Annotated in this window: 47 protein-coding genes and 1 pseudogene (1 of these 48 running past the window's edge); 28 read left to right on the forward strand and 20 right to left on the reverse strand. The window is 51.2% G+C overall.

Annotation, left to right across the window (positions count from 1 at the left end; all coding sequences use genetic code 11):
• The 3 genes and pseudogenes from KK062_RS24750 to KK062_RS24760 form a co-directional block, all read right to left on the reverse strand.
• Window positions 1-398 (reverse strand): annotated as a pseudogene (locus KK062_RS24750) (beta-L-arabinofuranosidase domain-containing protein); the annotation flags it as partial.
• A gap of 108 nt (window positions 399-506) precedes the next feature.
• Window positions 507-1,298: an MBL fold metallo-hydrolase gene (locus tag KK062_RS24755; RefSeq protein WP_254087057.1), complete on the reverse strand. Its 792-nt coding sequence runs from the start codon at window positions 1,296-1,298 to the stop codon at window positions 507-509.
• 3 nt (window positions 1,299-1,301) lie between these two features.
• Complete coding sequence (locus KK062_RS24760; RefSeq protein ID WP_254087058.1) at window positions 1,302-1,703, reverse strand: DoxX family membrane protein; 402 nt, start codon at window positions 1,701-1,703, stop codon at window positions 1,302-1,304.
• Between the two features lie 89 nt (window positions 1,704-1,792).
• Here KK062_RS24760 and pdxR point away from each other — a divergent pair, with 89 nt between their 5' ends.
• Entirely contained in the window at window positions 1,793-3,265 is a 1,473-nt protein-coding gene (gene pdxR, locus KK062_RS24765; protein WP_254087059.1) for a MocR-like pyridoxine biosynthesis transcription factor PdxR, read from the forward strand.
• Window positions 3,266-3,425: 160 nt separating this feature from the next.
• Here pdxR and KK062_RS24770 read toward each other — a convergent pair whose 3' ends face one another.
• Window positions 3,426-4,355 (reverse strand): hypothetical protein, encoded by a 930-nt coding sequence (locus tag KK062_RS24770; protein ID WP_254087060.1) that lies wholly within the window; start codon window positions 4,353-4,355, stop codon window positions 3,426-3,428.
• Between the two features lie 435 nt (window positions 4,356-4,790).
• On the opposite strand from KK062_RS24770, the gene KK062_RS24775 reads away from it, so the two are divergent.
• Entirely contained in the window at window positions 4,791-5,060 is a 270-nt protein-coding gene (locus tag KK062_RS24775; RefSeq protein WP_254087061.1) for a Rossmann-fold NAD(P)-binding domain-containing protein, read from the forward strand.
• Here the strand turns inward: KK062_RS24775 and KK062_RS24780 are convergent.
• Together KK062_RS24780 and KK062_RS24785 are read right to left on the reverse strand one after the other, a co-directional pair.
• Window positions 5,032-5,691, reverse strand: a complete 660-nt coding sequence (locus KK062_RS24780) for an ATP-binding cassette domain-containing protein (RefSeq protein ID WP_254087062.1) — start codon at window positions 5,689-5,691, stop codon at window positions 5,032-5,034. The two genes, KK062_RS24775 and KK062_RS24780, sit on opposite strands and share 29 nt — an antisense overlap.
• Complete coding sequence (locus tag KK062_RS24785; protein WP_254087063.1) at window positions 5,688-5,981, reverse strand: hypothetical protein; 294 nt, start codon at window positions 5,979-5,981, stop codon at window positions 5,688-5,690. Before KK062_RS24785 ends, KK062_RS24780 begins: the two co-directional genes overlap by 4 nt.
• Before the next feature lie 104 nt (window positions 5,982-6,085).
• Between KK062_RS24785 and KK062_RS24790 the strand changes: the two genes are divergently transcribed.
• Window positions 6,086-6,838 carry an SGNH/GDSL hydrolase family protein gene (locus KK062_RS24790; RefSeq protein ID WP_254087064.1) on the forward strand — a complete coding sequence of 251 codons (753 nt, stop codon included), beginning with the start codon at window positions 6,086-6,088 and terminating at the stop codon, window positions 6,836-6,838.
• A 105-nt stretch (window positions 6,839-6,943) separates the two neighbouring features.
• The gene (locus KK062_RS24795) at window positions 6,944-9,481 is read left to right on the forward strand and encodes a glutaminase family protein (protein ID WP_254087065.1); all 2,538 of its coding nucleotides are present in this window, start codon (window positions 6,944-6,946) and stop codon (window positions 9,479-9,481) included.
• 147 nt (window positions 9,482-9,628) lie between these two features.
• On the opposite strand, the gene KK062_RS24800 is transcribed toward KK062_RS24795, so the two are convergent.
• Window positions 9,629-11,860, reverse strand: a complete 2,232-nt coding sequence (locus tag KK062_RS24800; protein ID WP_254087066.1) for a GH92 family glycosyl hydrolase — start codon at window positions 11,858-11,860, stop codon at window positions 9,629-9,631.
• Between the two features lie 167 nt (window positions 11,861-12,027).
• On the reverse strand, window positions 12,028-12,411 hold the full coding sequence (locus KK062_RS24805) for a hypothetical protein (RefSeq protein WP_254087067.1): 384 nt from the start codon (window positions 12,409-12,411) through the stop codon (window positions 12,028-12,030).
• Window positions 12,412-12,559: 148 nt separating this feature from the next.
• On the opposite strand from KK062_RS24805, the gene KK062_RS24810 reads away from it, so the two are divergent.
• A complete protein-coding gene (locus KK062_RS24810; RefSeq protein WP_254087068.1) occupies window positions 12,560-13,561 on the forward strand; it encodes an AraC family transcriptional regulator in 1,002 nt (333 codons plus the stop codon).
• A gap of 80 nt (window positions 13,562-13,641) precedes the next feature.
• On the opposite strand, the gene KK062_RS24815 is transcribed toward KK062_RS24810, so the two are convergent.
• From KK062_RS24815 to KK062_RS24835, 5 genes are all read right to left on the reverse strand, one after another.
• Window positions 13,642-15,372 (reverse strand): RagB/SusD family nutrient uptake outer membrane protein, encoded by a 1,731-nt coding sequence (locus tag KK062_RS24815; RefSeq protein ID WP_254087106.1) that lies wholly within the window; start codon window positions 15,370-15,372, stop codon window positions 13,642-13,644.
• A 44-nt stretch (window positions 15,373-15,416) separates the two neighbouring features.
• Window positions 15,417-18,782, reverse strand: coding sequence for a SusC/RagA family TonB-linked outer membrane protein (locus KK062_RS24820; RefSeq protein ID WP_254087069.1), 3,366 nt, complete (start codon window positions 18,780-18,782; stop codon window positions 15,417-15,419).
• Between the two features lie 434 nt (window positions 18,783-19,216).
• Entirely contained in the window at window positions 19,217-19,903 is a 687-nt protein-coding gene (locus tag KK062_RS24825) for an SMI1/KNR4 family protein (protein WP_254087070.1), read from the reverse strand.
• A 101-nt stretch (window positions 19,904-20,004) separates the two neighbouring features.
• Window positions 20,005-21,450: a TPM domain-containing protein gene (locus KK062_RS24830; protein WP_254087071.1), complete on the reverse strand. Its 1,446-nt coding sequence runs from the start codon at window positions 21,448-21,450 to the stop codon at window positions 20,005-20,007.
• Between the two features lie 174 nt (window positions 21,451-21,624).
• Window positions 21,625-22,335, reverse strand: a complete 711-nt coding sequence (locus KK062_RS24835) for a DUF4397 domain-containing protein (RefSeq protein ID WP_254087072.1) — start codon at window positions 22,333-22,335, stop codon at window positions 21,625-21,627.
• A 288-nt stretch (window positions 22,336-22,623) separates the two neighbouring features.
• Between KK062_RS24835 and KK062_RS24840 the strand changes: the two genes are divergently transcribed.
• Window positions 22,624-23,412: a DinB family protein gene (locus tag KK062_RS24840; protein ID WP_254087073.1), complete on the forward strand. Its 789-nt coding sequence runs from the start codon at window positions 22,624-22,626 to the stop codon at window positions 23,410-23,412.
• A gap of 166 nt (window positions 23,413-23,578) precedes the next feature.
• Here KK062_RS24840 and KK062_RS24845 read toward each other — a convergent pair whose 3' ends face one another.
• A complete protein-coding gene (locus KK062_RS24845) occupies window positions 23,579-24,154 on the reverse strand; it encodes an RNA polymerase sigma factor (protein ID WP_254087074.1) in 576 nt (191 codons plus the stop codon).
• Window positions 24,155-24,371: 217 nt separating this feature from the next.
• On the opposite strand from KK062_RS24845, the gene KK062_RS24850 reads away from it, so the two are divergent.
• The 12 genes from KK062_RS24850 (at window position 24,372) to KK062_RS24900 (ending at window position 38,397) form a co-directional block, all read left to right on the forward strand.
• A complete protein-coding gene (locus tag KK062_RS24850; protein WP_254087075.1) occupies window positions 24,372-25,466 on the forward strand; it encodes a FecR family protein in 1,095 nt (364 codons plus the stop codon).
• A gap of 125 nt (window positions 25,467-25,591) precedes the next feature.
• Window positions 25,592-29,005 carry a TonB-dependent receptor gene (locus KK062_RS24855; protein ID WP_254087076.1) on the forward strand — a complete coding sequence of 1,138 codons (3,414 nt, stop codon included), beginning with the start codon at window positions 25,592-25,594 and terminating at the stop codon, window positions 29,003-29,005.
• Between the two features lie 31 nt (window positions 29,006-29,036).
• Window positions 29,037-30,545 (forward strand): RagB/SusD family nutrient uptake outer membrane protein, encoded by a 1,509-nt coding sequence (locus tag KK062_RS24860; protein ID WP_254087077.1) that lies wholly within the window; start codon window positions 29,037-29,039, stop codon window positions 30,543-30,545.
• A gap of 80 nt (window positions 30,546-30,625) precedes the next feature.
• A complete protein-coding gene (locus tag KK062_RS24865; protein ID WP_254087078.1) occupies window positions 30,626-32,893 on the forward strand; it encodes a T9SS type A sorting domain-containing protein in 2,268 nt (755 codons plus the stop codon).
• A 313-nt stretch (window positions 32,894-33,206) separates the two neighbouring features.
• Window positions 33,207-33,824, forward strand: coding sequence for a hypothetical protein (locus KK062_RS24870; RefSeq protein ID WP_254087079.1), 618 nt, complete (start codon window positions 33,207-33,209; stop codon window positions 33,822-33,824).
• A gap of 283 nt (window positions 33,825-34,107) precedes the next feature.
• On the forward strand, window positions 34,108-34,296 hold the full coding sequence (locus tag KK062_RS24875; RefSeq protein WP_254087080.1) for a hypothetical protein: 189 nt from the start codon (window positions 34,108-34,110) through the stop codon (window positions 34,294-34,296).
• Between the two features lie 51 nt (window positions 34,297-34,347).
• Entirely contained in the window at window positions 34,348-35,115 is a 768-nt protein-coding gene (locus tag KK062_RS24880) for a class I SAM-dependent methyltransferase (protein WP_254087081.1), read from the forward strand.
• Between the two features lie 35 nt (window positions 35,116-35,150).
• Window positions 35,151-35,261 (forward strand): DUF6922 domain-containing protein, encoded by a 111-nt coding sequence (locus KK062_RS31260; RefSeq protein WP_438836541.1) that lies wholly within the window; start codon window positions 35,151-35,153, stop codon window positions 35,259-35,261.
• A gap of 136 nt (window positions 35,262-35,397) precedes the next feature.
• Window positions 35,398-36,228, forward strand: a complete 831-nt coding sequence (locus KK062_RS31005) for a helix-turn-helix domain-containing protein (RefSeq protein WP_254087082.1) — start codon at window positions 35,398-35,400, stop codon at window positions 36,226-36,228.
• A 184-nt stretch (window positions 36,229-36,412) separates the two neighbouring features.
• A complete protein-coding gene (gene ygiD, locus KK062_RS24890; RefSeq protein ID WP_498366326.1) occupies window positions 36,413-37,240 on the forward strand; it encodes a 4,5-DOPA-extradiol-dioxygenase in 828 nt (275 codons plus the stop codon).
• Window positions 37,241-37,310: 70 nt separating this feature from the next.
• Window positions 37,311-37,784, forward strand: coding sequence for a carboxymuconolactone decarboxylase family protein (locus KK062_RS24895; RefSeq protein ID WP_254087084.1), 474 nt, complete (start codon window positions 37,311-37,313; stop codon window positions 37,782-37,784).
• Window positions 37,785-37,887: 103 nt separating this feature from the next.
• Window positions 37,888-38,397: a 2'-5' RNA ligase family protein gene (locus tag KK062_RS24900; protein WP_254087085.1), complete on the forward strand. Its 510-nt coding sequence runs from the start codon at window positions 37,888-37,890 to the stop codon at window positions 38,395-38,397.
• 20 nt (window positions 38,398-38,417) lie between these two features.
• On the opposite strand, the gene KK062_RS24905 is transcribed toward KK062_RS24900, so the two are convergent.
• Complete coding sequence (locus KK062_RS24905; RefSeq protein WP_254087086.1) at window positions 38,418-39,239, reverse strand: class I SAM-dependent methyltransferase; 822 nt, start codon at window positions 39,237-39,239, stop codon at window positions 38,418-38,420.
• A 367-nt stretch (window positions 39,240-39,606) separates the two neighbouring features.
• On the opposite strand from KK062_RS24905, the gene KK062_RS24910 reads away from it, so the two are divergent.
• Window positions 39,607-40,470 (forward strand): sigma-70 family RNA polymerase sigma factor, encoded by an 864-nt coding sequence (locus KK062_RS24910; protein WP_254087087.1) that lies wholly within the window; start codon window positions 39,607-39,609, stop codon window positions 40,468-40,470.
• A 105-nt stretch (window positions 40,471-40,575) separates the two neighbouring features.
• Here KK062_RS24910 and KK062_RS24915 read toward each other — a convergent pair whose 3' ends face one another.
• Window positions 40,576-40,755, reverse strand: coding sequence for a hypothetical protein (locus KK062_RS24915; RefSeq protein WP_254087088.1), 180 nt, complete (start codon window positions 40,753-40,755; stop codon window positions 40,576-40,578).
• Between the two features lie 560 nt (window positions 40,756-41,315).
• On the opposite strand from KK062_RS24915, the gene KK062_RS24920 reads away from it, so the two are divergent.
• Entirely contained in the window at window positions 41,316-41,825 is a 510-nt protein-coding gene (locus KK062_RS24920; protein ID WP_317195811.1) for a helix-turn-helix domain-containing protein, read from the forward strand.
• 104 nt (window positions 41,826-41,929) lie between these two features.
• Window positions 41,930-42,316: a response regulator gene (locus KK062_RS24925; protein ID WP_254087090.1), complete on the forward strand. Its 387-nt coding sequence runs from the start codon at window positions 41,930-41,932 to the stop codon at window positions 42,314-42,316.
• A 106-nt stretch (window positions 42,317-42,422) separates the two neighbouring features.
• Here KK062_RS24925 and KK062_RS24930 read toward each other — a convergent pair whose 3' ends face one another.
• The 3 genes from KK062_RS24930 to KK062_RS24940 all read right to left on the reverse strand — a co-directional run bounded on the left by KK062_RS24930 (window position 42,423) and on the right by KK062_RS24940 (window position 44,587).
• Complete coding sequence (locus KK062_RS24930; RefSeq protein ID WP_254087091.1) at window positions 42,423-43,022, reverse strand: helix-turn-helix domain-containing protein; 600 nt, start codon at window positions 43,020-43,022, stop codon at window positions 42,423-42,425.
• 42 nt (window positions 43,023-43,064) lie between these two features.
• Window positions 43,065-44,135 carry a fatty acid desaturase family protein gene (locus KK062_RS24935; protein WP_254087092.1) on the reverse strand — a complete coding sequence of 357 codons (1,071 nt, stop codon included), beginning with the start codon at window positions 44,133-44,135 and terminating at the stop codon, window positions 43,065-43,067.
• Window positions 44,136-44,239: 104 nt separating this feature from the next.
• Window positions 44,240-44,587, reverse strand: a complete 348-nt coding sequence (locus KK062_RS24940) for a cupin domain-containing protein (RefSeq protein WP_254087093.1) — start codon at window positions 44,585-44,587, stop codon at window positions 44,240-44,242.
• A 336-nt stretch (window positions 44,588-44,923) separates the two neighbouring features.
• Between KK062_RS24940 and KK062_RS24945 the strand changes: the two genes are divergently transcribed.
• Both KK062_RS24945 and KK062_RS24950 read left to right on the forward strand, forming a co-directional pair.
• On the forward strand, window positions 44,924-46,423 hold the full coding sequence (locus tag KK062_RS24945; RefSeq protein ID WP_254087094.1) for an OmpA family protein: 1,500 nt from the start codon (window positions 44,924-44,926) through the stop codon (window positions 46,421-46,423).
• A gap of 353 nt (window positions 46,424-46,776) precedes the next feature.
• On the forward strand, window positions 46,777-47,079 hold the full coding sequence (locus KK062_RS24950) for a hypothetical protein (protein ID WP_254087095.1): 303 nt from the start codon (window positions 46,777-46,779) through the stop codon (window positions 47,077-47,079).
• A 22-nt stretch (window positions 47,080-47,101) separates the two neighbouring features.
• Here the strand turns inward: KK062_RS24950 and KK062_RS24955 are convergent, their stop codons facing one another.
• The gene (locus KK062_RS24955; RefSeq protein WP_254087096.1) at window positions 47,102-48,004 is read right to left on the reverse strand and encodes an AraC family transcriptional regulator; all 903 of its coding nucleotides are present in this window, start codon (window positions 48,002-48,004) and stop codon (window positions 47,102-47,104) included.
• A gap of 255 nt (window positions 48,005-48,259) precedes the next feature.
• On the opposite strand from KK062_RS24955, the gene KK062_RS24960 reads away from it, so the two are divergent.
• From KK062_RS24960 to KK062_RS24980, 5 genes are all read left to right on the forward strand, one after another.
• Entirely contained in the window at window positions 48,260-51,340 is a 3,081-nt protein-coding gene (locus KK062_RS24960) for a SusC/RagA family TonB-linked outer membrane protein (RefSeq protein ID WP_254087097.1), read from the forward strand.
• Between the two features lie 25 nt (window positions 51,341-51,365).
• The gene (locus KK062_RS24965; protein ID WP_254087098.1) at window positions 51,366-52,865 is read left to right on the forward strand and encodes a RagB/SusD family nutrient uptake outer membrane protein; all 1,500 of its coding nucleotides are present in this window, start codon (window positions 51,366-51,368) and stop codon (window positions 52,863-52,865) included.
• Between the two features lie 25 nt (window positions 52,866-52,890).
• Window positions 52,891-54,366: a hypothetical protein gene (locus KK062_RS24970; protein WP_254087099.1), complete on the forward strand. Its 1,476-nt coding sequence runs from the start codon at window positions 52,891-52,893 to the stop codon at window positions 54,364-54,366.
• A 110-nt stretch (window positions 54,367-54,476) separates the two neighbouring features.
• Complete coding sequence (locus KK062_RS24975) at window positions 54,477-57,398, forward strand: glycosyl hydrolase (RefSeq protein WP_254087100.1); 2,922 nt, start codon at window positions 54,477-54,479, stop codon at window positions 57,396-57,398.
• 15 nt (window positions 57,399-57,413) lie between these two features.
• Window positions 57,414-57,671, forward strand: the 5' portion of a protein-coding gene (locus tag KK062_RS24980) for an arabinose isomerase (protein WP_254087101.1). The gene runs 1,179 nt beyond the window's last position; 258 of the gene's 1,437 nt are visible here — the first part of the coding sequence; its start codon is at window positions 57,414-57,416; its stop codon lies off the right edge, out of view.

Here is a 57,671-nt window from a genome sequence, read left to right on the forward strand (position 1 = left end):
AAGCTGCCGTTGGCGGCCTGGCTGTTCAGCGCCCAATCGATCCACTTTTGCGCGCGTTGTTTTAGCTCGGCGTCGTGCAGGGAATATGCGAGTCCGATCAGCCCCCGCAAATAATAGGTAGGGCGCTCCCAGTCAGAGTCGGGCGCTTTGCCGCCCAGCCAGGCGGCGTCTGATTTCAGCTCGGAATAAATCGCTTCGGAATGACCCGTCAGGCCGTTCTTTTGCAGTGTTAATTGCGTCGCCAGCCACCCCTTGGGGGTAATGCTACCCAACGGTAGGGCTATGAATGGCGTGGGTTGCAGGGGCGTCCGGTTGGAAACATAGTTCGCGTTTTGGGCGTGCGCCGCGTACAGCCACAGGCAGGCCCCGGCCAGCAGGACAATGGTCTTCGGTCTCATGATGTGTGTTTTGTCTTGCTAGTTTACAATTTTATTTCACAAGACAGAAAGCGAAAACAGTGTGCGTGTGGAGTGTGAGCGCGAATAAAGGCATTTCGACGCACAACACTAGGCAAAATAACGTTGCATGGAATCGTGCAGGATGGGTTTTACGTCCTCAAACAGGTTCTGTGTGTTGATATAGCCATAGAAGGCATCGAAGGGGATTGCCTCCAGGCGTGCGTGGATGCGGCGCATTTCTTTTACGGGTAGCGGTATTTTGTTGGGATAGCTGCGCTGCACCGAGAAATGTTTTTTGCTGGGCGACAGGAACAGGGTATCGCCGCATAAAATGCTGCCCTGCGGTGATAGGAACGGTATGTGCAACAGGCTGCTTCCTTCGAAGTGGCCGCCGATGAGGAATAACTTCATGCCATTCCAGAGCGCAAGCTCATCGCCTTCCCAAAGTTGAATATGCGGTCCTTGTTGCACGATGTGCATGGCGTCGTGCCGGTGGATGTATACCGGGCATTGAAACACGTCGGCCCAGTCGTTCATGTTGCTATAATAATGCGGGTGCGAGAAGGCAATGGCCTGCAAACCGCCGTGCGCCTGAATGAAGGCGACGGTGGCTTCGTCGAGTAGGGGAATACAATCCCACAGGATATTGCCATGTTCCGAGAGTACCAACAGCGCCCGCTGGCCGATTGCAAAGGTGGGATTGACTTCCAGCTGGTACAGATTTTCGCGAAGCCTGGTCACTTTCATGCTATGCTTGTGGTGTAATTCTTCAGTGGTCGTCCAGCGTTGGCCGCCGTCGGGAATATACTGACGCTCTTCGTTGCAGATGGTGCAAAGCGTCGGCACGTTGTCATTCGGATAATAGGTGCCGCAGGTGCTGCACACGGTTTGGGGGGTCATGGCTTAGCGGGTTAAAAGTTGGTCGATGCTCCAGGGAAAGTCTTTCAGGCTGGATAGCAGGAGCGCTGCTGCCGAAAATACAAAGACGCTGTAGTCCAGCGGCTCTTTGAGGCCGAACGACCAGGCCATTGACAACGCGAAGAAGATTGTTAATGTGGCGCTGCCGAGGGCGGCCCAGGCTGTTTGATAGCCGACAAACAGGAGGATGGCCAGGACGACTTCCAGCGTGGTGGCCGCGACGGCCAGGAACGGGATCCAGCCGGCGGGTGCCCAGGAGCACGTTTGGGCGGTGTAGTCCAGAAAGCCTTTCCAGCCACTCGAGCGTGCGCCCCACAGGCCGAGCCGCGAGGCCACGGCAGAAAGGAACGTAGCCGATAATGCCAGGCGTAAGAGAAGTTGTTGCATAGGATTTTCGTTTGAATGTTACGCCTCAAAACTATATGTTTACTGGATGAGCGAAATAATCCAGTTTTAATAAATTACCTCATCCAGCTATGAAACTGTTACAGGAACTGATTGAGATTGATGCGACATCGTCGGTGCCGGTATACCTGCAAATCAGCAATGCGATCATTGCCGGTATCCGGCAGGGTAAATTACGGAAGGGTTTAAAGCTGCCCGGCACGCGGGAGCTGGGTGCCTTGCTGGAGGTCAATCGCATGACGGTCGTTGCCGCATTTCAGGAGCTCGACGCGCAAGGCTGGATCGAGCTGCGCGCGCGCCAGGGCACCTTTGTCAAGGCGGTACCGCCGTTGTTGGCGCCGTTGCGGATCATGCGACAAACAACGCCTGCCGGCTTTTCCGAAACAGTGGGATTTAGCTATGACAAAAAACGTATCCTTCCCGTCGCGACATCCGATTTCCAATCTACCCATAGATTGGTATTCAACGATGGCTTCCCCGACATCCGGCTGGCGCCTATTCAAGAGCTTGGGGCTGCTATTCGCAATCTCTCCCGCCGCAGCGTTAATCGGAAGTACCTGCAATACGGTGGCGCGCAGGGCACGTTATTGCTGCGACAAACGCTGGCGGAGCTTTTATGCGATACGCGCGGCCTGGCGGTGACACCGGAGAATATACTCATCACCAAAGGCGCCCAGATGGGGATTTTTGTGGCGGGCTCGGTGATCTTAAAGCCCGGTGATGAGGTCATTGTCGGCAAACCCGGCTACAACATGGCGGACATTACCTTCCGGCAACTGGGTGCGCGGCTGAACGAGGTCTCCGTCGACGGCGATGGGATCGATACGGCCAAAGTAGAACAGCTGTGTAAGAAGAAAAAGATCCGGTTGCTTTATGTCATTCCTCATCATCACAACCCCACCACGGTAACGCTGTCGCCTGAACGGCGGATGCATTTGCTGCACCTGGCGGCGCAGTATAAATTTGCTATCCTGGAAGACGATTATGATTACGACTTTCATTATGCCAGCCGTCCCATTATGCCGATGGCCAGTCATGACAGCCGGGGCAATGTAGTCTACGTCGGTACCCTGACCAAGACGTTTGCACCTGCCGTGCGGTTCGGCTTTATCGTGGCGCCGGCGGACTTTATTCAAACCGCTACTTACTTCCGCAAGACGGTCGATACGCAGGGGGATAGTTTTATGGAGCATGCCATTGCCGAGCTATACCGCGATGGTACGCTGACGCGGCACATCAAGAAATCGGTGAAGCTGTACCGCGAGCGACGGGACCATTTCTGTGATTTGCTGAAGGCCGAGTTGCCGGGGCACCTTGATTTTACGATTCCTGACGGGGGGATGTCTGTGTGGGCGCGGTTTCGCGCTGATTTGAAGAAGGTGTCGCCCCGGGCTTTCGAGAAGGGACTTGTTATTAAAGATGGGACGAGCTATGATTCTGGCAGGGCTAAGTATAATGCCGTGCGACTGGGGTTTGCTTCGCTCGATCTGAAAGAGCAGGAGCAGGCTGTGGGGATTTTGAAGGGAATATTGGGAACAGTATGAGTGTGAGAGCGAGCGCAATGATTTTTTCGGGACTGTTGCCGGGTGGGTATATGATTACGAGCTTTCTCGGCAGTCTGAAGACTGTCATTGGAATAGGTCCAAGTCGCCTCCATTCGGTCGGAAGACTTGAACCAGATGCGCGTGTGTCGTGGCATGAGTATTAGCCTGTTTCGGGTGGAGACTTGGGCCTGTCAGGGTGCCAGTCTCTGACCGGTGTGGATTGCCGTCCGCGCGGTATGCCTGCGCGGTCGACAGGCTGCCGGAAGAATCTTTGCAAAAAAGTCATCGGCCGCGGTGTGCGACGTTTCTTTATTTTGCGGACCACCCGGGTGGGTACTATTTCTGCACCCACCAATGTCAGGGCGTGAAAAGCTTTATTCGTGAGCGGATAGAAGCATCCATTGGTCTCCTGCATAAATTCAATTCCCAGCACGTGCAGTCGCAATGTTCCTGGTTCGTAGGCCAACGTGTTTGTGAGGGATATATTCATGGGAGTTTTGCCCTTTGCGGGAAACGCTTCACTGGTCGTTGTCTGGACTGCATGGTTGCCGGTTGCAGGATCGATATAGGCCACGCTGCTGACCACACGATAATGGGATGCACTTTTTGGAGCATAGAGATGATGCGCGGGAATAACGTCGGTAAACGACGTGACCGTGGTGTTGCGATCTTTACCCGGCATTACTGAATACGGTGTGCGCAGGAGCTTGCTAAAAGAAGTTCCTTTATTGAACTCGACACCTAGTAGGGGTGTGATGTCGCCGTGCAGAATGGAGCGTTTTCCAGGTATGTGCGTGGCGTCTGTGCGAATAGCAGTCGTTACTGCGCTTGTTAGCCGGCTTGTCATATGGCGATCTGCCACGGACGCGTAGACTGCCCTGAATGCCGCACGGATGGATTTTACCAACGCGGCGCCGTGGGCAAAGTCGCTATTGTTTTCGCGCACGCGTGCAAATGCGGCGTCCATGCGGATACGCTCGGCGTTCACCGAGGTCTTCCGACGTCTTAGGGGACCAAATTTTGGATGTATATAGCATACATCTTCACCTATCGGACCTTCCAAAATAATGATGCCTGTCTGTTTTGCCATGCGTGTCCCCCTCGTTTAGCGTTATACGGCTAATGTCGGAAAAGAAGGAGGACGTGTCAACCGTATTATTCAGGTTAGGAATGTTTTACGAGTGAATTGTATGTTTTTGGACGTATTTGTATTTCGTTCTGCAGAAATTATAGATAACGGACTCGATGGGCGGAAATTTTGTAGCGATGGGATAAGTATGTAATAGCTTTGGTATGCTCTATGTACGGCTATGGTATAGCTTTGATACGGGTATGATGGTCTTTTAAGGCTGGGTGATCAGCTTTTTCCGGTGGTTGTACCCCCAGAGGATCATCTCATCCACGAGTTCATTACTGAAATGTTGTCCGGGCACTTACGTGAGCAAGGCGTGGCAAATGTTACTGTCAATACCATGCACCCGGGCGCGGTAGCAACGGCTTTGGCCTGCAGAGCGACTTAGGCCGCGTGTTAAATACATTGGTAAAGGTAGCGCGGTTGTTTTTCCGGACGCCGGAGAAAGGGGCGGAGACGTTGGTGTACCTGGCAGCCGATGCCGCCGTGAAAGGCGTAAGCGGGAAATATTTTATTGACTTGAAGCCCGCGTTAGTTAGTAGAAAGTACGACTCCATAGAGAATCGAAAAAAGGTTTGGGATTACTGCGTGCGCGTGATTGCAACGGTGGAAGCGGTACGAGCTGACGGTTCGTCTACAGCGTATGAATATAGCCCCGTGTGACAAGGTCTTCGTGATCTTTTATGGCAAACGTACGCCCATCGGATAAAATATAGAGATGATCCGCCACGGATAATACCTGGCGATAAAGATGGTCGGTCAGAATAATACCTTTCCGTTCTTTCGCTTTTGTCAATACGTGCCGGAGTATATCCACATGCACGGGCATCACGCCGGTGAAGGGTTCATCCAATAAGCAAAAGGTAGCCCGGGAATGCAGGACCATCATGGCTTCGATGATGCGGCGGTAGCCGCCGGAGAGCTCGCGGGACCGGAGCGACAAAAACTGTTCTGCTTCGGGAAAGTATTCCAGGATGTGCCGCGGGTCGACATCAAATAGCCGGAGCGCCTGCCGGAGCTGAATGTTCGCGGGGATCAGATCCTCTTGCGGCAGGTATGCAATGATCTGTTTCTTCATATAGTCGCCGGCGAGGTATTGCCCGTTGATGCGTACCGACCGGACGGGTACCGGGAGGCTGCCAAATACTACCTTTAGCAAGCTGGACTTGCCACAACCATTGCGTCCCAGTATACCCGTGATATTGCCTACCGGGCATTTCATGTAGATACCCGAGAGAATCCTTTGCGGCCCATAGCTTAGCTCGATGCCATCGAATTCTAACAGATCGTTCATACGAACTGTGCGGTTAGGATGATGAGAAGAAGCCAAATGCTCAGATCAAATAATGCGGTAAGCGTATATAATCGGGGTGTTGAGTACCCCAGGTTGTGAAAGAAATAGAGTCGCCCGGCGTGAGAGAGGTGAAACAAGGCACCGAGCAGCGGAATGGTAAAGACCTTTAACCAGAACAGCGCCAATCCGTAAAAGCCCGACCCGTTGTCGAGGATTATGTAACAACTAAAAAGATTGACGGCGGTTGAAGGGTACAGAAAGTTTCGGTAGAAGGTAAAGATGGCAAGCATGGCGGATGAAAGGCAAAGTATATGCCAATTTATGGTATGGTTCCACCAGGCTTTTATGGATCGCGGAATTATAGCATATTAGGACAAATTTAGACGCCACCACGATGCCACTCACCAGAAGGCTTTTTTTGCACCAGGCAACCCTGGCCACTGCAGCACTGCCCTTGCCGCGCCATTTTTTTAGTGACACTATACCCGTGGGCGATGGCCAGTCGTTTACCGTGTTGTTCCAGGGCGATTCTATTACGGATGGCAACCGTGGGCGTACAGACGACCCGAATCATATCATGGGCCATGGCTATGCATTCAGCATTGCCAGCCGCCTGGGCGCCGATCATCCCGAACGAAATCTCACGTTTATCAACAAGGGTATCAGTGGTAACACCATTACCGACCTGGCCGCGCGCTGGGAGGCGGAGGCACTGGCCCTTAAACCTGACGTGGTGAGCATTCTCATTGGTGTGAACGATGTATTCTTTGCCTTGCGGAATCAGCAGGACCCCGAAGGTAGCAGCTTTGGCGAGCGCTATTCAACGCTGCTCACCGCAACACAGCAGGCATTGCCCAACGCCGTGTTGGTGCTGGGAGAACCGTTTATACTACCCATAGGCCCGGTTAAAGAAAATCTGTCGGCGTGGCAGCCTGCGGTCGCGAAACGCCAAACAGTTGTACGCAATCTTGCGAAGCGCTTTAACGCCGTGTTTGTAGGCTATCAGCAGGTGTTCCAGGACGCTTGTAAAATGGCGCCGGCCGACTATTGGATCTGGGATGGTATACATCCGACGGTGCCCGGACATGAGCTGATGGCGCGTGCGTGGCTGCGGCAAGTGGGAAAGCGGGTGCCCCAGCTTCGATAACGAAGTGCGAATGCCCTAAATTGGCCTGGCGTGCGCGAAGATGACAGTACAGGCTATGAAAGTTCGGCGATCTTCTTATTTTGCGATACTACAACAACATAATTGATGAGATACCAGACGAAGTATGTATGGGTAGCTATGTGCTGCCTGACGTGGGGGTTGATCTCCTGCGACAAATCCAAATCTACAACACCCGCGGACGGCGCGACCGCACAATTTACCAGCGCCCATGCACCGGCCTATCCGTTGGTGACGATCGATCCGTATACCAGTGCCTGGTCGATGGCCGACAATCTGTATGATGACGCCGTGCGCCACTGGACCGGCGAAATCCACGCGTTAACCGGCGCCGTGCGCGTAGACGGTACGGTATATCGCTTTCTGGGCAAGGAAAAATATCCCTTAAAAGCCCTCGTTCCCATGGCGAAAGATCAGGCCTGGGAAGGCCAGTACACCACAAAAGCTCCTGCTGCCGGCTGGGAAAAACCCGAGTATAAACCGACGGGTGCGTGGAAAAGCGGTAAAGCGGCCTTTGGCACAAAGGATTTTAATTCCAGCGTCACTGTTTGGGACGCAGACGACATTTGGGTGCGGCGTACGTTTACGCTGTCCGAGATCGATTCGGCTGTATACCTGATCTATTCACACGACGACAATTTCGAATTGTATCTCAATGGCCAGGAGATTGTTAATACCGGCGCCGCCGCGCGCATGGACGTGCTGTTAAAGATCGACGCATCGTTGCTGCGTAAAGACGGCCCCAACATCCTTGCCGGCCATTGCAAAGACACCGGTGGCCTGGCGTATCTTGATTTTGGCCTGTATACCAATTCAGCGCAACCGGAAGTATTTAAACAAACTGCGAAACAGGATGGCGTTGCCGTGTCGGCCACCCAAACCCGCTATGACTTTACCTGCGGCGGGGTAGGACTGGAAGTGACATTCCGCTCGCCGCTGCTGCCCACCGACCTCAACCTGCTGTCGCGTCCGATCAGCTTCGTCGACTACAGCGTGACGTCGAACGATGGCCAGGAACACGCCGTGGAAGTATATTTTGAAATGACGCCGAGCTGGGCCGTGAATAGCCTAAATCAGGAGGTTGTCGTAACGGAGGGTAAAGCCGGCAATGTAGCGTATCTGCGTGCGGGCACCACCGAACAACCGGTATTAAAGCGCAAGGGCGACAATGTGCGTATAGACTGGGGGTATGCTTACCTCGTATCGCCACAGCCGGAACAAACGAAACTGGGCATTGGCACGTCGGCTGTCGCCGCGAAAGAGCAATTTAGTAACAACGGAGACCTGGCGGCCAGCGCCGGCGAGACCAAGGCCAAGCTGACCGATAGCACGCCGGCCATGAGCTATGTACACAATCTGGGTAAGGTAGGTTCCAAGGCATCTTCGGGTTACATCATGATTGCGTACGACGACGTATCGTCCATTCAATACTTTGGCGACAACCGTCCGGCCTGGTGGAAACAAACGAAAAACGCCACTATCGATGACATCCTGAACGAAGCACAAGCCGATTACCAGGAGGTAAAGGAGAAGTGTAATGCATTCGATAAACAAGTATACGCGGAGACGCTGCAAGCAGGTGGTAAGCAATATGCCGACATTTGTGTACTGGCTTTCCGCCAGTCCATTGCGGCGCACAAGCTGACCCAGGACTCCGTTGGCAACATCCTCTTTCTTTCGAAAGAGAATTTCAGCAACGGCTCGATCGGTACGGTAGACGTGACATATCCTTCTGCCCCGCTGTTCCTGAAATATAATCCTGAGCTGCTCAAGGGCATGATGAACCCGATCTTTTATTACTCCGAAAGCGGCAAGTGGAAGAAGCCCTTCGCGGCGCACGATGTCGGTACGTACCCGCTGGCCAACGGTCAGACCTATGGCGAAGATATGCCGGTGGAAGAGTGCGGTAACATGCTCGTGCTGACAGGCGCTATTGCCAAGCGTGAGGGCAATGCCAACTACGCGAAGGCGCACTGGAAGGTGCTTACGACCTGGGCGGGTTATTTGCGTGAGAATGGTCTTGATCCGGCAAACCAGCTTTGTACGGACGACTTCGCCGGTCACCTGGCGCATAATACTAACCTGTCGATCAAAGCTATTATGGGCATTGCCTCTTACGGTATGCTGGCAGAGATGCTGAACAAGCAGGATACGGCCAAGCTGTACAAAGAAGAAGCTGCGCGTATGGCGGAAGAGTGGGTGAAGATGGCGAATGACGGCGATCATTACCGCCTCACATTCGACCAGCCCGGTACCTGGAGCCAGAAGTATAACATGGTGTGGGATAAGCTGCTTGGCTTCAATATTTTCCCGAAGGAAGTGGCTGAACGCGAGTTGAAATATTATCTCACGAAGCAGAATACGTATGGTTTGCCGCTTGACAGCCGTCGTACGTATACTAAATCCGATTGGATTGTTTGGACGGCAACGCTGGCGAATGACAGCACGACGTTTAAGAAGATTATTGATCCGCTTTATACGTATGTGACGGGGACGCCTACGCGTGTGCCGATGTCGGATTGGTATGAGACTACTGATGGGAAGCAGGTGGGCTTTCAGGCTCGCTCTGTTGTAGGGGGGTACTTTATTAAATTGCTGGAGGAGGCGCCGAAGGTTAATCAGTAAGGATAGAGATATATAGTTAAAAGGCCATCTCCGGTGTGGGATGGCCTTTTGTTTTTTATGGGGTTCCTCGCCAGTCTGAAGACTGGCATCGGCGGGGGGCCAAGTCGCCCTCCCTTCGGTCGGAAGACTTGAACCAGGTGCTCGTTGTTATTGTGGGATGTCGTTTTTGTTGGTTCCCCATTTGGAGGGGGTTTTGCCCATGTAGATTTTTAGGGTGCCGCCTGCTGTGAGGTCTGTGTGGCGGATGAACGATTTTGTGTAGGCTTTGCCGTTCAGTTCCATTTTTTGGATATAGATGTTCTCGGCGCTGTTGCCGACAACGTCGAGGGTGAAGGGTTTGCCGGATGTTTGGATGATGGCGTGGTCTACTAATGGCGAACCGAATACGTACTGGCCATCGGCTGGATTTACGGAATAGAAGCCCAGCGCTGATAGTATATACCAGGCTGACATCTGGCCTACGTCTTCGTTGCCACAGAGGCCGTCGGGTTTAGATGTATAGAATGTGCTGGTGATTTTGCGAATGAGGGGTGCGGTCTTGTAGGGTACCCCGGCGTAGGCATATAAATATGTAGTATGATGGCCTGGTTCGTTGCCGTGCGCGTACTGGCCAATCAGGCCGCTGATGTCGGGTGAGCTGCCGTGGCCGAGGTCTGAGGCGATTGTGAATAGCGAGTCAAGCTTGCTCAGGAATGCTTCCCGACTGCCGAAGAGCTTAATGAGTCCGGGGGCGTCGTGCGATACGAGCCAGGTATACTGCCAGGCGTTTCCTTCGGCGTAGTCGTCTTCGCGGTGTTTAGACGCGATGGGGTCGAAGGGTGTGCGCCATTGGCCATTGCTGAGCTTGCCGCGCATAAACCGTGTTTTCGGATCGAAGTATTGGGTGTAGAGTTTCGCGCGCTTCGAGAAATATTCGTAGTCTTCCTTTTTGCCCAACGCCTTGGCCATACGGGCAATGCAGGCATCATCGATGGCATATTCCAGGCCTTTGGCCACGGACTCGACCATGCTGTCTGCCGGAATGTAGCGAAGCTTTTGTACGTAGTTGATGCCTTCTGTCTTTTGCATCGCCGACTGTTTTACGGCTTCGTATGCCAGGTTCACGTCAAAGCCGCGGTAGCCTTTCAGGTAGGCGTCGACAATGACGGGCACGGCGTGGTAGCCAAGCATGGTGTTTGTCTCGCTGCCCATCAGGTGCCATACCGGCAGTTTGCCTTGTTGTTGATAGATGGCGAGGAAGGTGTTGATGATATCCGGCACGCGGTCGCCGTGCACCAGGGTATACAGCGGGTGATACGCGCGGTAGGTGTCCCAGAGCGAGAAGGTGGTATAGTTTGTGAAGGGTGCTTTTGTATATACTTTTTTGTCGGTTCCGCGGTAGTCGCCGTTGACATCGTTAAAGAGCGACGGGGCGATCATGGTGTGGTATAGGGCGGTATAAAACACCTTTTTGGTTTCCTCCGGGCCTTTGATGCGCACTTTGCTCAGCTCGTTGTTCCACTGTGTGTCGGCAGCTTTTGCGGTGGCCGTAAAGTCCCATCCCGGTAGCTCCGATTCGATGTTTTGCAGGGCGTTTTCGAAGCTCACCGGCGAGAGGCCGACTTTGATCTTCAGGACTTCGCCCGGTATATCGCGGAAGCTCAGCACTGCCTGAATGCGTTTGCCTTTTGTTTCCGGTTTGTTGCCCGCGGCCACGGCGCTGTCGTATAACGCGACCGATGCGACGGGGTGGGAGAGCTTAATCGCAAAGTATTGGCGTTGGTCGGAAGACCAGCCTTTTGAAAAACGATAACCAACAAGCGTCTTATCGTCCACCTGGCGGATGTAGGCTTCTACCGGCGCATCCCAACCAATGCCTTCGATGAGGTCGACAAGCACGTGGGGTTTCTCATAGGGCTTTTTAAATGTATACTGGTGAAAGCCTACACGCGCGGTGGTCGTGAGCTCGGCCTGAATGTTGTATTTGTCCAGGAGTACTTTATAGTAGCCCGGGCGGGCGATTTCGTTTGCGTGTGAGAATGTGGACAGGTAGCCTTCGTTCGGATTTTCTTTTGTGCCTTTTGCTAACACGGGTGCGCCGGTACCGGGCATGATGACGATGTCGTTCAGGTCACCGATACCCGTACCGCTCAGGTGGGTGTGGGCAAAGCCGATGATGGTGTTGCTGGAGTAGTTGTAGCCGCTGCACCAGTCCCAACCCTCGAAGATGTTGACAGGCCCGAGCTGGGCGGCGCCAAAGGGTACGTTTGCCCCCACAAATACGTGGCCGTGGCCGGCCGAGCCGATCAACGGGTTAACGTACGGCGTGAGCGGCTCTTGCGCGTGGGCGCCCGTAAAAAATATGAAACATACGAAAGTGAAAATGGAAATTCTGGTCATGACCCTGCACGTTTAAACTGTTCCCTACTGAAATAATGAGGCCCCGAGCCCTTTCTGAGTAGGGGCTCGGGGCGTAGAAAAACGGCCTTAGCGATACGCTAAAAGGGTTTAGCTACGGTGTCAAAAGTAGCCAGGGGAACGTTCAGATGCAACCCCGCTCATCAATCTTACGCGGGTTGGCTCAGGCCGCGCCGTTGCAGGCCTGCCATTGCCGCTACCCAGGCTGCCACGCCCAGAATGAGCAGGTTTCCGACCAGGGAAAGCGCAACAGGTTGTAAAACGACCACCAGGATGCTAACCAGTACCCACGATACGTCCAGCACAATAATGAGGCGCACCAGTCCGGGGGCCTGCGGCTGTCGCAACGCCGCAACGATGACCAGCGCAGCGAACGCTACCAGAAAAAGACCTACTTCAACAAAAGGGGTCGGCGTAGTTACACCAAACCAGGATGCGAATGTGCCGGCGAATACGGCTAGCAGTGCGCCGGTAGCGCCCGAGCTGATGCCATTCAGAAAAAGAACATTGCGGAGATTAAACAGGCTATTCATATGTCTATGTGTTTTTTGTTTTTGATGATTCAAAGGTATCCTACGCGCCGGGCGGGCGGCTTACCTTTATGCGCCAAGCGTTTACCATTTTACGCCACCGGGTTTGCGGGCTGTAGAAAGCCGTGTTTTTGCTTTTACCTTTACGCGTATGGAAGAACAACGCCATTCTCTATTGATGACCTTGTTGGCTTACGCCGTGCAACGCGGTGTAGCGCCAGAAGCGATTACCCAGGCAGCCCATGTGGACCTGTCTGCTATGCGAAACGGTACGGCTACCATCACCTCCCGGCAATATGACGATCTGTGGTTTCATGCAGCACAGTTGTGCCAGGACCCGCTCTTTGGATTGCACTTCGGCGAGTCCATTCAATTGACAGCTTTGGGTATCGTGGGACAGATCATACAGACCAGCCGTACGGTGGGCGAGGCGTTGACAACGGTGGCGCCGCTTACGGCGTTGGTGACGGATCAATATACCGTCGAGATCAAGCGGACGCGTGCGGCGTTTACTACCAGTCTGAAACCTGTTGCGCCGGTAAAAGAGCTTTCGCCGGCGACGCGGCATTTGCGCGACTTTTTAACGGTGTTTATGATTCACGAGCTCGATGGCTTGCTGCTGAAGAAGGTGCAGCCGCTTACGGCTACTTTTCCCGACGCTGTTGCGCCGGCAAGCGAATACACTCGCGTGCTTCGCTGTGCGCCTACGAGAAAGGCTGGGCCGTGTACGATTACTTTTGATGCTCATTACTGGGACGAGCCTATCATTACGGCGAACTATGCGTTGCAGCAAATACTGTTACAGCGTGTTGCTGGTCTCACTACGGTGTTGCCTACAGTCGCTCCGGGATTCAAAGATCGTGTGTTGACTTGTTTGGAGGGACATAGTTATCTGGGGATACTCACGCTTGAGGATGTTGCGGCTAATTTCAATATGAGTCCGCGGAGCTTGCAACGGCGATTGCAAGAGGAGCACGTTTCTTTTCAACAGCTTGCGGATGATGTGCGGAAGTCGCTGGCGCTGCGGTATCTTTCAACGCGTAGTCATCCTGTTAAGGAGGTTTCTGCTATTCTTGGGTATAATGAGCTTAGCGCTTTTAGCCGGGCGTTTAAGCGCTGGACGGGGAAGACTCCGATTGAATACCAGGCTTAAAAAAAGAGGCTGTTGTGGGGAACAGCCTCTCTTCGTGTGTCGCTGCCATGCGTAGTATTTCGCGCCAGCAACGATGATGTTTAATAATTCTGATTCTGTGTCAGCGTAGCCTTACCGTTTACCTGACTATTTAATATTTCCTGTAGCGGAATCGGAAAATACTCGTGCTTATTCGGCACAAATCGTGCTTCTCTTAAATAGGTTCGCTTTGTTTTTTCCACCTCGTAGTATGCATTCAGTGTTTGATCCGCGATCTTCCAACGCACGAGATCAAACCGCCGATGGCCTTCCATGGCAAACTCCAGGCGTTGTTCAAATTGTACAGCTTTTAGCGCCAGATCGGCATCGGTCCAGGGATCGGTATATTCGTTAATGACATAGTTGGCGGCGGGTGTTCCATCCGCATTTTTTACCCAGCCGTCGGGATTTGCGGCACGGGCTCGCACCTGATTCACATACCCCCGGGCTGTTTCCAGGTCAGCTTGCCGCACGGCAATCTCTGCCAGCCAGAGCAACACATGCGCATAGCGGATCATGCGATAATTATTGGCGTTCAGACGTGGGTTGCCAACGAAGGTAGCGGTACCAACGTCCGAGCGATACATTACGTGCTTCTTGGGTGAATAGGGGCCGGCGTACGCCTGATCACGCACATAGGTCTTGCCGGGGTGAACACCCCAATCGAGGTATGGTATGCCGCGTCGACCGACGGTCCAGTCGAGGCGGGGGTCGAGGGTACCGGTGTACGGTGTAAACTCGCCGGTTACCTCGATGCCCTGATCGTTCTTAACATCTTCGTCGTTAAATGTATCGAGCAACGGCAAGCCGTCGTCGTCGGTCTTAAACGCATTGACCAGGTTCTGCGAGGGTTGGAAGAAACCGCAGCATGTCGTTACACCACCACCGCCGTAGGGGTAGTTGAGCGTAGATCCGATGTTTCCATTTTCACCATTGGGCGCGCCGTCGTTCACGGAGTATTGTACTTCAAAAATCGACTCCAGGTTGTTGTTGGTCACCGTGCGGAAATTATCGTGGAAGCGGGGAACGAGCTCGTATTGGTGGCTGTCAACAATCGCCTCCAGTAATATTTTGGCCTCCGGATATTTTTCCTGAAACAGGTAGGCTTTTGCCAGTGTCGCGGCCGCGGCCCATTTGGTCGCGCGGCCCCGTTGGCGCTGGGTTGCCGGCAGTGTGTTATATGCGGCCAGCAGGTCCTCTTCAATGCGGGGCCAGATATCTTTGTCATTGGGCACTTTATAGCTTTCCAGGTCGGTTGGATTGTACATGGTTTCGTCGATATAGGGTATCATGTCGAACATCTTTTTAAGCTCGAAGTGATAATGGCCACGGAGGAATCGTGCTTCGGCTACCAGTTGCGTCCGCTGGTCTTCGGTAATGTTTTCGGTAATCTGGGGTAACAGTTGCAGCAAGTCGTTGCACCGGGCGATGCCGTCGTACATACCCCGCCATTTGCCCCGGAAGTATATATTGTCCGGGGAGATGTCGGCTTGCTCGATTTGCGAGATGGGCGGCTGGTCACCTGAAATTGTGCCTTTATAAGCGTCGTCGGAGGCTACGCTGCCATACACCCAGTTGTCGGCACCGACCTGGTAAGAGCGATAGGCGCCTTCGGTGGTGGCCCAGCCGTCGAGTAACGAGTAGGCTGCGGTCAGCAAGGAGTTGGCGACAGAATAACTGCGCAGGGAAGGTAAGAGCAGCGCCGCCTTCGGTTTGGTTTCGAGAAAGGAGTCTGAACAACCGCTCCACAGGCTGAGCAGTGCGATGCTACAAAGCATGATGATCTTTTTCATAGGGATCGTGATGGATCGTTTATTTGTTTTCATATCATGTAGAATTAGAAAGTGAGGTTAAGGCCAACCAGGTATTGTTTCGCAGCCGGGTATGCGCCACCGTCTACCCCCAGCTGGCGGTCTGTGCCGGACGTGTAGCTATAGGTGCCGGCCACGCGGTCGTTACCCGATACATAGTTGCGCAGGTTGATCTCGGGATCCATGCCTGAATAGTTGGTTAACGTGATCAGGTTTTGGCCCTGTACATATACCCGCACCGATGACAGCCCGATTTTCGACACGAGCGTCTGCGGCAGGGAATAGGTGAATTGGATGTTTTTAAACCGGAAGTAGGAGCCAGACTCGATATAGTATGTCGACGGTAGAATACTGACCGGGTCATTTGAGGTGAGCTGCGGCAACACGGCATCCGTTTTGCCTGGACGCCACGATTCGTATAACATCCGCTTGCTGCGGTTACCGGCGAATGTGGGGAAATCCGTCCAGTATTTGACGTAGTTAAAAATGTCGTTGCCCGCGACACCCTGTCCGAAGATCGTGAGGCCAAAGTTTTTATACCGCACATTCAGGTTGATGCCGTACGTAAAATCGGGGTGCGGGTTGCCAATGATCGTCAGGTCGCGCGCGTTGATTACGCCATCGGGAACGCCTTCGGGTCCACTGACATCGCGGAAGATAAATCGTCCTGCGCGATTTTCGTTTGCACGCAGATTATTGACGGGCGCTGCTGCAGCCTGGTCGTCGCTCTGGAAGATGCCATCGATGATATAGCCAAAGAATGATGAGATGGGGTAGTCCTGTTGCGTGACGACAAAATTTTGGATACGCTCGTCGTTTATACCAAAGTATTGTGTGTTGGCATCGCCGGTGGTTTTGGTCACGACATTGCGATAGGTGCTGAAATTACCTTCTACATCGTAGAATACTTCGCCGCCCATGGCCTGACCGTGATAAGCAATCGCCAGGTCGATACCGCGGTTTCGCATCGAGCCGATGTTGCGGAAGGGTACCGTGGCAACGCCTGCCGTGAGCGGACCGGCTACGGGGAATAGCATCTGGGATGTTACGCGGTTATACCAGTCCAGGTTGATATCGAGCTTATTCGCCAGTAGCGTGACATCCAGACCGACGTTTGTCGATGTCGTCGTCTCCCATTTGGCATCCGGGTTGCCGAACTGAGTCATTTCATACCCCGGTATTGCTGACGTGCGCGAGCCGCTCAGGTCGTAGGCCGATGTGGCGGGATTGGTGGAGTATATCGTGAACGCGTTATAATAGCCAATCTCCTGGTTGCCGGTCTGGCCCCAGCCTACACGCAGCTTGGCGCGGTCGAGCCAGGTATTCAAGCTTTGTGCGAAACGCTCTTCTGAAAATACCCACCCGGCGCTCACCGCAGGGAAATACGCCACCAGGTTGTTGGACGAGAACCGTGACGAGCGGTCGCGGCGCAGTGTGCCTTCCAGCAGGTATTTTTCCGAGAGGTTGTAGTTGATCTTGGCGAATTCTGATGCCAGGGCCCAGTCACTCGCGCCACCGTTGTTGGTCTGCGCACCCGTGCCACTACCCAGGTACCGGTTTTCGAGATCGTCGGAGTAGAAGTTCGTACGGCTTGCATCAAAGGTTTCGTAATAGTCTTTGATGGATTCCGTACCGACGATGAAGTTGATCCGGTGAATATCGTTCAGGGTAACGTTGTAGGTTAAGGTATTAAACCACGTCCAGGTCCACTCGTAGTTGTTGGTGGTCTTGAGAGAATTGGAGCCGCGCGATTCCGACGATTCGATATCCCGAATGATATAATCGCGGAAGTTAAAGGTATTGTAGTCCACACCAAAGCTGGTCTTTGCGGTGAGGTTGTCGAGAATGTCGACTTCGGCGTAGGCATTTCCAAAGAGGCGCAACTCTTTTTGAAGGTTGTCTTTGTTGCGCCAGAGGTCGGCGACGGGGTTGCGCGAGTTGTCGAGGTCGGTGCCGCGTGTACCGGCAAATGTGGTACCCGATACATCGTATACCGGCACAATGGGCTGAATGCGGAAGGCAAAGGAGGTCGGGTTGCTTTCGTTGCTGTTGCCGTTGGGTTGATTTAAACGCTGGCCAAAGGCAACCTGGAAGTTCTCACCCACCCGCACGCGTTTGTTGATGTTGAATTCGGTATTGGCGCGAAGCGAATAGCGTTTGTAGTTGGTATAGATCATGATCCCTTCCTGATTGAAGTAGTTTACCGACATGGCATACCGGCCGCTTTCATTGCCACCCGACACGCCGATCTGGTGACTTTGAATGGGCGCCGGGTCAAAGATTTCCTCCAGCCAGTCAGTTCCCTGTTTGTTTGCTTTGGTGATGAGCCACTTGTCGCGGTTAAAGGTGGCATTGTCGATGTCACGGCTGTAATTGATGTAGTTGCCATTGGCATCCTGCGCTACGCGCGGGTCGCCTTCCATGGCTCCCGCCGGGAAAATATAGTCGGGTATAACGGGGGTTGGGCCGTTGCCGAACTGTGCGTGTCGTGGGTAGCCGTTATCTTCCGATACGACACCGGCATTGATGCGCGACTCCCACGTCAGTTGCGCATATTCCTGCGTGTTGAGCAGGTCGAGCAACTTGCCCGGTCGTTGTGTGCCAATGTACATGTCGTATGTAAAGACCGGCTTGCCTACTTTACCTTTCTTGGTGGTGATGATGATAACGCCGTTGCCCGCCCGCGATCCATAGATCGATGCCGCAGAGGCATCTTTCAGAATCTGCATGGACTCGATGTCGTTGGGATTGAGCGTATTGAGGTTGCCTTTGGTGGGCACACCGTCGACGACATAGAGCGGCGAGTTGTCATTGATGGTGCCAAAGCCGCGAATACGGACCATTACACCTCCACCGGGACTGTTCTCATTGCCGACGGTTACACCGGCAACTTTTCCTTGCATGGCTTGCCCGAAGTTTGTGGAGGGAGTCGTTAGTAACCGGCTGGCATCAATGGTCGCCACGGCACCGGTGATGTCGCGCTTCGATTGGGTACCGTAGCCGGTCACCACCACTTCGGAGAGGGATACAACGTCCGGCACCAGGGATACGTTGATGATCGTTTGGTTGTTGACCGGAACCTCCTGGACGGTATAGCCGATGAAGGAGAAAACCAGTGTCGCGGTTTCCGGTGCCGAGATACGGTAGTTTCCTTCGGCATCCGAGGTGGTACCATTCGAGGTACCTTTTACCAGGACGTTTACTCCGGGCAAGGGGCTGTTGGTGTCGTCGGTTACGCGGCCCGTGATCGTGATGTCGACCGGACGCCGGGCATGAATGTGTTTAGCATTTGAAGCGGTTGTTGCCGCATGGGCAAAGGCGTGGGCCGGCAACAAGCAAAGGCCTGTCACCAGGGCCATACCGCACCAGGTGTTGTGTAGTGGTATGCGCATCGTATTTAGGGGTTATGTTGATAGAAAGATTCATAGCGGACGTAGTCAGGTATAGCAATACATATACATGTTTACCGATAGAAAAGCCCCTATAGAAAAATACCTACGGAAATACCTATCTCACGGAACAATCTTCACAGAGAGAAAGAAAAGGAAATGACAATACAATACCGTACGATATATTGATCTTATATCGTCTCGTACGAACTGCCAGAAAGCAAGCAAACAAATGGTAGCCGATAGTTTCGGCTAAACAGAAATGGAATAACGTGATGAAGATAAGAGAATAATTGATAAGTTGAAATCGTGTGCACACAATTGTATACACTTCGCATAAACAATAATTGAAGCGTTAACACAGGTATGCGAACGTGTGTTAACGGAAGTAGTATTACCTACCGCACAGCACGGTAGTTGTTGATCGGAGGGAGGGATTATTCGGTCAGGTCGAAGCGGCGTGGGTAGCCGGGGTGATGCGCGCGGGTGTAGTCGTCTTCGTCTTCGATCTTTTTGTCGACTATGGTTGTGATGGCTTCCAACATGGCCGTCAAGGTGGGCGCGACAACGCGGCGGTAAGTTTCGCCATGATAGTAGTCTACGATCTGATTGGGTTTGCCTGTGAAAGTTCCTTCCGTGTCATAACACAGGTAATCACCGCCGCCATTTTCAAAAATGGGGATCCAACTTACCCGCCACCAATTTCTGATCTTGAATTGATCTTCAGTCTGTTCGGAAGTGGTCAGGTCGTTCAGCTCGTCGCGGTTGAGGAGCGCTTCCTCCAGCGTCATAAAGGTCTTATTGCCAAAAAGGCTGTGCGTCTTGCCGTCAAAGCGTTGGCCGTTCTTCCAACGGTAGAGCTCGCGAAGCTCGGCCGGCACTTTGGTGTCGTATTTTTTCTCGAGGGCCTGGATCTCGGCGTCTGTGAGCGGCGCCTGGAGTGTGGCGTAGAGGGTAGGATCGTTCTTCTGCAGGCTGGCGTCCAGACGGCGGAGGAGGGCCTTGAGGTCGGGCGAAACAAAGTACTCGATGGCCAGGGGACTGATCTCTTTGGCGCGCATCGCTGCCCTGACGGTGACCGTCGTCAGGAAAGGCAGGAGAAACAGAAGCAACACTATTTTCATAGAAGGGTATATACTATATACAACGAAATATAGCAGGATCGTCGCTTAGTCCGTCGAGCGCGTAAGTATTCTTATGAAATTGCTGTTTTTACTGCAGGAGGTTACCAGCTGCTGCTGGCGCCGCCACCCCCCGAGCTGCCGCCACCCCAGCTACCGCCGCTACTCCCGCTGGATGAGGAGCTGCTTCCGCTTGAGCTGCTCGACGAGCGCTCCAGCCGGGCAATGCTATAGGTGCTACGCTTGCGTTTTCCGCAATGAACGCAGCCATTAATCTCTTCTCCCTGCCCCGACGATGAGTAGGTCGCTGCCCGCAATGTTTTCCGGCTAATGAGGTATGACGTCTGCGAACGGCAGTACGAGCAGTTTTTATACCGGGATGAACGATTCGGATAGTTCCAGACCTCGGTATCCTGGCAGGCGGCGCATTGCCACACGTCGTAGTCCACTGAGCGAATGTTCTCTTCGATCAGCTGGGCTTTTGACAGGTATGCGTCGTCGCCCTTCTCGTCGAGCTTGACCATATCCCCCTGGCAGCTGGCACACGCGCGGGGATGGTTGCGATATCGGCGTTTACGGACGAGGTGGTAAAAGAAGTAAGGTAAGAATGGCAGAGGATATAGCAGCCCCATAAAGAACCAATAGACCTGGTTGCTGCGCAGGAACCCGACCACACCATGATAGTCGCCGTCTTTCACCAACCGACGTATGACGCGCTTCATGCGCCACTGGCGGTGCAGCAACGTAATCAGGAAATACAGATACAACCCAAGCATGGCAACGATAAAGGGTTGGGTGCTGCCGCTCACGCCGATGGCGGCAACGATCAGCGTCGGCGCCAGCAGGAACTCCGCGACCCATGCGAGCTTGGTTACCCGCATTTCAGGATATTCTGTATGGGATGGGTTTTTCGAATTGCTGAAGGATTTATTGACCAGCTTGATGGCAAACGACACCAGCAGGATGGGCAATACAAAGAAACACAGAAAGGCGACCGCGCCGGCATAATCGCCCATGCCGTTACTGGTTTCTTCGGCTTCCAGCTCATCGGCATACGCCGGGTCGCTGATCACCTTTACAACCGCTTCGACACCGGCCAGCATGCCGCCGTTGTAGTCACCCTCCTTAAACAGGGGTACCATGTATTCCGTTTGAATGCGCTTGCAACGTGCATCGGTCAGCACCCCTTCCAGTCCGTAGCCCGTGTGGAACCGGATGGTGTGGGTCTCTTCCACCAGCAGGATGAGCAGGCCGTTATCGTTCGCTTTCTGGCCAATGCCCCAGTATGTAAAGAGGTCCTGGGCGAAAGTAAAAATGTCGGCGTCACCGATGGATTTGACGGCGACAATGGCTGTCTGCACCGTCGTGCTGTCTTCCAGGCTCGTCAGCAAGGCATCGAGACTGGCCGTTGTGGTTTCGGTCAGGATGTCATCGGGATTCGACACATAGCTGCCGTTGACGAGCTTTTGGTTGGGAATAGACTCGACCGTCCACTGGGCATAGCGTGTTGGTGCGAGCAGGAAAGACAAGGAGAGGATCAGGTATTTCATGCGGCGTAGAATGCTGACAAGATACGGCAGGCGGCGTAAAAAGAAGGGGTGGAAAGGCCGCAAAACAGGGCAAAATATTACCTCGTCAACAAATGGCGCAACAATGACGGCTAGAATAGGAGTAAAAAAAGCCGGGCGTTTGTATGTGAGGTTACAAACACCCGGATTGGTTTGTTAGTGTACGATCACTTCGCCGCTCAGCACATTGGTGTTGCCGGCAGGGGGTGTTTTGTACCCGCGCACCAGCACCGTTTTATACGCTCCGGCTGGTAGCGACACATTGGGAATGTTCAATACCGACTCGCCACCTGCAACAACTTCAAAGTTGTATGACTGGGCATCCACTTCCTGGAACGGCGTTGCGTTCTTAAAAGACTGCGCATCCGTCAGGTTGCCGGCTGCATCTTTTACTTTCAGTGTCAGCGGAGCAGCATCCGGCGACAGGTTGACAAAACGTATCATGGCTTTGCCGGTGGCCGGCTCGGTAGCCGATGAGTCGTTCAGCACGAGCAGCTCGGCATTCTCATAATTGTCGACGACAAAAATCGAGTATGCGCGGTTGTTCACCAGCGTAATGGCCGTATCCAGTGTTATATTGTTGGCGCCGTATGGGCCCACTTCCAGCGTGCGCTCGCCGGTATGAAATCGCAGGTAGCCGGTATAGTCTGCATATCGCAGCGGCGCGTTGCCGTTGATCAGCCGATCGTCGACGACGACGTTCAATGCCGGCGCGTTCGGTGATGCATTGTACAACGAGACATACGACACGGGTATGTTTACGATATTGTTATTGGAGTCGTCATCTAAACAGCCTCCCATTACCAGGGACACAGCGGCCATCAAAGCCACCATTCCCATCTGAAACGTTTTTCTGGTCTTCATCATTTTTAATTGGTTGTTTTACTAGAATCAATAAAGCGCTACGCCAGAAGACAAGGAGCTTCCGGTACTGTTTCCAGCACAGTGGGCATCTGGTAATACGCTAGAGTAAAAGTTTTATCAATCGCTACAATCCTCCGCCGCTGATGGGCTTACAAGATCTTAGACACCTGAAGGCGCCGAAAGGTTCGAATGCCTGTAGAAAAACGACTTGCCAGCGGGCATTTCGTCGTGCATTTCCGCGCATTTGTCGGCACCTTTTTTTAAGCGATATTGATTTAGAAAACGCACTCTATGATCACACGCATCTGGCATGGACGAACACGCCCGGAGGATGGGGACCGGTATCTGGAACAACTTGTGGTCGCCGGTACAGAAGAGTACCGGCAGACGCCTGGTAACCTGTCGGCCAAAATATGGCGCAAGCAGGAAAATGATGCTTGTCACTTCTGGACCGTTACGGAATGGGATGATCTACCCTCCGTAAAAGCCTTCGCCGGCGACGATTTCCGGCGGGCAAAATATTATGCGGAAGACCGGGGCATCTTGCTGGATTTTGAAGAGCATGTTCAGCACTATGAGTGCTTTGATGTATCGCGCACGAAGATTCATCACTATTTGTACCAGTTGGAGCAAACGTACCACGGCGGCAACTGGCTCGACGAGAGCCTGCTGGGCAAACTGGACGGGCTGACTTCCGAACAGGCCTTTGCCACGCCCGTCCCCGGCGTACACAGCGTGGCCGAGATTGTATGGCATTGCATTTACTGGCGCACCGTATTGATCCACTGGCTGCGGGGCGACAACGTCTACCGCGACGAGACACGCGCGCGCCTTAACTTTTTGCCGCTGGATGTACTGCAGGCGAAGGGTTGGGAGGGATTGCGCCTTGAATTGGAAAATACACAGGTTACCCTGCGTGCTTTGTTGTTACAGAAGGATGATCGATACCTGGCGGGAGAATATCAGCCGGGGTGTACTTATGAAGATGCTGTTGCGGGGACGATTCAACATGACATATATCACTTGGGGCAGATTGGGTTGGTGTTGAAGATTCTGTTGGTGATGGGAAAGACCGTGTGAGTGTGAATGTGTGGGGGTTGTGTCGGTTTGCGGGGTGTGGTAGGGTAGGTTACGACGTTGTCTCCTCGCCAGTCTGAAGACTGGCATCAGGGCAGGTCCAAGTCGCCCTCCCTTTGGTCGGAAGACTTGAACCAGAGAAAACACCGCTCTCACACTTCACACTGTTTCAGGAGTGCATGCGGGCCTGGAAGGGCTCACGCAGGTTGGCGAGGGCTTTGTGCAGTAGATTGTAAACGGACTGTGCGTTGATCTCCATGATCTGTACGATCTCGGATACTTCGAGGTCCTGGTAAAAGCGCAGGTAGATAATTTCTTTCTGGCGCTTGGGAAGTGTGTTGAGCAGCTCGGCAAATTTGCTGGATGTCTCGCGCAGCGTTTGTTCGCGAATGAGGTGGTGCTCGATGGAGAATTCCACGTCGAAGTAGTAGTTGTCTTCGATGGTTTCGACGTTCAGGTGCCACCGGTTCTTATGGAGCTCGCGGAAGATCTTGTGCCGCACGCTTTTAAAGAGATACGACTTCACATAGTCGGTAGCGCCGATCGTTTGACGGTTACGCCAAAGCTCCAGGAACAGCTCTTGCAAGCAATCTTTTACGAACTCGGCATCTTTGGAGAACTTGGTTCCGTAGCTGAACAAGCTTCGATAATGCGTCGTCATGAGCGCCTCAAAGCTGGCCTTACTTCCCCTTCTGAATTCCTCCCAAAGGCTATCGTCTTGATCCGTGGATGGTTGTGATTTCAAGCGTACTCGATGTTAAGCCTGTATTAAGTGGCTTAAAGGTTGAACTTTTTTACGGGATATAAAAGTGTACGCCCTGCTTGCAAACGTTTTTTAACGGCCGAAACCTCATTTTAGGGCCGCTGCCCTTGTTTTTGAAGTTTCGAAAAAAATCTTTCCCCAACGAAGAGTAGAAAATTGCAATCGTTGTCTATTGTCATTATACACACGATTGCGGTCAATGGATCATTATAGACACTATACAGTAGAGAACTTCATCGACGACAGCCGGTTCCGGGCCTGGGTGCGGCGTCCCAGCGCCAGCGAAGACCTGGCCTGGCAGCGGTGGGTGGACGAGAATCCGCAGCAGCGCGTCACGGTAGAACGTGCGCGGGCGATGGTGCTTGCCATTCATCCCGTACACGCCGAAACGATCAGCGATGCGGAGATCCGCCAGGAGGTAACGCAGATACTCGACATCCTCGACGAAGAGGAACAACAACACGTACAGGAAGAAAGGACTTCACGCCGGCCTGTATATTGGTTAACGATTGCTGCATCGGTTACTGTAGTATTTATGGCCAGCTGGTATCTTTTTACCAGGCTCGCATCATCCGACACCGTACACACACTCTATACCGCTGACAACTATCGCATCGAGCGTGTAAACGAAAGTGAGGAGCCCATCCTTATCACTTTGCCAGACAATAGCTCTGTGCTGCTTTCGCAGAACAGCCGGATCGTATACCCCAAGGCATTTGATGGTAACACGCGCGAAGTTGTCCTGGAAGGACAGGCATTTTTTGAAGTAACGAAGAATGCGAAAAAGCCTTTTTATGTCAACGCGGGTCACCTCGTCGCCAAAGTGCTGGGCACGAGCTTCGAGATCGACACCCAGGCGCCCGGACGCCAGGTGCGGGTGATCGTACGAACCGGTACGGTGGGGATTTATACCGACAGCGCTGCTCCGCAGCAAGACCCTCAACAGAAGCCCAATGTGGTGCTGACGCAAAACGAGCAGCTGACCTATGGCGAGGTGGACAAACAGTTGCAACATACACGACTGGAAGCGGCGGCAGTGGATGCCCTTGACGTGCCCGATACCTATCTGCAATTTACCGGGACGCCCGTCGCAGCGGCGTTCCACGCATTGGAGAAAGCGTACGGTGTGACGATTGCCTACGACCCTCAACAGGTCGCGGGATGTTCGGTAACGGCGCGTTTTACAGACGAGCCTTTCGCCCTTAAACTTGACCTGATCTGCCGGTCCATCGGCGTGCGCTATACGCTGGCAAACGACCGCGTGGCAATCGAAGGACACGGCTGTAGAAATTAACCCAAGCTAACCAACCTATGCCTATGAGATAACAGCAATACCACCCCTAAAAAATAAGAGGACCGATGATGTTCGCAGCACCACCGGTCCGGTGTAATAAATAATAATAAAAAACTATCCAATGTATGGAAAAATCTTTACATGTCCATCGCTCATTTTTCATGTTCATTATGAGAGTAGCCATGATTCCGGTTCTAATCGTCCTGACGTGCTCAGGAATGGCATTGGCCACCGAGACCCACGGACAAGACGCCCTAAACCGCCGCATTTCGCTTGATGTCGAAAATCAGGAGATGATCACGCTTCTGAACAAGATTGAAGAAGCTGCCGGCGTACGGTTTATTTACAGCCCCGAAGTAGTGCCTGTGCACGAGAAGGTGAGCCTGAAAGCCACGAACGACGAGCTTGACGAGGTGCTGCAACGACTGTTTTTGCCGTACGCCATCGCATTCGAAGCGGTCGAAGACCAAATCGTCCTGCGCAAGCAGGCAGCACTGGCAGCCATCGCTACGCCGGAAGCCCAACCGCTCGACCGAACCATCACCGGTAAGATCACCGACGAGATGAATATGGCGTTGCCCGGTGTAAGCGTGTTGGTAAAAGGCACGAGCATCGGTACAGTAACCGATGCAGACGGTGCGTACACCCTCAATATCCCGACATCTTATGAAAGCGGCATTCTGCTGGTATCGTTTATCGGCTATGCCACACAGGAGATTCAACTCTCTGAGCGCACACAGGTTGACATCCAGATGGAGCCCGATATCCGCTCGCTGGAGGAAGTAGTCGTAGTCGGTGCATCACTGAAAGAAAAAGACCTGACGGGTGCTGTGGTAAACGTGAGCGAGTCTACGTTGCGCGAGCGGCCGGTGGCGTCTATCAACGAAGCCTTGCAAGGCCGTGCCGCGGGTGTATATATCCGCAACAATGCACAGCCTGGTGGCGATGTCACCATCAAGGTACGCGGTAACAACTCCATGCAATATGGCGCGAGCCCGATCTACGTCGTGGACGGCGTGGTCATGGAGCGCGACTTCAATATGATCAACCTCAGCGATGTGGCGTCGATCAATGTGCTGAAAGATGCATCGTCTACCGCGCTGTATGGATCGCGCGGTGCGAACGGTGTGGTGATCATCACGACCAAGAAAGGCAAAAACGGTGATGGTAAGATCACGTATGATGGCTGGGTAGGTGTACAAGAGTTCTTAAACGACGACATTACGCTTGGCGCGAACGATATGTATAACCTGCGGATCGATGCCCTGGAAAATGCACCGACGGTAGGAGAGGCCTATTATAACGCAAACCCCGGCGCCACGCACGATGACTTTATGCGTGACATCGTATTCGGTCAGAATCGTTTTTCCGACTACGAGCTTCGCTCACACGCTGCCGGCAAAAACTACAACTGGCTTGACAAGGTGACCCGCTCTTCTGCTGTACAGCAAAACCACGTACTCGGATTTTCCGGTGGTACCAACAAAGGTTCGTACTATATCAGCCTCGGCTACCTGGATCAGCAAGGCCTGGTGAAAAGCTCTGGCTTTAAGCGCTATACCGGCCGTATCAATGCCGAGCAGTCTATCAAGTCATGGTTGAAAGTAGGTACTAACACCTCGTTCAGCCGTACACAAGAAGATCTGGTAGACGACCAGGCATTTTCGGATGCACGGGCTGCCAATCCTATGTTGTCGACTGACACGAGCGCCTTGTATCTGGCTTGGGGCAGTAACTGGGATCAGGATGCGGAAAACCCGATCAACACCTTGCGCATCGCCAAAGATCGCAGCAAGAACCGTGTCTTCTCCTCAAACTATCTGAGCGTGAACCCCATCGAAGGTCTGACCATCCGTACCAACCTGACAGTAGACTTTATCGATCAGGAATACTATGAGTATATTCCAAGCGACATCCAACAGTCGAAGCGCAGTGGTTATGCCGGCCAGGCCAAGCACAACATGGACCACGTGTTTAACTTCCAGTGGGATAACTCGATTACGTATGCGAAACAATTTGATCAGCATTCCCTGAGTTTCCTGGTCACGACCAGCATGAGCCGTAACACGTTCAAGTGGACAAACGCCACCGGTCGTGGCTTCCCGCTGGACGACTTCAGCTATTATGGCCTCGGTGCTGCTTACGATCGCAATAACTTCGAGCTCGGCTCGGATTATACACGTTCCGCCCTGATGTCATACCTCGGTCGCGTGAACTATGAATATGACGATCGGTATATGGCGACCATCACCGCCCGGATTGACGGCTCTTCGCGTTTCTCGCCAGGAAACCGTTGGGGTGTATTCCCCTCGGTGGCCCTGGGCTGGAACCTGGCCAACGAAGGCTTCCTGGAAGATCAACAGCTCTTTGATGTGATCAAGCTGCGCGCCGGCTACGGTCGTGTCGGTAACCAGAATATTCCGGATTATGCATTCTATACGCGCTACAACGCGTCTTACTCGAACGGTACAGTTGTATTCCGTCCGAACGACCTGCGCGGTACCTGGGACCTGACCTGGGAAAAACAAGATCAGCTGAACGTCGGTGTAGACCTGGCGGTGCTGAACAACCGCGTGACGTTTACGGCCGACTACTTCAACATCGTCAACTCCAACCTGTTGATGAAGCGGTCGCTGTCGACGACAACGGGCTTCCCTTCTACGATCGAGAACGTTGGCGAAATGACCAACCGCGGTGTAGAGTTTTCGGCTAACGCCGCCGTGGTACAGACGAACGACATCCGCTGGAACCTGACGGCCAACCTGTCGTTCGATAAAAACAAAGTGACCGAGCTGTATGGTAGCACCGATGCTATCTACAACCTGGGTGGCTTTACGAACACCGACATTCAGCGCGAAGGCAACTTCTTCAAGGGCGAGTCGATCAACACCATCTATATGCTGCAATTTGATCGCATCATCCAGGAGAGTGATATGGAATACGTGCGCGGCCTGGTGACGCCGGGCAAGACCCTGCGTCCCGGTGATATCCTGCCGAAAGATCAGCAGAAGCCGGGCGAAGTGGGCTATGGCGTGATTGACGAAAACGACCGTGTCATCATTGGCAAGAAAGACCCTAAATTCTACGGCGGCTTCTCGTCTGTCGTATCGTGGAAAGGTCTTTCGTTGAACGCCTTGTTTACGTACTCGTATGGTGCCAAAGCGGTCAGCTGGTATTATGAGCAACTGATGAGTGGCACGGGTTATACCGCTGCACACAAAGACATGCTCGACCGCTGGACGCCGACGAACACGGATACCAACATTCCCCGCGCCAACTTCGACAACGGTGGTCGCTACTCCTCCGGTGATACGTCGTGGGGCATTCAGGATGCGTCGTTCCTCCGCTTGTCAACGGTAAGCCTGTCATACGATCTGCCCAAGGCAATGATCGGCCGCGCCGGGCTGGCAGACGCGAGACTGTATGTGACGGGTAACAACCTGAAGACCTGGAGCAAGTACAACGGATACGATCCTGAAAACGGTGATGCGTATCCTACTGCCCGGATGTTTGTGGTAGGTGTAAACCTTGGTTTTTAATCAGTACGTAGCGGATCAAAATACATACACTATGAAAAAGATGACAACACGCTATATAGTTCTTTGCGCAGCGATCCTGCTGGCGTCCTGTTCAGACTTCCTGACGGAAAAGCCCAAGGTGCAACTTGTCGAAGAAGATTTGTTTACCGATGACAAAAAGATCGGATATGCCGTAGACGGCTTGCTGACGCAGTGGCGTAACACCCGCCAGGACCGTGGCGCATTGATCTTGTGCCTGGGCACCGACGAATCGCAACAGGGTGGACAGCAGGTACGCGAGAACAGCACACAGGCAGCGCTTGATAAATACGATGCTGCGCTCGATGCGCCCAATTCGACAATTGCCGACTTGTGGAACAAGCGGTGGCCTATTATTGCTACTGCCGCAAAAGTATACCACTTTGCCACTTCCAATGAGCTGAAGGCGTACGGCGCGTTCCTGCGGGGCACGCTTACGTTCGAGTCAGCCATGTTCTGGGGTGAGGTGCCGTTGATCTCGGTAGAAAATAACCGTCAGGCCCGCCAGCCGCTGGCAGACGTATACGCCAGCATCATCAGCGACCTGGAGTTTGCCGGACAATATCTGCCCGAAGAGCAGACCGACCTCAAACGTCCGACACGCTACGCCGCACTGGCGTTGCTTGGAAAAGTATACATGGCGATTCCGGAAGGCGCGGGCACACGCGACTATGCAAAAGCCCTGGAATACTTTGACCAGGTTATTCCGCACTACACATTGGTGTCGGACTACAAGCGGATTTTCGATGCCGAGCAGAATCAAAACCTGTCGGAGTCAATCTACTCGTTCCAGTTCCGGAATGCACAACCCGACAATAGTATGGCCGAGCATCATGCCGGCTCGCGTGCGGTGGCCAACCTGGACGGAAACGTATATTTTGGCGGATATGACCTGGCCCTTCCCACCGAATACTACTACAGCGATGTGGAAGACGGTGGTGTCTGGGAAGCCGGCGACACACGCAAGCTGGCCAGCATCCGGTATGACCTTACGCTACCCGACGGTCGCGTACCAACGTTGACCTGGACGGGGCAACAAGACGAGCTCGGTCCCCATACGCGCAAGTTCGAAGACATCCGCACCAACGGGAAAGTAAACTTCTGGAACGGTGGCTCCATCATGCCGTACCTGCGTCTGGCCGACATCCTGCTGTGCAAAGGCGAGTGTCTGAATGAGCTGGATCAAACCGGCGCGGCGGTAGACCTGGTGAATACAACGGTGCGTACACGCGCCTTCGGTGGCTCGCTCACGGCCGAACAAACCTGGTCGACCGGCATGTCGCAAAGTGATTTCCGTGTAAACATACTCGACGAGCGCATGCGCGAGCTGGCCTTTGAAGGCTGGCGCCGCATGGACCTGATCCGCACCAACAACCTGGTGTCGTTGGTGAAGGCGCGCAACATCTGGGCCGGCGGTACAGACGGCAGGATCGATGCACACCACGTGCTGTATCCGATACCGGATACCGAGATCAAGCTCAACGAGTTTATCGATGTGGACGATCAAAATCCCGGCTACTAACGAAAAACAATAAAGTAAAAAGCGATGCGTACAGTGCATCGCTTTTTATTTTTACATCCCGAACCTGAACAAACCGAATCATGAAGTATGTCTTTTTATGCCTGATCTTTTACGTGCCGGGGGCTCTGCTGGCCCAGGAGACCATTTTATTTGGCGATGGTGGTAAGATCGTGTACAACCTGCAAGCTGGTACCTATACTGTCTCACAGCAAGATAAAGCCTATATTACCGACGCCCGGGCCGTAGTCCACAACAGCACGACTGAAGTAGCCAGCACGGCGTATACCACCCGCACCATCGAACGTAGCGACATCAACGATGCCTTTGGCGCAGGTCAAAAGATTATCATTAATCTGTCGGGCGCAGGACTCCCCGAATTACAACAGGTATTTTATACGTATGCCGGCAAGCCTTATTTTCTTACGGAAGTATACCTGCGCGGCACCGCCGTCAGCAGCAACTACATGGCCCCGCTGGTGTCGGCCCAGGCCTCGATCGGCGTGGCGGGCGACAACCGGGTGTTGTTGGTGCCGTTTGACAACGATACGTTTATTCGCTACAGGTCTCGCGCGATGAGCAATACATTGACCAACGTCAGCTCCGAGGTAACGGCTTACTACGACAATATCAGCCGCACCGGCCTTGTCATCGGCTCTGTCGAGCACGAAGACTGGAAGACGGGTGTACGCACGATCGGCGCCGGCGGCGAGTTGACCGAGCTGACGGCCTGGGGTGGTTATACCGACAAAGACATCACCCGCGACGGTATCACGCACGGCACACTAAGCGGCACTACCGTCAAGTCACCTAAGATCCTGGTGGGTCTGTTTACGGATTGGCGCAACGGCCTGGATGAATACGGCAAGGCCAATGCCCTGGCAGAGCCCCGCTACATCTTTAGCTGGGATAAGCCCACGCCCTTTGGCTGGAACAGCTGGGGCGCGATCCAGGATAAACTGAACCTCGATAACGCAAAGGCTGTTGCCAATTTTTTTGCCAGCAGCGTTCCCGCGTATCGCAGCGGCGGTACAGCCTACGTGGATCTGGACTCGTATTGGGACAACATGGTCAGCGGTGGCATCACCGGCGACTTTAGCAAACTGAAAGCGTTTGCCGATCATTGCAAGGAGCGGGGTCTGCAACCCGGTATCTACTGGGCGCCCTTTGTGGACTGGGGTAAATCCGACCGGACGGTAGAAGGCAGCAGCTATAAGTATTCTGAAACCTGGACGAAAGCGAATGGGGCTTATCATGAATTGGACGGTGCCCGCGCCATGGACCCGACCCACCCGGCCACACAAAAGCGCATTGAGCTGCTCATCAATAAATTTAAAGATTGTGGCTTCACCATGATCAAGGTGGACTTCATTGGCCACGCCGCGATCGAAGCCGACAGTTACTTCGATCCGACAGTGAAGACCGGCATGCAGGCCTTTCGCAAAGGCATGGAGTACCTGGTCGACCAGCTCAACAGCAAGATGCTGATATATGTAGCCATATCGCCCAACCTGGCGACGGGCCGTTATGCCCATATGCGCCGCATTGCCTGCGATGCATACTCCGATATCGGTGCGACAGAATATACGCTCAACAGCACGACCTACGGCTGGTGGCAGACGTATGTATATAACTATGTAGACGCCGACCACCTCGTGTTTAAAAGTGAAACGGCAGGCGAAAATCGTGCACGGTTTGCGTCGGGTCTGATCACCGGGACGCTCATCACCGGCGACGACTATTCGACCACGGGCCCCTGGACATCGACCGCGCGTCAGCTATTGCAGAATGAAGAGTTGCTGGCCATCGCCCGGAACGGCATAGCGTTTACACCGGTAGAAGGAAATGCGGAGCAAGGCGCAAGCGAAACATTTGTACGGACTATTGGTTCGAGTCAGTATGTGGCCGTAATCAACTATGGAGAGAAGAAAACATACGACCTGAGCCTGAGCCGTCTGGGCATTGCACCTGGGGAGTATGTCGTAAAAGAATTATTCACCGGCCAGGTAACGGGTCTGCAAGGCTCGAACCTGTCGCGTGAAGTGCCGCGGCGCGATGCCGCCATTTTTCGCCTGACCCCTGGCACGGTCACCGGCACACTCACGGAGAACGCCAACGATACGGCCACACTTTCCCCCAATCCCGCAACGGACATCGTCAAGATCCAAAGCGCGAAGACCATCCGCACGCTAAAAGTGTTATCGGCAGAAGGAAAGGTGATCAACGAAGTGAAAAACGTAAAGAGCAAGGAGTATAGCTTTAGTGTGGCAAGCTTCCGCAAAGGAATTTACATTGTTACGCTGGCGCACACGGACGGCACGACAAAAGTCTTCAAGGTGATGCGCGATTGATCGAATAGGAATTGGTTTGTGAACAAGCAGACATGCCGGTAATGTTCCTCCCGACCGGACGCCGGGTGTCTGTTTTGTTTCTGCGGAGTACAACCGTCGGCGAGCACAACGTAATCACTGGGGGTAATTTTAGCCTGTCTCTGTTTATATAGCGGTGTGTGGAAAGAATTTCACAAAATAGTCGTTACAACGATCACTAACCTGATAATACAGGTACATAGAAAATCTACGTATATATTACGTAGATATACAGATGCATGCGGCATTCCTGATATGCTACCTTTATAGTGTGTAAAGAAAAAACCCTCCGGATATGACACGTACATGTCGGACTTTTAAGGGGGCCAGTCATACACTTTTTACATGCCTGCTGTTATCAGTAGCATCTTGCTCTGGCGATGATGGCCCCGTCGGGCAGCAGCGAACTGAACAATTAAAAGACAGCCCTACGCCGGGCTACTTTGAAGGTATTATTGAAGGTACACGTGTTGACGGTACACCGTTCTCGGAAACGTTTCAATATGCATACCGCCCGAATGTATGGGTGGGAGGCGACTCGTTGAAATTACATCGCCGCCTGCGTGATGAAGCGCACGCGCCATACCTGCAATTGGACGTGGCCATCCAGCACCGTGGCACCGCACAGGAGGCACTCGTGCCGCTCTATCTGGCATTTGAATTTAGCAAGGCGCTGTCGGCGACAACGCAGTTCTACTTGTATGCCGAGTATTATGGCCGAAATTATTCGAGTGATCTGAAGATCACCCGTTACGACCACGATCAGGCGACAGGCGCTATGCGCTTCGATTTTGCGTACGATGGCAACGGCCAAAACGACAATTCGACCAACCGTTCCCTGAGAATTCGCGGCAGCTTTATCTCGGGAACCGAACCAGTGTTCGCCCAGGTCGTTAACCGTTGGAATAGATAATCACAGCATCGCACCCACGGTAAAGAAATTGACATAGGTTGTTTAGGTTTGGGGTAGGAGGGCCATACACATGGTCCTCCTTTTTTGTGCTCAAACAAAATCCTTGGCCCGGGCTTGAATTTTTTGAGCCGATTCCCGTATTATTGCAAGCCTTACGACAAAACCCAGACCGTTCGTCGCAGCGCACACGTCTCCGACAATGACACAGCATACTAACAGCAAAACGCTCGCCTTTTAAAGACTACCCTCGTTTAACTTATTCACTCAGCATCCTTAATCGTACATGAATTTCGAAATTGAACTTGGCCAGCACTACCTGCTGGATGGCAAGACCGACGTTATCGCGTTAAAAGTTGTGAATCGTTCCAAGACTGTCTACAATGTGGAAATCCCCGGCAAGTCGATCCTCTCGGTAGAACGAGAACGGCTGTCGAAGATCGTAGCAGAAACCGAGGCACCTCGTAACGGCTAAGCGCCGCCTCCCATCAGGTCCTGAACCTTCCGGTATATCAAAGGCAGCGCCTTGCGCGTTCCCGGCGACATTCCGTATCTTGGCTTCATGACCGTACGCGAGCATTACGACAATCACCTCGGGAATTTTTACGCCTGGATGGTCGGCGACTTTGCCAGCCGCCAGCAAGCGTTCCAGGATTTCCTGGTCGACCACCAGATCGTGCCCGCCTCCACGGGTATCGCCCTAGACCTGGGCGCCGGTCATGGACTGCAAACGGTGTCGTTGGCACGGCAGGGCTTTGCTGTAACGGCCATTGACTTTAACGATCAACTGTTACAGGCACTTGCGCACAATACGCAGGGGCTTACGGTCGGGATCATAAAAGAGGATCTCCGCCAGGTACACCGCTTTGCCCACTTGCAGCCCGAGCTGATCATTTGCTGGGGCGACACCCTTACGCACCTAGCCGGCCGCGACGACATCGCCGCATTACTTCAAAGTGCCTGCTCCATGCTCGCTCCCGGCGGCCTGCTCATGCTTTCCTTTCGAGATTACACCACACCGCTTACCGGCGACAGCCGCTTCATTCCCGTCAAAAGTGACGACACCCGCATCCTGACGTGCGTGCTCGACTACGAGCCTGAGACCTTGCGCGTGACCGATTTGCTACACATAAAAACCTCCCAAGGCTGGCAACAGCAGGTCAGCTCATACCAGAAGGTCCGGATCTCGCCTGCAGAGGTTGTGGCGGTGCTGGAAGGCAATCAGATGGCCATTCGGCTGCACGAGACCATTCACCGCATGGCGACGATTATCGCCGTGAAATTGGGAGTTTAACGAGCCTTTAGGGATATTTATTTGTTCGCAATTATTTGATTGTTATCGAGCGTATCTTTGAACGAGGCGATGAAGGTGAGCGCGCCGAGATCATCCGCTTTTATGGACAGGATGAAGTAGATCAAATATTGAAAAGTAAATCCTGAAAGATATGCCGGATCGGCTTTACTGGAATACCGTTACACCACTTTTAAAATCTGCCTTGAAAGATGTCATGAGTTGTCCGGCATTTGACTCCTTTCGCCTGATCGGCGGATTGGTACAAGTAGATATCAAGCGGCTGTGACGGAACTCTTTAAAATATACAAATTCGATCCTTCGGCGATCAGTGGCATCGAGGCCTCGCGCAACGAGCCTCATGGGCACGACTACGAAGAGCTACTGGTTGGTGCGGAAGGCACGCTGAAGCACTTTATCGATTTCCATGAACAGATCATGGAAGCGCCTTTCGTGAGCTTTGTTACCAAGGGCAAGATACACCGTGTGGTGCCGGGGTTGCAGAACGGTGCCTGCACCCTGTGGGTGATACGCTTTCGCAGCGAGTTTATACCCGAGACGATCTTTCAGCTCTATTCATTCTACCATGACAATGCCAACCTGTGCTTCACGCGCGATCACTGCTTTGCGCGGCTGGTAAGCTTGTGCGAAATGATGGTAGGAGAGATGGCCCAGCCGTCGCCCGACCTGGCCGTTGTACGCCAGTTGCTCAGCACGTTGTTTACCATGATTGAGTCTGAGCGCCGGAAGCAGTTGCCGGAAGAGGTGCAGCTACAAAACAGCCACAGCCAAACCTTCCGAAACTTCCTGGCCATCCTGGAAGAGAACTTTCGCCGCCCCGAAGGTGTGAGCTTCTATGCGGAGAAGTTGTTTATGAGCGCGCGCAACCTCAATCTTATTTGCCAGCAGATCTTACAGCAAAGCATTTCGGAGATCATCGAAACCCGCAAGCTGATCGAAGCCAAGAATCTGTTGATCACCACTGACAAGACCGTGGCCGAAATCGGATTTGAATTGGGCTACAACAACAAGGCGTACTTTACACACGCCTTTAAGAAGAAGGCGGGCCAGACACCAACCGACTTCCGGGAGGAAATGCGCCGCCTGATGGCCTAATGCCTCGGCGTCTTTTCCGGAAAGTGCAATAGAACTTCCGAAAACCTGTACCCACCACCCATTGTTTCCTGCGACCTTTGAGTACCCGCCAGGTCTATGCGCCGGTGGTTGTACAAACCTATTGGTTATGGACAGAAAAGACTTTTTACGAACCCTGGCTTTATGGCCCCTGGCGGGCGCAGCAATGAAAACGAATGCACTACACACGCTGACCGAAAACTTCGGTCCCACGGAAAAAATGCCGGTCGCATTTCTGGGCCACGGCTCGCCCATGAATGCCATTGAAGAAAATACATTTGTACAGGGCTTCCGGAACATCGCCCGCACATTACCCCGGCCGCGCGCGATTGTATGCGTGTCGGCGCACTGGGAGACCCGCGGCACATTTGTTACCGCCATGGACAAACCCCAGACGATCCACGACTTCGGTGGGTTTCCGCAGGCACTCTTTGACGTGCAATACCCCGCGCCCGGAAGTCCCGCGCTGGCCGCTGAAACACAGAAAACGATTACCCAAACAACGGTGGGTCTGGACCAGCAGTGGGGCCTCGACCACGGTGCCTGGAGCGTGCTGAAGCACCTGTATCCGGCAGCGGACGTGCCGGTGATCCAGCTTAGCCTGGACTACAGCAAACCGCCGGAGTATCACTACGCCCTGGCCAAAGAGCTGGCGGCACTGCGCCGCAAAGGTGTGCTGATTATCGGCAGCGGCAACATGGTGCACAACCTGCGCATGGTAGCGTGGGACAAAATGGATGTGCCCGGCTATGGATATGACTGGGCTCAGGAAGCAAACGCGAAGATGAAACAGTTTATCCTTGATGGTGATCATACTTCGCTGGTGCAATTCCGTAAACAAGGCAAGGCTTTTGATTTATCGATTCCGACGCCTGAACACTACTTACCTTTGCTCTATACGCTGGCCCTTCAAGAAAAGGATGACGAAGTCAGCTTCTTCAACGACGCGCTTGTCGCCGGGTCACTAAACATGACGTCGGTTCGCATCGGTTAAAAAAACACATCCATCTGTCCAATTCCACCATGTCCGGTCATTATGGGGATGTATATAATCCCATAATACCATGAAACAAAGAACAAATTTCTATCAGAAAAGCCCCGGCGTCGTCAAACTGTTGTTCAACCTCTCCGGCTATCTGTCAAAGTCCACGGTAGAGCCATCGCTACTGCAGCTGGTGAACTTTCGTGTATCGCAACTAAACGGCTGCGCCTTCTGCCTGAATGCCGACACCGCCATGCTGCGCGCCGGCGGCGAGACTGAACAACGCCTGTACGTTCTGAACGCCTGGCGCGAGGCCCCGTTTTACACGGAACGCGAGCGCGCCGCCCTGGCCTGGGCGGAAGCCGTGACCAACATCCGCGACGGACAGGTCCCGGACGAGGTATATGAAACGGCCACCAAACATTTCTCCGAAGAGGAATTGATCGACCTCACGCTTACGATCACGACAACCAATACGTATAACCGGTTTAACATCTCCTTTCGTACGCCGGCGGATGTGCCCAGGCCATGGGAGAAAGTTGTAGAAGCACGGTAACGGGTATCGGCGCCTGTCTTTTCCCCTCGCGGGCGCCGGTTACAGGCTGCATACGATGGTTTGCTGCGGATGTCCTATCTTGTGGGTGTGATCTGACGCATATATGCTTCCATCGATTCGCCGACAGCTTACCATGTTTGTGCCTCATCCCGATGCGACTGTTATCGAATCGATTCGTAGTCATTACAATCCCGCGCAGCGGGCAATAATAGACAGCCACGTAACACTCTGCCGTGAAGACGAACTTACATCGCTTGACCAGGTTTTGCAAAATCTCAATATACTTCAACAACCACCGCTTACGATCAGGTTCGGTGATATAATACCCTCAGAAGGAGGTAAGGGTGTATTGCTTCCAGCCGTGGCGGGCCGCGAAGCGTTTCATCGGGTGAGACAAATACTATTGCAGGATATAACAAGTCATCCCCGGGAAATAGAGCCACATATTACGCTCATGCACCCGCGAAATTCAACCTGTAACGATGCAATCTTTGAGGAGATCCGTTCCTATAAATTACCGAAGGTCATACAATTTGACGCCATTTCGCTTATTGAACAGGTCGACGGTGGACCGTGGCAAGTTCAGCAAACCTATAAATTGCCTTGGCAGTAGATTTGGAAGGAATGGAGTTTTCAGGATGGCTTTACCAAAACAAACCTGTAATAGGGTCTTGTTCCATCCTTTAACGTGGTATAGAATCTTGATCCGACCACACCGGCAAAGTCACAAAATAGCTTCTGGTACCGCGGAGGTACAAGTGATTCAATTTTGGCTCTCTTAGATCCATCGTCTGATTCAATGGCGGCAACCACGTTGGCGCTAATGTTCTCCTCACTCAATAAAGTCAATCCCGAGTCTTTTAACTCTTGCTTAAATAAATCCATGTTCTCCACGGAATTTCGGAAATCCACCAGCAGGAGGTGTCCACCCGGCTTGAGTACCCGGAGAACTTCGCTCAAGAAATTTTTCACGTCACCATAGCCATGGCAGGATTCGACGTTCATGACAACATCAATGGAGTTACTATCGACGGCCAACGACTCGCCGCTACCTTGTACAAAAGAGAGGTTCGGGAGTATGTGAAGTTTGCGTGCCAAATGAACGGCATTTTTGGCAATATCAAGTCCGACGTACTGCACTGGATTGAAGTTGCCGGCGACATATCGGGCGCCACCGCCGCGACCGCTACCGATCTCTAAGACCGTTTTTCCAGTAAAAGTAGCTTTACAGGCAAGGTAATGATACATGTTGGCGGAGTGCTGCTGGTCTTTTACCTCAAAGGGTGCGATGTTGACCTCAATTTCTTTGATATTGGGGATATAGCCATAATTCATAAAATGCCAGTCGGCAGCAGGAATATATTTTGCTAAGACTTCATACGTCACTTTAGCATTGAACCTTTTGAACCAGGAGAATTTTTTGAATATGGAAATGACCTTGTTGACAACAAGCATAGATGGAAAGGGGATTTAATAGATTACAATAATTGGAAGATAAAAGCGTGCCCGGGGTAACCGGATCGCGAACCTCTCCAGCCTGCTAAGAGAGTGTTGATATGGTAGGATTTACTTGTGCCTTCATTAACAGTCTCAAGATACAAATTCCCATCGCCATAACCAACTCAGGATGCGTTAATGGTTTCGGCTGGCAATCCTTATTGAGTACAATAGTAAGTTTCTCACTTATAATGACTATCTTGTGCCGAAACTGGATTTTCAATCAATTTATTCTCCCCCAGAATTTTTTGTTTTTCCTTAATTTGCCTTGATCAGCAAGTTGCCGAATCAAGGCTGTTTACATATTATTCATCAAACCAATTACATGCGACAACTTAAGATCAGTAAGCAGATTACAAACCGAGAGAGTCAATCTTTGGATAAATATTTACAGGAAATAGGGAAAGTAGATCTGATTACGGCTGAAGTTGAGGTGGAGCTGGCCAAAAGAATAAGAGAGGGTGATCAAGTGGCGTTGGAAAAACTCACGAAAGCAAATCTTCGCTTTGTGGTGTCGGTGGCTAAACAATACCAAAATAATGGACTCTCGCTTGGGGATCTTATCAACGAAGGTAATCTTGGTTTGATCAAGGCGGCCAGCAGGTTTGACGAAAAAAGGGGATTCAAATTTATCTCCTACGCAGTCTGGTGGATTCGCCAATCCATTATGCAGGCACTTGCGGAGCAATCGCGTATCGTCAGGTTGCCATTAAACCGTATTAGCTCACTCACGAAAATATCTCAAACCTTTGCTCACCTCGAGCAGAAATTTCAGCGTGAACCCTCCACCGAGGAGGTGGCCGAGACTATCGGTGTCACCACCGATGAGATTACGGATAGTTTAAGAATAGCGGGTCGCCAGGTATCGGTTGATGCTCCGTTTTCTCAAGGCGAGGACGGTAGTTTGCTCGATGTCCTATCGGATGTGAATGAATCGAATCCCGAATCGGCGATGATGGCGGAGTCACTTATCCAGGAAGTACAACGATCGCTGGCGACGCTGACAACGCGGGAAGCAGAAGTGATTAGTTTGTATTTTGGATTGAACCGTAAAGAATCTCTAACCTTGGAAGAGATCGGCGATAAATTTAATATCACGCGCGAGCGTGTACGACAGATAAAAGAGTCGGCAACCAGACGGTTAAGGCATACAGCCAAAAGTGGGAAATTAAAATCCTATCTAGGGTAATAGAACAGAGATAACGATCGGCCTGCTTTAGGCCGATCTTTTTTTTGTCCTACGCTACTGCCGGTTGCCAGGGAAATTGAGCCTTAACGGCGTTTACGGCCGTAATTAAGACTGGGTAAGCTCACGCTCAAAGTACGCGAACTGTTTATGCCCCGGGTCATTGACTACTGCGCAGTAATAAATACGCTGATAGTATTGATGGACCACCAACGGCAGACTGGGATTAATCTTTGCTGTCACGAAGGTGCCGATCGGGTAGATGTTGTCTTTACTGGATGTATTCATAATCTCGTTTATTCGTTAAAGTATGCCACCAGCTATTGGTCAAGCGACGACACAAATTCAGTTTGTTCTTTGTAAGCAGCATAAACGGTCTGCAGTTGGTGACAAGCATCCGTGGAGGAAATAATCTTTGCAACGTCCGGATTTAGGTGAACCAGACTGGCCTGAATCTGATGGCGCCGGGCAAAGGAACTTATCATTACGGCCTTGTGTACACAGGATATGTGGCTCATACGCGCTTTTATTCCGGTTAATTTCCGCGCTTGCACGGGAATTTCGGCAATACCAAATGTACCGACCTCTACCTTCTGGTCAGCGTTCACGTAGTAATTCATAACGAGTAGAATTGTTGTCGTAATATGCGTTAGTTTGTTGGAGCAGGTATTACAGCAGCATGGATAAATGTTACATACTTCACGCATATATTTTGTGTGAGTGGCGGGCATCATTATTTACTTCATTGTAGTAAGCAGATCAATTTGTTGTCGGGCAGGAAAAACATAACACCGCGTATGAAATTATATGTCAAATATATGGTCAGTCCCCGGTGTAAGCTGATTGTGATGAGAGAACTGAGGCGGCTGGGGATTCGTGGCGTGGTGGTCGACCTGGGTGTGGCAGAAATAGTAGGCGACATTACAGACGATCAACGGTCAAGGTTGGGCAACAATCTACTGACGTCAGGGTTGGAATTGCTGAAGGATCCCAAAAGCATCCTGGTGGAACGGATCAAAAACGTGATTACGGAATTGATCCACTACTCTAAAGAGCTGCCGCTGCGAAATTATTCAGATTACATTAGCGAAAAGTTGCAATATGACTACACATACCTTTCGAATGTATTTTCAGCGGTTAATGGTGTGACCATTCAGCAGTTCATTATTCTTAATAAAGTTGAGCGGGTGAAGGAGCTGTTATTATACGATGAATTGAACCTGACAGAGATTTCGTATCAGATGCATTATAGCAGCGTGGCACATTTATCCAGCCAATTTAAGAAAGTTACCGGCCTTACGCCTTCTTATTTTAAGAAGGTGACACACACACGACAGCAAAATCTGGAGAATTTATAGTGTCGGGGCGTGCGCGAACTATGTAACGATCTCCTATCCGGCTGTAACCGCGTGGGCGTATTAGCTTATATCTTTGAAGTGCCTTTTTACGGTGCACTACCGCTATGCCAAAAGTACGAAGCATTTTTCTCGTAGAAGATGATCAGGACGATCTGGAATTTTTCATAACTGCGCTTCGGAACATTGATGACGTATGGCTATCCGACGTGGCCGTTAATGGCAGAGAGGCCATTGAAAAGCTTCGTTTCATGCCGGTGCTTCCTTCTATTATTTTCGTTGACTATTATATGCCCATCATGAATGGGCTGGGCTTCTTAAAGGAGAAAGCCAAATATCCGTTGATTAAAAATGTTCCGGTGGTCATGCTGAGCTCATCTTTTGAGAAGCGCGAAGAAGCATTGAGGAACGGCGGGAAAATCTTTATATTAAAACGACATGACGAGAACTCCCTTCGCGCGGAGGTAGAACAAGCTGTCAACATGGGACTGTAGACATAGTAAAAGCACCCGCCGGAATGTTCCGAGGGTGCTTATAGACAGGGTTCATTACAGTATTCCTATACGTCCCCGGGCTAATATTTGGATAACCAGGCGGCTTTTATAGTTGCGTTTCTGTGGGTTCGGCAGGGGGGAGGTTCGCCTTTTCGAGATTGCTCCTCCGAGCCTTTTCGATCTTCTTAAAATACGATGGCGTAAGGCCGGTAACGTTTTTAAACTGGTTTGATAAATGCGCTACGCTGCTATAATTTAATCTATAGGATATTTCGGTCAAATTCAGTTTGTCGTACAAAAGTAGCTCCTTTACACGCTCGATCTTATGTAAAATAACGAATTGCTGTATGGTAATGCCTTTAATCTCCGAGAAAATAGTGGATAAATACGTGTAGTCACATTGAAGCTTCTCGCTTAGGTACTCTGGGTAGTTATTTACAGTAAGCTGCCCGTCGGAATAATGGATTGATTCGATGATGACGTTTTTTATGCGCTCGATCAAAACGGTTTTGTTGTCGTCAAGCAGCTCAAGTCCGGTTTTTAGTAGTCGTTCGCGTAGTTCCAGCCGTTGTTGGTCTGTAATATCTTCTAAAATCTCGACCACACCGAGGTCGACGGCCACTTCGTGTAATCCCAGCTTCTTCAACTCTTCCTTTACAACCAGCTTACAGCGCAAACTGACCATGTACTTGATGTACAATTTCATGATATAAGTTTATGCACGTTACCAATCCTTTCTAATGGTACGCTATTGCACCGCAGGTCGCCCCAGGCTATGCAAATGGGTGATATGGGAGACGAATGCCGACCACATAGTCTTGTACTCCTGATAAGCAATGCCGTATTCGAGGCAGGTTTGCCTGACATAACGGGCGATGACCGGGTAATGAACATGACTGATTCGCGGAAAGAGGTGATGCTCCACCTGGAAATTAAGCCCTCCCAGTATCCAGTAGAGAAACTTGTTGCTGGTAGCAAAATTGGCCGTTGAACGTATTTGATGGACAGCCCAGTCGTACCGCTGGCCTTCTGCCCCGGCAGAGAAAAATTGAGTTCCTTTAACAACATGCGCCAGTTGAAACACGATGCTGATGCCGACGCCGCACACAAACGTTATGACTAAAAAACCTACCAGCCACGGTAGCCAACCTAACCAGAAAATTGGAAACGCTATATAGAATAGTACATAAAGCACCTTTGTTGCCCAGAAGATAACATGCTGTCCTACTGGTAATCTTTTTCGAGGCGAGTTTGGTGAGATCCGGCCGGCAAAATATTTTTGAAAGTCTTCGTAGAATACCCACGCCAGATAAGAAATGCCATATAGAAAGATCCAGTAAATATGCTGTAAACGATGGTACGGACGTAGAGGCTGATCGTCATGCAGGCGCATAAACGGCTTGACATCTATATCCGAATCCATTCCCTCGACATTCGTGAACGTATGATGATTGACATTGTGCTTTACCTGCCAGAAGTAGGCATTGCCACCCAGGGCGTTGAGGAAATGGGCCGCAAGGATATTAACCCAGCGATGTCTTGAGAAGCTTTGGTGCCCGCCATCGTGCATCACATTGAATCCTATCAGCGCGAGGTTCAATCCCAGCAGAACACAGAGAACTATTGCCACCCAGGCGACAGGTGTAAAAAATACAAGCGTACCGTACAGCGTCACCGCTGTAAAAAACAGCAATGCGCTTTTGATCAGTAACATCTTGTTTCCAGTAGGATGAATTTTGTTTTCGGCAAAATAGTCATCTACACGTTTTCGCAATACGCTGAAGAATTGGCTTTGGGTTTTGTCAAACGAATAAGTCATTCCAGTGGGGTTTCTATGCTACTACTACTACAACAGTCCGATCTTGTTTATCGTTCGTTCATGTAAAAATCATTCCACCCCCATATTTTGTAATTTTCCCCGTATCACGAGACATCTTCATATCCGCTCTTAATAATTGTGGTAACCATTTTAAAGCGGGCGATCGCCGCCATGGAGCTACGCATATGGGCGGGAATGACAATGGCTTCACCGACCTTCAACGTGATGGCTCTGGACTCAATGAAAACTTGTGCAGTACCCTCGGTTATCTGGATCAACGTGTCAAACGGCGAGGTTCCCTCCAGTAGATTCTTGCCGGCGTTGAAAGCCGTTGCAACAACCGTTCCGGATAGCTTTTTGATAATAGGCCGGGAGGTAATGGAATCAGTGGTGTATTCAACTGCATCGACCAGCATAAAGCGGTCGCCTCTTTCAATTTCTTCTTTGTTCATAATCGTGAATCGTGAAATTGTTGCTGAATTGCCTGTAGTAAAATTGGTAGCCAGGTCAAGAATGATGATTTCAAAGTTTTGTATGCCGCGTAATACGCTAAATTAGAGTACGTACAGGTTGCGTCAGTTATAGAACGACCGGATCGATTTGCATAGTTTACAGATGGATAGTATACAAAACGTGATTCATGTAACAATCCACTGTCGTTGTATAACCGTTTTTGCTGGCATAGTTGCAATCTTTGTAATGACGAGAGTTCTAAGCGGATTGATGCGGAGTTGGCCCGCGAGCCCTGAGCGATGAGAACGCGTCATCACTAGGATAAACAAAACAACATGAGAAAAAAATTACTGCTGATCTGCATTGCGATCTTATTCATCGCATGCCACCACGCGCGAGCGCAAAGCGGCGCCATAGGGTTCCACGTCACCATGTCTGAATATGACGGTGACTTAAATGATAATCAACATCATTTTTATGATTTTAATTACAAACAAGTAGGTGGTGCCGTATCGTTGCAACAATACCTCAATCCTTCGTTCAATTTAGTGGAAAAGGTTTCGTTCAATCAGGTACGTCATCAAAATGATCTGGCAACGATTGGCGTGGATGCGGATTTCTACACGGTCAATTTGAAACTGAAGTACAAACTAAATAACGGCTATCTGCTAAAAGAAGAGGCTGCTATTGCGCCATTTTTGGTGGCGGGTATCGGCGGCACATATATCGATTCCAAGCAGTTTGTGGAATCAAGCTCATCGCCCATCACCGACGGCGAGGTAAAGGCCAACGTCGCGGCAGGTGTCGGTATTCTGTTTCAGTTCAACGACCGGGTGGGCCTGGAAGTGGCCAACACTATTAATGCCCCGCTTTACGACGCCTGGGACGGCGTGGACCAGGGTGGAAACGATTTGTATCTGCAGCACAGTGCGGGCCTTATATTCAATCTCCGTAAGCCGCGGGATGTCGACAATGATGGCGTAGCGGACCGGAAGGATAAATGCGCCGATACGCCCGCCACCGCAAAAGTAGACTCAAAAGGATGTCCTGTAGATACTGACAAGGATGGCGTGGCCGATTATCTCGACAAGTGTCCGATGCTTGCGGGCACAACCACACTTGCGGGATGTCCTGACAAGGACGGAGATGGCGTAGCGGATGGAGATGATACTTGTCCCGATGTACCTGGCGCCACGCGCTTCGCAGGTTGTCCGGATACGGATGGCGATGGCATAGAAGACTCGAAGGATAAATGCCCTAATCTTGCTGGACTTGATATATTCCAGGGCTGTGCCGATGGTGATAGCGATGGTGTAGAAGACTCAAAGGATAAATGCCCCAATACAGAGAAAGGAATTAAAGTAGACGAAGTCGGTTGCCCGGCCGATACGGATGGTGACGGTGTAACGGATAATCTGGACGCATGCCCCACATCGAAGGGTGAAGGCTCTGTCAACGGTTGCCCCGAGATAAAGGAGGAAGTGAAAAAGAGATTGAATTTCGCTACCCGTGGCATTGCGTTTGAAAACGGAAAAGCCGTTCTGAAGCCGTCGTCTTTTCCCATGCTTAATGAAGTCGTGAGTATATTGGAGGAGTATAAGGATTACAAGCTGAAAATGGGTGGACATACAGACGCCAGCGGAAGCAATGCCACGAATCTGACACTTTCACAGGCACGTGTAGAATCCGTAAAAGCATACCTTGTCAGTAAAGGTGTATCGGAAGATCGCATTGAGGCAGTCGGTTATGGCGAAGAACAGCCCATTGCCACCAATGGCACGGCGGCGGGCAGAGCCCAGAACAGAAGGGTTGCTTTGGAGTTGATATTGAAATGATTGTCTATATATAGGTCTGGTTATTGAGTTAGTTTGAAGTGAACAGCACGTGCTGTTCACTTTTTTTGCTTTAGGGGTGGATGGTCTGAGCGAGACTGTGCCCCGTTATTATCCAAAAAGGTAATTGCCGATGTAACGCGTAAGCCGTAATTTATCCTCAAAAGCCCGAACATGAGAATCAAACATTTGTCCATTCTGAAATTTGCGGCGGTGTTTGTGTTGCTGCCCGGCTGCAATGGTGACGATGACATCCCTAGTATCACATCGTACTTGAGCTTACCTATGATGCGAACGACAATGTAACCCACTTAAAACAATTTTTACTATTCCGCGAAGGGGTGTATAATGTCAACGTGCCTTCTGAAAGCTATTTTGTTTATAAACAGGATGTTCAGACGGAGATAGACGTCACCTATGATGATAAGCCTTCTCCTTACAGCGCTATGTCGAAATATTGGAAATTTGTGCAAGAGGATTGGGGGTATGTCATTAATAGTAATTGGCAGGCGATTATTACTTCATTGAGCAAGAATAACCCAGTGACAATGCACTACTCGCTTGTTCGGGGCAACGAAGCCGATACGAACAGCACCCTGACGTATGACTATAATGAACAGGGTTTTCCGGTCGGTGGTTATACGTACGATTGCCAGTAGTTTTTATAATGATAGACGCGCGCTATTTTGTATTCGGCCTGATCGTAAGCTTATATTTTTTAGGCGGCAGTCCGACCTTCTTTTTAAAGATACGCGAGAAATAAAACTCTGATTCAAAGCCCAGGTGAAACGCAATTTCTGCTACCGTAAGATCCGTTTCCTTTAGTAGCGTACAGGCTTTTTCAACGCGCAGATTAATGTGGTATTGCCCCGGCGAGACCCCCATTATCTCCTTGAAGACCCGTCGGAACCAGGGATAACTTACCCCGAGCTCTTTCGCGAGCTGTTCGAGGTTAACATTCTTATCAACATTTTCGTGGATCCTGAATCTTGCCTGATGAATTATCTTATTCTGGTTTTGACGTTGGGCATCGCTGTTAATGGCAGAAGCATAGACAATGGCAAGTAATTGACTAATGAGGCACGATGAAAACTGGCGATATGCCACGCCTTCGTATTTTACCGTTTCGATGAGCTTGATGAACACACTCATCAGCTCAGCGCTCATTCCGATCTGAATGAAAGGTGCAGAAGGTTTAAAACAGGGTTGCCCCATTAAATACTCCACATAGCTGCCCCGATAACCTACCCAGAATTCTTCCCACCCAGTTTCTTCCGATGGTCTGAAGCGATGCCAGACACCGGGGAATAAAAGAAACGCAGTTCCGGCTTCTACCACGGTCGTGCCTGACAGCTCTGATTCAAAGATCCCATTCCCATTCGAGATATAGACTAATTGAAACTCCTTTAAGGTTCTGCCTTCTTCCCAATTGAAGTAATAGGAATTGGGGTGCGATTTATCGGGATAGTGCGTATTGGCCTTATGAATATTGTGTCCCACGGTAAGCACTGAGATTCCCCAATCGGTTTGGTCTTCCGTTCCGTGTTCCCGCTCGTTCAGGTATTTGCGATAGATCTCAGGCATGGTCTGTAAGCAAAAAGGATAAATGGATAATCAAAAAATTCATGTTTTGGGACGTTACGTTACGCTCAATTTACATTGTTGAATTTAATAACGTTTGCATGAAAATATATACTTATATCGATTGAAACTATACGGCAATCGGTTTTATCGCTAATAATTATGGAATACCCCTGTAGACAACGGTATCGATACCTCTTTTATCCGGACCCCTGAAACGCACCTAACCAAGATCAAAAAAGATAAACCAAACGACCTATGGAAATAAAAATTTTACTGGCTACACTCAGGAAGCACAGAGTGCCTTTCTTACTTATCGTGCTGCTTTATTTTCCTTTTTCATCGCAGGCGCAGGTTGTTGTAACGGGTACTGTCAGCGATTCTATCGATGCGGTGTCCATGCCGGGCGTCAATATCCTCATTAAAGGAACTACCGCCGGTGCCACGACGGATAGTGACGGTAGATACTCCATTGAAGTTCCGGATGCAAACAGTATCCTGGTTTTTTCCGCTATTGGATATGCTTCCCGGGAAGTGAAGGTAGGCGGAAGAACAATCCTTGACATGACTCTTTCAGTCGACGAGAAAACCCTTGCGGAGATCGTCGTGGTCGGTTATGGCACCTCACGGAAGGCAGAGATTACTTCTGCCGTGTCCGTGATCGACATGCGCGCTATTGGTAATCCGCCTGTTTCCAATGCCGGGCGTTTGCTGATGGGGCAGGCTCCGGGTGTACAGGTCAGGCAGACGCAGGGTAGGCCCGGTGCGGAACTGGAAGTAACCATTCGCGGCGTCGGCTCCCTGGGCGCGGGCAGTGCGCCGTTGTATGTAGTGGACGGATTTCCCGTTGGAACCGCCATTGGCCAAAGCCTGAATCCGTCGGATATCGAAAGTATAACGGTGTTGAAAGATGCCGCCTCAACGGCTATTTACGGAGCAAGAGGCTCGAATGGTGTTGTTCTGATCACTACCAAATCGGCCAAAAGCGGCCAGGTGAGCTTAACGTTTGATATCAATACGGGTATTCAAAATCTCCCTGATTCGAGGAGCACCAAAATGATGAACGGTGTGGAGTTTGCTCAATTTAAGAAGGAGAGTTTTATAGACCGGATCCGGTACAATGAAAACCGGGAGCCTGATCCTGGAGAGATTCCCGAAGAGTTTCGAAATCCAGAAGAGACCCGGTATTCTACGAACTGGTTGAAGGAGATTACCAACCAGAATGCTGCATTTCAGAATTACAATATGTCTGCTGCTGTCGGTGGAGGAAAGTTCAGGTCGCTGATTTCCGCTGGATATTTGAATCAGGAGGGTCTTATTATGAAGACAGGCCTGAAACGTTACAACGTTCGGGCCAACATGGACGGAACGATAAATGATTTTATTTCGGTAGGATGGAACATCGCCGGGGCGAACTTCACAGACCGCTATGCCAGCACGAATTACCGCGATGGTTTGATTGGCCGTGCGCTGTGGGCCGACCCCCGGTATCCCGTGTATAATGATGACGGTTCTTTTAACGCATACATTGGCGGAACCAACGGTGTTTTCGGAACGGCCAATCCTGTTCAGGAACTGCATGAAATGGACCGGCACCTTACCCAAACCAACGTATTGACGAATGGTTATGTGCAGCTGTCATTCTTGAAACATTTCAAATTCAAGTCATCGGTTAGTGCGACCCTGGTCAATAACGAGCGGATGGAGTTCAGGCCCTCTACGCTGGCCGGGACCGGGTTCAGTCAACCGCCACCACAGCCGGCATCGAAGCTTGAGGAATATTTCAAATCCAACAATATTGCGGCCGATCAACTTTTAACATACTCCCATAAGATCAGTAACCATTCTTTTGAGGCGCTGTTGGGATACACAGCGCAAGAGTATACGGAGAAGATTATAACCGGAACGGGAAATACGTTTGCTGATGATATTGTGCGGATTCTGGATGGGGCGAAAACCCGTGATGTTTCATCAGACGAAGCAAGCTGGAGCTTACTGGCCTACTTTGGTCGCGTGAATTATTCTTTTAAGGATAAATATCTCTTCTCCGGTTCTTTTCGCAGAGAAGGAAGCTCACGCTTTGGGATCAATAGCAAATGGGGGAGCTTTCCTGCAGCCTCGGTCGGCTGGCGCATCAGCGAAGAGTCGTTCATGCCTGAGGTATCCTGGCTGACGGATCTAAAACTGCGCGCAAGCTTTGGCGTTACCGGTAACAACAACATCGGAAATTACCCAAGCCTGGCGGCGATGGTATCCTCCAATTATGTTATCGGAAATAACCTGGTGAATGGAAAAATACTGGGATCGTTTGCCAATGCCGACCTGGGATGGGAGCAGTCCAGGCAAACGGATATCGGGATGGACCTGTCTTTATTCGATAATAAGCTGACACTTCTGGCGGAGTATTATCATCGCACAACGGATAACATGCTCTTGTCCGTTCAGATCCCTGCCATTGCAGGCTTCAACAACGCCTTTTCAAATATCGGAAAGGTGGAAAATAAAGGGCTGGAGCTGGCACTTGACTACCGAACCAGGATTAGCGAGATCAATTTCCATAGCAGCTTTAATATCTCCTTTAATCGTAACAAGGTTCTGGCCATCCGGGGCGGAAACGATGCTATATGGCAAGGTACCTTTTATGATGGTCTGAGCGTATCGCGCGTAGGAAGACCGATCGGCATGATAACCGGTTACAAGGTGCTCGGCATATTTAATACGGAAGAAGAGATTGCTACATCACCCACACAGGACGGCGCCATACCGGGCGTTTACAGATACCTGGATCACGATAACGATGACGTCATATCCTATGCTGCAGACGACCGGGATATGGTTGAGATCGGTAATCCCAATCCCGATTTTACCTGGGGTCTGACCCTGGGCGGAGACTTCAAAGGATTTGATGTTAACGTTCTTTTTACCGGGGCACAAAACTACGATCTCTATCGGAACATCGAGTCCACAACCATGAATATGGATGGCGTCTTTAATGTTTTGCAATCCGGGGTAAACCGGTGGCGATCTAATACTGACCGTGGTGATGGCGTAGGTCCCACCTCAAATACCTGGAAATGGGAACGTGAATCCAATTCACGCTATGTTCACGACGCCAGCCACATGTGGGTACGAAATGTCAGCATTGGATATACCTTCTCCAAGATAGCGGCATTGAGCAGCGTCAGAGTGTTTCTCAATGCCGAAAACCTGGCTTTGATTTCGGACTATCCCGGCGGGAACCCGGAAGTTAACATCCGAGAAGGTACACAACCCGGCTTTGATGAAGAGGCGTATCCATTGCCCCGTACATTTTCCATGGGCGCCAGTATTAAATTTTAGATCCATATTTTAAATCCAAAGAGATATGAAATATATAGCGTATACACTCGTCGTGCTTTGCCTGCTATCGTGCGGTGACGACTTTCTTAATAAGACCGATCCCGCCACGTTGGTAGCGTCCGGTTTCTATAAAACCGAAGCGCAGGTGCAGCAAGCCGTAAATGGTGTCTATGGGCAACTTCAGGGGATCATCTTAAGTCAATGGCGGTACAACGAGTTTGTTACCGATAATACAACACTTCATTTTAATACAGGTGATCGCGGGCAAGGACCCGATATCGAAGCGTTGGAGTTCTGGCAGGTCAATTCGGGCACACCCACTATTTCCACCCTGTATAGCAGCGTGTATCTGTCCCTGGTGAATATTAACACAACGCTGGCAAAACTTCCCGAGGCAACATTTGATGCGACGCTCAAAACTCAATATGAAGGCGAGCTTCGATTCAGCCGGGCATATTATTATTTTCTGTTGGTCCAGTACTTTGGAGAAGTCATCATCATCACCGAGCCGTTACAAACTCCCACAGAGGCGTACGCGTTTGAGCGGCAGCCAGTCGATAACGTGTATGCGCTGATCCGGAGTGATCTTGACTTTGCCGTTGACGCCCTGCCCGCGAGCTATAATGCAACAAACAAAGGAAGAGCCAGCAAAGGTGCGGCCCTGGCATTGTTGGGGAAAGTACAACTGACCCGCAAAGAGTATGGTGATGCCATCACCACCCTTCGCCAGGTTTTGTCATTGGGGTATTCATTATTACCCGACTATGCGGCTGTTTTTGATCCGCAGAATAAGAATCATGTCGAGTCTATTTTCGATGTTCAGTTCCAGGGCGACAATACACAAGGGGAAGGAAGTAATTTTATCTATACTTTTGCGCCCCTCTATTCCGATGGCTCGGTCATCAATTTTCCCGGGCAAAACGGGGCGGGATGGAATATACCATCACGCGATATGATTGCCGCCTATGAACCAGGCGACCTCCGCAAAGAGGTGTCGTTAAAGGAGGGATACTTGAATCAGGCAAATGAATGGGTACCTGTTCCGTTTATCAATAAATACAATCATCCGCACACCATTCGTGGCATTACCAACGATAATTGGCCGGTGTTACGGTATGCCGATGTTTTGTTGATGTTGGCCGAAGCGATCAATGAGGAAGAGAAAGGACCCAGCACAGAGGCGTATGGTTATTTGAATACTATTCGCGACCGTGCAGATCTGGATGAATTAAGCGGATTGGATGAGGGATCATTCCGCGAGGCAGTTCTGAAGGAGAGACGAGTTGAGCTGGCCTTTGAGAATCATCGGTGGTTTGATTTGAAGAGAACCAAAACACCGGAAGCGCTGGCAACCTTCCTGAATGCTTATGCGGCGGTTGAGCGGAGCAACCCCACTACCGACCGGGGCGGCATTCCCTTTACCCCCGGCGACTACCAGTTTAGTCCGTATGAGGCATTGTTTCCGATCCCTGCGAGTGAAAGAAGGATCAATACGAAGTTGAGTCAAAATACGGGTTACAATTAATGAGATTGTGCTTCAAGTCAAGATCATGGGAAGAAACATTAACAAGATTATTCTGCCGGTGCTGTTGGCTATTGGTTTGTTCCCTGCGCCTAGTCATGCACAGCATACTGTTACCGCAGATTGGGGTAAAACACTCGTCACCTCTAAAACTACTCCCACGCTTCAATTGGTAGAGAACCCGATGGTAAGGCCCGGTTCACCGATCCACAAAAACGTGTTCAAAGCATTGAAAGATCTCCAGGCCGATTATCTGCGTTATGTTCCCTGGTTTCCCTATCCTAAAATGGCTGTCGCCGAATTACTTCCACCCACCAGGACAGAAACGTTTTGGGACTTTACATATCTGGATAGCACCATGCAGGCTGTTATGGAGGCCACCAAGGGGCATCCTGTTGTCATTAATTTTAGCACGACACCCGCATGGATGTGGGAGACAGCGAGCAAAGTACCGTATCCTGACGATCCCTATAAAACCACCTGGAACTACAACCAGGGAACAAAACTTAGAGATCCATCCATGAAAGAGCTGGCGGACTACTATGCGAGGGTTTTCCGTTGGTACACCCAGGGCGGGTTCACGGATGAGCTGGGGAAATTTCATAAATCGGGACATTACTATAAAATACCTTATTGGGAAGTACTGAATGAACCGGACCTGGAGCACAACATCCCGCCACCGATGTACACTGCGATGTATGATGCCATTGTCTCGGAGCTTAAAAAAATCTCCCGGGAAACAAAGTTTGTAGGAATCTCTGTCGCCTTCAGTAACAACCCGGAGTATTTTGAATATTTCCTGGACGCCAAAAATCACAAGCGCGGTGTTACCGTGGAAGGAATCTCCTACCATCATTATTCCACGCCGTCGTTTGAAGGACAAACACTCGAGTCCTATCAATATACATTCTTTGAAAAGGCCGACGCCTTTTTAGAGCGGGTGCGTTATATTGAGAACATCCGGAAGCGACTGTCCCCACAGTGTTTTACCATGATAAACGAATTGGGTGTTATCCTACGGGGCCCGGAAGTGTCTGGCCCTATCGATAATCATTACTGGAACCTCGCGGGCGCCCTGTACGCCCATCTTTTCCTGGAGTTGACAAAAATGGGTATTGATGTAGTGGGGGAGTCGCAACTGGTGGGCTATCCATCCCAGTTTCCAGACGTAAGCATGGTAAACTGGAAAAACGGCAATGGCAATCCCAGGTACTGGGTGTTGAAACTGTTGATCGATAACTTTCATCAGGGCGACAAACTTGTACAGACAATTTCAAATGTGCCGGGTGTCGCTACCCAGGGATTTGCCGGACCGAGCAGTAAAAGAATCTTGCTGATCAACAAGAAGAATACGCGCGCGGAGATAACGCTGCCGCAAGCAACGGGTACAACCAGGATCAGTTATGTCGATATAACCACGGGCGAAAATCCTCCCGGCAACGCGGTGGTAGTGGGTGGAAAAATTGTACTGGAGCCATTTTCAGTGGCGGTTGTCGAATTATGATTAAATCAGTTTATACAAGGTTGCTCTACCTGGTGAAAGGTTCTGCCTTCCTGATACTCCTTTTACTGCTCGGTTTCGATGGACGAGAGCGTCATGATGACCTCCAGACTATGAAAGCGCAATTTCTCCATCCGCCAGAGGATGCCCGGCCCGGTGTGTACTGGTATTTTATGGATGGCAACCTGTCGAAAGAAGGCATGACGGCTGATCTCGAATCGATGAAGCAGGAAGGCATTGGCAGTGTTTTGTTCCTGGAGGTAAATGTTGGCATCCCCCGTGGTAAAGTTGACTTTCTAAGCGAAGAATGGAAGACATTATTTGCGCATGCGGTGCACGAGTGTGAACGCCTGGGAATAGAAATGACGCTGGGGGTTGGTCCCGGTTGGACCGGCAGTGGAGGACCCTGGGTAAAGCCATCGCAATCTATGCAGCACCTGGTAAGCAGTAGTGTGGAAGTTGACGGATCGGTGAAGAAACCAATCGTGTTACCGGTACCCTTACCGAAGCGCCCGTTTTTTGGTGAAGATGTCTTTACACCGGAATTGGAAAAGGAATGGATGGATTTTTATGAAGATGTTGCCGTGCTGGCATTCCCATTGCCCGATCCTTATACCCTGGCAGATGTTGATGAAAAAGCGTTGTACTACCGTGCGCCGTATACTTCGCAGGCAGGCGTAAAAGAATATCTTCCCTGCAAAGCGAATTACCCCGTTCCGCCCGAGGGGGCGGTGATTGAAAAGAACCGGATCATAGACCTTACCGGCAAATTGGACGCTGACGGAAAGGTTTTGTGGCAAGCACCTCCCGGCAAATGGGTCGTTATGCGTTTTGGGCGCCGGAATAACGGTGCTGCTACTCGTCCGGCGCCGCTGCCCGGTCTGGGCTTTGAGTGCGACAAGTTCGATACCACGGCGTTTAATGCTCACCTGAAAGAATTCACCGGCACGCTTCTTCAAAAGATCGGCCCGCGAAACAAATCCTCTCCGGGAGGACTGACCATGCTGCACATGGATAGCTGGGAAATGGGCGCGCAAAACTGGAGCGTGGGATTCAGAAACGAGTTTAAGAAGCGAAGGGGGTATGACCCGCTTTTGTTTTATCCGGTATATGCCGGTAAGATCGTGGAGAGCGTGGAGATCAGCGAGCGGTTCTTGTGGGATCTGCGGCAAACATCGCAGGAATTGATCGTGGAGAACCATGCTAAACATCTAAAAAGATATAGTCATCGAAACGGGCTGGGGTTGTCGATAGAGCCGTATGATATGAATCCTACCGCCGACCTGGAGCTCGGTGCGGTTGCCGACGTGCCCATGTGTGAGTTCTGGAGCCCGGGCGGGTATAACGCTTCCTTCAGTTGTATCCAGGCTGCTTCCCTTGCGCATGTCAACGGTCAGGCTGTTGTTGCCGCGGAAGCATTTACCGCGGTGGATGGCTGGCGGCAACATCCCGCGTCCATGAAAAATCAGGGCGACTGGGCGCTTGCGGCCGGTGTAAATAAATTCTTCTATCATACCTTTCAACATCAGCCGCTGGATGACAAGTTAAAGCCGGGTATGACAATGGGGCCGTATGGCGTGCAATGGAACAGGAACCAAACCTGGTGGCCCATGGCCGATGCCTATCATATATATGTATCGCGATGCCAGTACGTATTGCGTCAGGGAAATGCCGTGGCGGACATTCTATACCTGACGCCGGAAGGCGCCCCGCACATTTTCCGGGCGCCGGCTTCAGCCTTGTCGGGAGATGTTTTTTTGCCCGATAGAAAAGCCTACAATTTCGACGGGTGCTCGCCCGGGCAGTTATACATGGCGTCCGTAAAAGATCATAAAATTACGTTTCCGGGGGGAGCGTCTTATCACGTACTTGTACTTCCCGCCTGGGAAACTATGACGCCGGCCTTGCTGAAGAAGATTACCTCATTGGTTGAAGCCGGCGCAACCGTTGTTGGCAGCCCGCCACAAAAAGCACCCGGCTTATCCGGCTACCCGCAGTGTGATGCAGTAATAAGATCTTTAGCAAGTGAGCTTTGGGGGTCGTCAGACATACCTGCCACGCAGACTGTGCGTCGCTATGGCAACGGGAAAATTATTTGGGGAGGTGAAGGGACTTCCAGAACGGATAACCTGTATCCTGTGTATGATGTGACGGCAGCGCTGTTGGCGGCGGCAGGCATACCAGAGGACTTCAAATCCGATCCTGCTATCCGGTATACACACCGTGCGTCTGACGCGTGGGATATTTACTTTGTTTCGAATCGCACGGACAAGCGGATCCAAACCAATGGCATGTTCAGGACGGCTAAAGGAGCTCCTTCATTGTGGGATCCTTTAACGGGGAAAACATACGACCTCCCCGAGTTTTCAGAAAGGGAAAACCAGATTACCGTTCCATTACAATTTGAACCCTACCAGAGCTTTTTTATTGTTTTTGAAAAGAGCAATAAGAAGCCTGTGCAGTCTAACAACTTTCCTTCCGTTACATTAGTCACTACTATAGATGGCCGCTGGACGGTTTCATTTGATAAGGCCTGGGGCGGACCGGGTACAACCTCATTTGACCGTTTGGAAGATTGGACACTGCGACCGGAAAACGGGATCAGGTATTATTCGGGTATTGCAGTATATACAAAAACATTTGATTTGCCGGTCAACACAAAGTTGCAGAAAGGCGAGAAATTGTTCCTGAACTTAGGGGAGGTGAGCGCGCTGGCGCGGATCCGAATCAACGGTAACGAGGTAGGCACCGTGTGGACTGCACCCTGGAAGGTAGATATCAGTGAAGTTGTAAAACAACGGCAGAATTTGCTGGAGATAGAAGTTGCTAACTTGTGGCCTAACCGCCTGATCGGCGATGAGCAACTGCGGGATGATGGAATACAACATGATCAATGGCCTGAATGGCTGTTGAACAATACGCGCCGCACAAGCGGGCGGTACACATTCAGCACATTCAAACACTTTAGTAAAGGCGACCCACTTCTTAAATCTGGGCTAATAGGGCCTGTTATCATTGAACAAAGCCATTTTTAATTGTTGAACGTTGAGATGATGGAATTAAAGGAATACCCATTTAAAGTAGGACTATTTGGTATTGGACTCGAAGCCTATTGGTGCCAATTTCCAGGTCTACGGGAGCGACTGGAAGGTTACGTAGAAGTCGTAGAAAGTAAAATAGCAGCCTACGGCGCACAGGTAGTGAACCTCGGTCTGGTGGACACCCCCGAGAAGGCCGTGGACTGCGGACATCAATTCAGAAGGGAAGATGTGGATGTGATCTTTCTGTATGTAACTACCTATGCCTTG

Origin of the sequence: Dawidia cretensis, assembly GCF_018598175.1 — a bacterium.
In the GTDB taxonomy this organism is placed as follows: Bacteria; Bacteroidota; Bacteroidia; order Cytophagales; family Cyclobacteriaceae; genus Ohtaekwangia; species Ohtaekwangia cretensis.

Coding starts and splice junctions, on each gene's coding strand:
- KK062_RS24905 (WP_254087086.1), bottom strand. CDS start 39,239: ATGCTTGTTGTCAACAAGGTCATTTCCATATTCAAAAAATTCTCCTGG.
- KK062_RS24960 (WP_254087097.1), top strand. CDS start 48,260: ATGGAAATAAAAATTTTACTGGCTACACTCAGGAAGCACAGAGTGCCT.
- KK062_RS24840 (WP_254087073.1), top strand. CDS start 22,624: ATGATCACACGCATCTGGCATGGACGAACACGCCCGGAGGATGGGGAC.
- KK062_RS24855 (WP_254087076.1), top strand. CDS start 25,592: ATGGAAAAATCTTTACATGTCCATCGCTCATTTTTCATGTTCATTATG.
- KK062_RS24915 (WP_254087088.1), bottom strand. CDS start 40,755: ATGAATACATCCAGTAAAGACAACATCTACCCGATCGGCACCTTCGTG.
- KK062_RS24770 (WP_254087060.1), bottom strand. CDS start 4,355: ATGGCAAAACAGACAGGCATCATTATTTTGGAAGGTCCGATAGGTGAA.
- KK062_RS24935 (WP_254087092.1), bottom strand. CDS start 44,135: ATGACTTATTCGTTTGACAAAACCCAAAGCCAATTCTTCAGCGTATTG.
- KK062_RS24910 (WP_254087087.1), top strand. CDS start 39,607: ATGCGACAACTTAAGATCAGTAAGCAGATTACAAACCGAGAGAGTCAA.
- KK062_RS24785 (WP_254087063.1), bottom strand. CDS start 5,981: ATGCTTGCCATCTTTACCTTCTACCGAAACTTTCTGTACCCTTCAACC.
- KK062_RS24825 (WP_254087070.1), bottom strand. CDS start 19,903: ATGAAAATAGTGTTGCTTCTGTTTCTCCTGCCTTTCCTGACGACGGTC.
- KK062_RS24895 (WP_254087084.1), top strand. CDS start 37,311: ATGAAACAAAGAACAAATTTCTATCAGAAAAGCCCCGGCGTCGTCAAA.
- KK062_RS24945 (WP_254087094.1), top strand. CDS start 44,924: ATGAGAAAAAAATTACTGCTGATCTGCATTGCGATCTTATTCATCGCA.
- KK062_RS24875 (WP_254087080.1), top strand. CDS start 34,108: ATGAATTTCGAAATTGAACTTGGCCAGCACTACCTGCTGGATGGCAAG.
- KK062_RS24930 (WP_254087091.1), bottom strand. CDS start 43,022: ATGAAATTGTACATCAAGTACATGGTCAGTTTGCGCTGTAAGCTGGTT.
- KK062_RS24805 (WP_254087067.1), bottom strand. CDS start 12,411: ATGAATAGCCTGTTTAATCTCCGCAATGTTCTTTTTCTGAATGGCATC.
- KK062_RS24760 (WP_254087058.1), bottom strand. CDS start 1,703: ATGCAACAACTTCTCTTACGCCTGGCATTATCGGCTACGTTCCTTTCT.
- KK062_RS24795 (WP_254087065.1), top strand. CDS start 6,944: ATGAGATACCAGACGAAGTATGTATGGGTAGCTATGTGCTGCCTGACG.
- KK062_RS24810 (WP_254087068.1), top strand. CDS start 12,560: ATGGAAGAACAACGCCATTCTCTATTGATGACCTTGTTGGCTTACGCC.
- KK062_RS24860 (WP_254087077.1), top strand. CDS start 29,037: ATGAAAAAGATGACAACACGCTATATAGTTCTTTGCGCAGCGATCCTG.
- KK062_RS24975 (WP_254087100.1), top strand. CDS start 54,477: ATGAAAGCGCAATTTCTCCATCCGCCAGAGGATGCCCGGCCCGGTGTG.
- KK062_RS24755 (WP_254087057.1), bottom strand. CDS start 1,298: ATGACCCCCCAAACCGTGTGCAGCACCTGCGGCACCTATTATCCGAAT.
- KK062_RS24940 (WP_254087093.1), bottom strand. CDS start 44,587: ATGAACAAAGAAGAAATTGAAAGAGGCGACCGCTTTATGCTGGTCGAT.
- KK062_RS24870 (WP_254087079.1), top strand. CDS start 33,207: ATGACACGTACATGTCGGACTTTTAAGGGGGCCAGTCATACACTTTTT.
- KK062_RS24965 (WP_254087098.1), top strand. CDS start 51,366: ATGAAATATATAGCGTATACACTCGTCGTGCTTTGCCTGCTATCGTGC.
- ygiD (WP_498366326.1), top strand. CDS start 36,413: ATGAAAACGAATGCACTACACACGCTGACCGAAAACTTCGGTCCCACG.
- KK062_RS24850 (WP_254087075.1), top strand. CDS start 24,372: ATGGATCATTATAGACACTATACAGTAGAGAACTTCATCGACGACAGC.
- KK062_RS24900 (WP_254087085.1), top strand. CDS start 37,888: ATGCTTCCATCGATTCGCCGACAGCTTACCATGTTTGTGCCTCATCCC.
- pdxR (WP_254087059.1), top strand. CDS start 1,793: ATGAAACTGTTACAGGAACTGATTGAGATTGATGCGACATCGTCGGTG.
- KK062_RS24800 (WP_254087066.1), bottom strand. CDS start 11,860: ATGACCAGAATTTCCATTTTCACTTTCGTATGTTTCATATTTTTTACG.
- KK062_RS24865 (WP_254087078.1), top strand. CDS start 30,626: ATGAAGTATGTCTTTTTATGCCTGATCTTTTACGTGCCGGGGGCTCTG.
- KK062_RS24955 (WP_254087096.1), bottom strand. CDS start 48,004: ATGCCTGAGATCTATCGCAAATACCTGAACGAGCGGGAACACGGAACG.
- KK062_RS24830 (WP_254087071.1), bottom strand. CDS start 21,450: ATGAAATACCTGATCCTCTCCTTGTCTTTCCTGCTCGCACCAACACGC.
- KK062_RS24835 (WP_254087072.1), bottom strand. CDS start 22,335: ATGATGAAGACCAGAAAAACGTTTCAGATGGGAATGGTGGCTTTGATG.
- KK062_RS24815 (WP_254087106.1), bottom strand. CDS start 15,372: ATGAAAAAGATCATCATGCTTTGTAGCATCGCACTGCTCAGCCTGTGG.
- KK062_RS24820 (WP_254087069.1), bottom strand. CDS start 18,782: ATGCGCATACCACTACACAACACCTGGTGCGGTATGGCCCTGGTGACA.
- KK062_RS24920 (WP_317195811.1), top strand. CDS start 41,316: ATGAGAGAACTGAGGCGGCTGGGGATTCGTGGCGTGGTGGTCGACCTG.
- KK062_RS24790 (WP_254087064.1), top strand. CDS start 6,086: ATGCCACTCACCAGAAGGCTTTTTTTGCACCAGGCAACCCTGGCCACT.
- KK062_RS24925 (WP_254087090.1), top strand. CDS start 41,930: ATGCCAAAAGTACGAAGCATTTTTCTCGTAGAAGATGATCAGGACGAT.
- KK062_RS24970 (WP_254087099.1), top strand. CDS start 52,891: ATGGGAAGAAACATTAACAAGATTATTCTGCCGGTGCTGTTGGCTATT.
- KK062_RS24780 (WP_254087062.1), bottom strand. CDS start 5,691: ATGAACGATCTGTTAGAATTCGATGGCATCGAGCTAAGCTATGGGCCG.